Below are 56,313 nucleotides of genomic sequence, written 5' to 3'. Positions count from 1 at the left end.
GCCGGCGGGCGCTATTCCAGTCGCACCCGGCGTCAATGGCGATGCTCCCGTCGGCGAGGCCGGCGATCAGGGCGGTGACCGTTCGCTGTCGTGCTTTGGGGACCGCCAGATGGACCGGATCGATCTCGGCGAGCTGTTCGACCGACGGGAACGCGTGCGTCAACGCACCCTCGGGGTCTCGGACGGGCGGCCCGTACGCGCTGACCAACCTGGCGGTATGCGTGCGCGCGGCCTTCATCGACACTTGTTGGCCCAACACCGCACGGATGGCCAGTTCGGCCTCGTCGACGGTGCGCGGAATGCGCTGTCCGGGCGCCTTGGCAATCACCGGGGCCAGGTCGGGATCGCGGCCGAGCGCCTCGACCACCGCCTCGGGGTCGGCATCGAGGTCCAGCAGCCGCCGGCAGCGAGCGATCGCGGTGGTGAGATCCCGGAAGTCCTCGAGGGTGAGGACACAACGGACGTGATCGTCCGCCGGCGTCAGGGAGACCACCCCGCTCCCGGAGGGAAGCCGCAGGCTGCGTCGGTACGCGCCGTCGCGGACCTCTTCGCAACCCGGCACCGCGCCGGCGGCCAGATGACCGAAAACGCCTTCGAATGCGAACGGTGCCCGGACCGGCAATCGGAGCGTCACCGTTCCGGGCGTGCCCACGCCGGGTCCGAATCGGGCGGCTGCGTGCTTGCGCAGCGTCGTCGGGGTGCTTTCGAACACCAGCCGAACGGTGTCGTTGAACTGGCGGATGCTGGAAAACCCCGCCGCGAACGCGACGTCGCCGAACGGTAGTTGCGTGGTTTCGATCAGCACCCGTGCGGCCTGCGCCCGTTGCGCGCGGGCCAGCGCCAGCGGCCCCGCGCCCACCTCGGCCTGCAGGAGCCGCTCCAACTGCCGGGTGGTGTAGCCAAGTTGGCGCGCCAGGCCGCCGACGCCGTCACGGTCCACCGTGCCGTCGGCGATGAGCCGCATGGCGCGCGCGACGACGTCGCCGCGTACGTTCCACTCCGGGGAACCCGGAGATGCATCGGGACGGCAGCGTTTGCACGCGCGGAATCCCGCCCGCTGCGCTGCGGCCGCCGTCGGGTAGAACCGGACGTTACGTGCGAAGGGCGGCCGCACCGGGCAGCTGGGCCGACAGTAGATTCGCGTGGTCAGCACCGCGGTGACGAACCAGCCGTCAAACCGGGCGTCCTTGGACTGGACCGCGCGGTAGCAGTGGTCGAAATCCTCGTGCATGCTTCCACAGTTACACCTACCCACCGACAAAACTGGCGGAAAAGCGACATCGCAGTCTGGGGCCCTTCGCCTGGCGCCGGCGCCCAACGGATGAATTGTTTGGAGCACGCAGATTAAAAGTGCGCGACGCGCGGCGGAACACTTGTCGCTCTTGGGATTTCGCAATCCCGGCTGGGCAGCACTCCCTTCAGGCGGAGGCTTCCCGAGGGTAGGCTGGCCCGGTCACCCAGTGTGTCGCCTCGCCGGGAGGGACAGGTGACCGTCTCGCTAGGAGCGCCTCATGATGGATCTTCTTGCCCGCGAATTCGCAGCCGAGATCGCCCTTGGTGGCGGCGGCGGTCGGCTCGGTGGCGGCGGCGGTCGGCTGGGCGGTGGCGGCGGCAGGTCGTAACGACCTGTCGCGGTAGCGCGGACACAACCGTTTAGGAGAGCGCCTTTCGGCGCTCAGGCAATCGGGCCGGGTGGTTCATCCTGCTCGGCGGCGCCGAGCAGATCGAGTTGCATCCATGCGACGTCGTGCCAGCTGTTGTGCTTCCATTCGACGCGGCGGTATAGGCCGGCATCCTGGAATCCGAATGATCGGTGAAAGCTGTTGCTGGCCTCGTTGGGCTGCGTGATTCCGGCGAAGGCTCGTCGATAACCCCGCTCGGTAATGCGCCGCAGCAGTTGGGTGTACAGCTTGCGGCCGACGCCGGTGCGGTGGTGCTCGGCGCTGACATAAATGCCGGTTTCGGCCGACCATTGATAGGACGGCAGGCGTCGCAGCGCGTGCGCATAGGCGAAACCGGTGATCTGATCGCCGCTTTCGAGCACCAGCCATTCGTGGGTAGCGCGGGCAGCGCCGATACGCGCCGCCATCTCTTCGACCGTCGGCACTTCGGTTTCCCAACTGATCGTGGTGTCGCGGACGTAGGGGCGGTAGATCGCAACACAGGCGGGCGCATCCTGTGCGGACGCGGGACGCACGTGGCCGATGGTTGTTGGCATGTGACTCAGTCTGCGCCTGAGGAATAAGCTTGGCAGCCAAGTGTGTTCCGCCACACATGAAACCGTTCACCGAGTCCGAACGTCAGGAGTTCCTCGCAGGAGTGCACGTCGGCGTGCTGTCCGTGGCCGCCACGGACGGCCGGCCGCCGGCCAGCGTCCCGGTCTGGTATGGCTACGCCCCCGGGCAGAACATCTTGATCAACACGGGCGCGTCATCGCGGAAGGCCAGGCTGATCGAACAGGCCGGTGCCGTCACGCTGACGGCCCAACGCGAGGAGCCGCCGTACCAATACGTGGTGGTCGAGGGCACGGTCGTGGAGACCACCAAGCCCACGCCGGTGGAGGTGCGGGAAGAGATCGCCATCCGTTACCTCGGTGAGGAACTCGGCCGCGCGTTCGTCCAGAGCCTTGCGGGTCAGGAGAGTGTGTTGTTCACCATCCGCCCCGATCGGTGGATCACCGCCGATTTCTCCGACGACGGCATCTGAGCGCTAGGTGTACTGGATGGTCGCCGCCGACGCGATGAAGTCTCGGGTTGGTCGCGACGGCTGCCGCGCGGAGTTCCAGATCATTCCCACGTCGCGATAGGCGTCGGCGTCGGCAAGGGGTAGGACGCGCATCCCGGGTGTCTCGTCGCTGCCGTCGATTGGCACCAGGCTGACGCCGAGCCCCGCGGCGACAAGGCCCGCTGCGGTGTTCAGGTTTGTCGATTCCAGGACGATCCGCGGCTGGAATTGTGCTGCGGCACATAGCTCGTCGAGCAGCCGTCGCATCCCGAAACCCGGGGGCATGGTGACGAAGCGCTCACGGTTGAGATCGTTCATCGACACCGCCGCGACGGTTGCAAGCCCGTGGTCGCGGGGGACGGCCACTCCCAGACGCTGACGGAACATGCTGCGCCAGGCCAATGTTGGCTCCTTTGGCCGCGGCGACACTATGCCGATGTCGACGGCATCGGACCCCACCAGGTCTCCGATCGATTCGGCGGCGCCCTCCCGCAGCGTGAACGCGACTCGCGGCGAGGACGCCGTGAATTCCGCGATCAAGCGCGGCACCACCCGCGCCCCAAAGGAACTCAGAAATCCCAGTCGGATTTCGCTGACGGCGGGGTTGTTCAGGTCTTCGATCGCGCGCCGCGCTGAATCGAGCTCCAGCTGGGCCCGCCGCGCGTGTTCGTAGAAGATGCGTCCGTAGGCGTTGAGGGAAAGCCGCTTGCCGCGGCGATCGAACAACGCGACGCCCAGTCGCTGTTCCAGCCGGGACAGCATTCGGGTCAGGGTTGGCTGCGCCACGTGCAGCTGGTCGGCCGCGGCCGTGACGTGCTGCAGCTCGGCGAGTGTGACATACCACTCGTAGTCGCCGTCGCGCATGCGCCTCCACCTCTACTTATTACGTATTAGCATGATAATCGATCAAGTAATTCATTTCCGTTCACAGCCGGGTGCGCGGAGCATCACAACCATGCCTCCGCTCACCCCGACCCCCACCGCGCATCACGCCGGCAGCCGGGGCTATCGGCGAGTGACCGTGGCGCTCTACGGCGCCGGCCTGGCCAGTTTCGCCGCGATGTACTGCACCCAAGCCCTACTACCGGCGCTGTCGACGTATTACCGAATCACTCCCGCCACCGCGGCGCTCGCCGTCTCGTTGACGACGGGAATGCTGGCGCTGTCCATCATTCCGGCGAGCGTCCTGTCCGAGCGTTACGGACGGATCACGGTGATGCTGACGTCGGGCGTGCTGTCGAGCATTATCGGGTTGCTGCTGCCGCTCAGCCCCACGCTTTCAATCCTGCTCGTCGGGCGCGCACTGCAGGGCGTCGCGCTGGCCGGGATACCCGCGGTTGCGATGGCGTATCTGGCCGAGGAAGTGCATGCCTCGTCGCTCGGTGCGGCGATGGGACGCTATGTCGCCGGGACCACGATTGGCGGCCTGGCCGGGCGGATCGTCCCGTCGCTGATCTTCGACGTCAGCAATTGGCGCGTCGGACTGCTGGTGTGCTCGCTGACGACGCTGGCCGGGACGGGCGTCTTCGCCGTTCTCGCGCCCCGGTCACGGTTCTTCACCCCCAAGATGGCCAGCGTCCGGGTCACCGTTCACAGCCTGCGGGCGCATCTGCGAAACCCGGTGCTGTGCAAGCTTTTTGCCTTAGGCTTCGTGCTGATGGGCGGATTTGTCACGGTCTACAACTACCTGGGGTACCGATTGAGCGCACAGCCGTTCTCGTTGGCCTCGTCGGTGGTGGGCCTGTTGTTCCTGCTGTACCTGGCGGGCACGGTGACCTCGACGGTGGCCGGGCGGCTCGCCGACCGCAAGGGCCGCGCGCTGGTGCTCGGTGGCGCCTTGCCGATCGCGGTGCTCGGCCTTCTGGCGACCGTTCCGCGTAATTTGGTCCTGATCGTCCTTGGCGCAGGGGTATTCACCGGCGGATTCTTCGCCGTGCACACGGTGGCCAGCGGCTGGGTGGGCGCCGTTGCCCGTCGGGATCGCGCCGAGGCGTCGGCGCTGTACCTGTTCAGCTACTACCTGGGCGGCTCGGTGGCCGGCGGATTCGGCGGGCTGGTCTACGGCGTCGGCGGCTGGCCGGGCACCGTGGTGTTCGTCGGCGCGCTGCAGTTGGCCGGCCTGTTGCTGGTGGCGTCGTTGGTGAAAAGGGCTGCGCCCGAACCAGTTTGCGTCAGCGCAGCTGTGGCATGACTTCGGCTGCGAACAGCTCCAGGTGCGCAAGGTCGGACAGGTCGAGCAGTTGGGTGTACACGCGCTGGAGGCCGATGTTCTGCCAGGGAGCCAACTTGTCGACGATCTCGGCAGGCGTGCCGACCAGCGGGCTGTTGGACCGCATCTCGTCCACGTCTCGGCCGATCGCCGCCGCGCGTCGAGCCACCTCGGCGTCATCGCGGCCCGCGCAGATCACGAACGCAGCCGAGTACGCGATGGAGTCTTGAGGTCTGCCGGCCGCGGCGACCGCGGCGGCGACTCGCTCGCGTTGCGTTTTGGCGACGTCGATCGGCGTGAAGGGCACGTTGAATTCGGCGGCGTGGGCGGCAGCCAGCGCCGGGGTGCGCTTGGCGCCGACGCCGCCGATGATGATCGGGGGATGCGGGCTTTGCACCGGTTTGGGAAGCGCGGGCGACCCAGCGATGGTGTAGTGCTTCCCGGCGTAGTCGAACCTTTCGCCGGGCTTGGTCGTCCACAATCCGGTGACGATGGCCAGTTGCTCACTGAGCCGTTCGAACCGTTCTGTCACCGAGGGAAACGGGATTCCGTACGCCTCGTGTTCGGGCGCGAACCAGCCGCTGCCGAGCCCCAATTCGACGCGCCCGCCGCTCATTTCGTCTACCTGTGCCACCGAGATGGCCAGGGGGCCCGGGTAGCGGAACGTTGCGGAGGTGACTAGCGTGCCGAGCCGGATGCTCGACGTTTCGCGGGCGATTGCGCCCAGCGTCACCCACGAATCGGTCGGCCCGGGCTGGCCGTCACCGCTCATCGCCAGGTAGTGGTCGGAACGGAAAAAGGCCGCGTAGCCGAGCCGTTCGGCGGTTTGGGCGACGGCGAGCTGGTCCACATAGCGGGTGCCTTGCTGCGGCTCGACGAAGACACGAAATTCCACGGGCAAGCTGTCCTTTCTGTGGTTAGGCAGGCGAGGCCAGCTGGGTCGGATGGTCATGCCCACGCAGCGTCACCGTCTCGCCCAAAGACCAACGGGCACTTTCCTCTTCGCCTGCGCCCTGGACTGCTTCCGCGGTTGCCAGCAACCGGCATGGGTACGTTTTGGCCAGTTCGCACAGTCGGGCCGCCTCGTTGACCGGTTCGCCGATCACGGTGTATTCGAAGCGTTCCTTGGCGCCGACGTTGCCGGCGACCACCTGACCGGAAGCCACCCCGATGCCGGCTTGGCAGTCGGGCATTTCGTCCGCGAGCCGGTCGGCGATGGTCCGCGCGGCGGCCAGCGCCTCGTCCTCGGGACGCTGCAGGCGATTCGGAGCACCGAAGATGGCCAGCGAGGCGTCGCCCTCGAACTTGTTCACCAGGCCGCAGTGGCCGTCCACCTCCTCGACGACGATCGCGAAGAATCGGTTGAGAAACTTCACGACGTCGGCCGGCGGTTGGCTGGTCACCAATTGGGTGGAGCCGACCAAGTCGATGAAGACGACGGCGACGTGGCGCTCCTCGCCGCCCAGTTTCGGCTTCTCGCGTTCGGCGGCCAGGGCGACCTCCTTGCCTACGTGCCGGCCGAAAAGGTCACGCACACGCTCACGTTCACGCAGGCCGTCGACCATCGCGTTGAAACCACGTTGCAGCTCGCCGAGCTCGGTGCCGTCGAAGACCACCAGGTTGCCGCGCAAGTCGCCCCGCTCGGCGCGCTCAAGTGCCGCGCGTACCACCCGCACCGGAGTGGCGGTGAGCCAGGACAGGATCCACATCAAGACACCACCGAAGATCAGGGCGGCGATCGCCACGATCATCACGGCCACGGCAAATTGCGTCTCGGTGAGATTGCGCATCGACAGCTGGAAGAAGGCCACCAGGGCGACGCCGATCACCGGTACTCCCGAACCGACGAACCAGACCATCATGGTTCGACCCATGATCCCCGAGGTCAGCCGCCGCGGCGGGCGTCCGGCCTCCAGCGCCTGGGCGGCCACCGGTCGCAGCGCAAATTCGGTGGACAGGTAGGCGGCGGTGGAGACCAGCACGCCGCAAAAGCCCACCCCGAACAGAAACCGCGGGATGAACTGCGTGTTGACCAGGCCGTACAGCGTCGTCAGCAGCAGCGTCCCGAAGATCCACAGGCCAAGGTCGACGATCGAGACCCGCCACGGGGCTATGAAGGTGTTGCGCTCATCGAGGCGCGTCGGTTTGCGCCCCTCGATCGCCCAGCGCAGCGCCAGGACCGTCCGTCGGGTGATCCAATAGGTGCCCACCACCATGGCGAAGATGAGATAGCCCGGGATCACCCCGAATGTCAGCCAGCCCGGCGCGTCGTCGAAGATGCTCGGTTCCGGAATGGCGACCGCGATGAGCAGCCCGGCGAAGGCCATGCCGATTAAATTCACCACCATGACGACGACGGTCAGGATGATTTGGATGCGTACCCGCCGTCGATGTTGACTCTCCGTGACCCGGCCGAGGAGCAAGGAGCCGTAGGCCGGGGTCTCTTGCAGCCGGCCGCTTTGACGGGTGACCTTCTCAAGCACCCGGCCCAGGCGGTGCGCCAAGGACTGACGGTGGGCCTTGTTAGGCATCGTGTGTCAGCCTAATTTGTCGGACACGCTCTAAGGTGAGTCGGGTGCGTCTCGTGATCGCTCAATGCACCGTGGACTATGTCGGCCGGCTCACCGCTCATCTCCCGTCGGCGCGCAGGTTGTTGTTGATCAAGGCCGACGGGTCGGTCAGCGTGCACGCCGACGACCGTGCCTATAAGCCGCTGAACTGGATGAGCCCGCCGTGCTGGATGACCGAGGAGGCGGGCGACGGGGCGCCGGTGTGGGTGGTGCAGAACAAGACCGGCGAGCAGCTGCGCATCACCATCGAGGACATCGAGCACGACTCCAGCCACGAACTCGGCGTCGATCCCGGGCTGGTCAAGGACGGCGTGGAGGCTCACCTGCAGGCGTTGCTCGCCGAGCACGTCCAACTGCTGGGCGAGGGATACACGTTGGTGCGCCGCGAATACATGACCGCGATCGGGCCCGTCGACCTGTTGTGCCGCGATGAACTCGGTGGCTCGGTCGCGGTGGAAATCAAAAGACGCGGCGAGATCGACGGCGTCGAGCAGCTCACCCGCTATCTCGAATTGCTCAATCGCGACTCGGTTCTCGCGCCGGTGAAAGGCGTGTTCGCCGCTCAACAGATCAAGCCGCAGGCGCGCACCCTGGCCCACGATCGCGGAATCCGTTGCCTCACACTGGATTACGACAAGATGCGCGGAATGGATAGCGACGAGTACCGGCTGTTCTGATGGCTCGCCGGCGCAGACCGCCGCGCAGGTTGCCGGCACTTCCGTCGCCGATGCTGCGGCGGGTGGAAACCGGGCCCGACGGCCACGAATACGAAGTGCGTCCGATTGCCGGCGCCCGGGCCGTCAAGATCTATCGGTGTCCCGGTTGCGATCACCAAATCCGTTCCGGCACTGCGCATGTGGTGGTATGGCCGATTGACTCACCAGGAGCTATGGATGACCGACGGCATTGGCACACGCCGTGCTGGGCCAAGCGCGCGACGCGCGGTCCGACCAGAAGGTGGAGCTGACCGCGATCGCGAGCCACTCAAGCTAGGACGCGGGTTCGACCAACTCGATGAGCACCCCGCCGGCGTCTTTGGGGTGGATGAAGTTGATTCGGGAGTTTGCCGTGCCGCGTCGGGCGGCCTCGTAGACGAGCCGCACACCCTGGTCGCGCAGCCGCTGGCACAGCGCGTCCAGATCGCTGACGCGAAGCGCCATCTGCTGGATGCCGGGCCCGCGCTTGTCGAGGAACTTCGCGATCGTTGACGACTCGTCCAGCGGGGCCATCAGCTGAATTTGCCCTGCGTCCAGTGCGCCGGGCGCCGCCACCATGGCCTCGCGGATGCCCTGGTCGTCGTTGACTTCCTCGTGCACCAGGATCATGCCGAGGTGCTCGCAATACCACTCGATGGCCACATCCAGGTCGGCGACTGCAATGCCGACGTGATCGACACCGGTCACCAGGGAGGTTGCCAAGAGTCGACGGGCGTCAACTTGATCGGTCGTCATCACATAACGGTAACCTGACGGAGAAGATTGCGCTTCTCCGGTAGGTCGAATGGGCCTTCCACACCCGTCTTGGAGGTAGTCATGACGACTTCGGTGATCGTTGCTGGAGCACGGACGCCCATCGGCAAGTTGATGGGCTCATTGAAGGATTTTTCGGCCAGCGATCTGGGCGCCATCGCCATCAAGGGGGCGCTGGCGAAGGCCAACGTTCCGGCGTCGGCCGTCGAATACGTGATCATGGGCCAGGTATTGACCGCCGGAGCAGGTCAAATGCCGGCGCGGCAGGCCGCCGTGGCCGCTGGCATCGGCTGGGATGTTCCGGCGCTGTCCATCAACAAGATGTGCCTGTCCGGTATCGACGCCATCGCGCTTGCCGACCAGCTCATTCGGGCCGGGGAGTTCGAGGTGGTGGTGGCCGGTGGCCAGGAGTCCATGACGCGGGCGCCGCATTTGCTGATGGATTCGCGGGCCGGCTACAAGTACGGCGATGTCACGGTGTTGGACCACATGGCCTACGACGGCCTGCACGACGTGTTCACCGATCAGCCGATGGGTGCGCTCACCGAGCAGCGCAACGACGTCGACAAGTTCACCCGCGCCGAACAGGACGAGTACGCGGCGCGGTCGCACCGGTTGGCGGCCGCCGCCTGGAAGGACGGCGTCTTCAACGACGAGGTGGTTCCGGTGAATATCCCGCAGCGCAAGGGTGATGCGCTGCAGTTCACCGAGGACGAGGGGATCCGCGCCAACACCACGGCGGAATCCCTGGGCGGTCTCAAGCCGGCATTCCGCAAGGACGGCACGATCACGGCTGGCTCGGCGTCGCAGATCTCCGATGGTGCCGCCGCCGTCGTGGTGATGAGCAAGGACAAAGCACAGGCGTTGGGGCTGACGTGGCTGGCCGAGATCGGTGCGCACGGCGTGGTGGCCGGGCCGGATTCGACGCTGCAGTCACAGCCGGCGAACGCGATCAAGAAGGCGCTGGACCGCGAGGGAATCACCGTTGACCAGCTCGACGTCGTGGAGATCAACGAAGCGTTCGCCGCGGTGGCGCTGGCCTCCACGCGCGAACTCGGGGTCAACCCCGACATCGTGAACGTCAACGGCGGTGCGATCGCGGTGGGCCACCCGATTGGGATGTCGGGAGCCAGGATCACGCTGCATGTGGCGCTGGAGCTGGCGCGCCGCGGCTCCGGCATCGGCGTTGCGGCCCTGTGCGGCGCGGGCGGCCAGGGCGACGCGCTGATTCTTCGGGCGGGCTGATCGAAGAGAAAACTGACCGGTAACTTTGCTGCGGTTGGGCAGTCCGCACAGCAGGTGTGATTTGCGTCATAGGAGCTGTTTGAGCAGTGATATCCGGCTGATTTCGCCCGGTGGGCCGGCGATCGCGACGACGTGACAGACTTGACTGCGTGACGCGTCCGCGACCCTCGATCGGGCCTGCAATGGCCGGTGCTGTCGATCTGTCCGGTCTCAAGCAGCGGGCCCAGCAGAAGGCTGGGCCGTCTGGGCCGTCCGGGCCCGATGGCCCCGGGCCGGAGCCGGGCGGTGTGGAGATCACCGAGGCCAATTTCGAAGAGGAAGTGATCGTCCGGTCGGAGGAAGTGCCCGTTGTGGTGGCGCTCTGGTCGCCGCGCAGCGACGCGTGCGTCGAATTGGTCGACACGCTCTCTGGCTTGGCGGCCGCCGACAACGGCAAGTGGTCGCTGGCGACGGTCAACGTCGACGCGGCGCCCAGGGTGGCCCGGATCTTCGGTGTCGACGCCGTCCCCACGGTGGTGGCTTTGGCGGCCGGACAGCCGATCTCGAGCTTCCAGGGCGTGCAGCCCGCCGATCAGTTGCGGCGCTGGCTGGACTCGCTGCTATCGGCGACGGAGGGAAAGCTAAGGGGCGCAAGCGGTTCGGAGGACTCCGCGCAGGTCGACCCCGAGCTCGCCCAGGCCCGCGAGCAGCTCGAGGCCGGGGACTTCGACGCGGCGAAGCAGTCGTATCAGGCCGTCCTCGATGCCAACCCGGGTAGCGCCGAAGCCAAGGGAGCGATCCGGCAGATCGATTTCCTCAGTCGCGCAACGGCGCAACGCCCCGATGCCGTCGCGATCGCCGATGCCGCACCCGGCGACATCGCCGCGGCGTTCGCGGCCGCCGACGTGCAAATCCTCAACCAGGACGTGGGTGCGGCGTTCGAGCGTTTGATCGCGTTGATACGCAGCACATCCGGCGACGACCGGACCTCGGTGCGGACCCGGCTGATCGAGTTGTTCGAGCTCTTCGATCCCGCCGATCCCGAGGTCGTCGTGGGCCGGCGCAACCTCGCCAACGCGCTGTACTAGCGCGAGCAGCCTACTCGGGTTCCAGCCACAGCGCCGACGTCGGCGGCAACACCAGCACCGCCGATGCCGGACGGCCATGCCACGGGTCCTCGGTGGCATCGACGCCGCCGAGGTTACCGATCCCGGAGCCGTTGTAGTCCGTCGCGTCGGTGTTGAGCACCTCGCGCCATCGGCCGGCCGAGGGCAGCCCCACCCGGTAGCCGCTGTGCTCGGCGCCGGCGAAATTGAACACGCAGGCCATCACCGAGCCGTCGGTGCCGTAGCGCAGGAAGCTCAGCACGTTGTTCCCGGAGTCGTTGGCGTCGATCCAGGAGTAGCCCTCGGGAGTGGTGTCGCGACTCCACAGTGCGGGACGCGCGCGGTAGATCTCGTTGATGTCGTGCACGAAACGCAGAATCCCGTTGGAGAAGCCCTGCTCGTCGAGCTGCCACCAATCCAGGCCGTTCTGCTCCGACCACTCGGCGCGCTGGCCGAATTCCTGACCCATGAACAACAACTGCTTGCCCGGGTGTGCCCACTGGTAGGCGAGCAGGCTGCGCAGGCCGGCGGCCTTGACGTGATTGTTGCCCGGCATCCGCCCCCACAGCGTGCCCTTGCCGTGGACCACCTCGTCGTGGCTGATCGGCAGCACGAAGTTCTCGCTGAACGCGTACAGCATGGAGAACGTCATCTCGTGGTGGTGGAAGCTGCGGTATATCGGGTCGCGGCTGACGTAGTCCAACGTGTCGTGCATCCAGCCCATGTTCCACTTCATCGAGAAGCCCAGGCCGCCAAGGCTTGTCGGTCGCGTCACGCCTGGCCACGATGTGGACTCCTCGGCGATGGTGACGATGCCCGGTACGGCCTTGTGCGCCGTGGCGTTCATCTCCTGCAAGAACTGCACGGCCTCCAGGTTCTCCCGACCGCCGTAGATGTTCGGGGTCCAGCCGCCCTCGGGACGCGAGTAGTCCAGGTAGAGCATCGACGCGACCGCATCCACGCGCAGCCCGTCGATGTGGAACTCTTGCAGCCAGTACAACGCGTTGGCGACCAGGAAGTTGCGCACCTCCGGTCGGCCGAAGTCGAAAACGTAAGTGCCCCAGTCGAGTTGCTCTCCGCGCTTGGGGTCGGAGTGCTCGTACAGCGCGGTGCCGTCGAAACGCCCCAGGGCCCACGCGTCCTTGGGGAAGTGCGCCGGCACCCAGTCCACGATCACGCCGATGCCGGCCTGATGCAGGGCATCAACCAGCTCCCGAAATTCGTCGGGTGTGCCGAAGCGGGCCGTCGGCGCGTAGTACGACGTGACCTGGTATCCCCACGATCCGGCGAACGGATGCTCGGCGACCGGCAACAGCTCGATATGGGTAAACCCGTGCTCGACAACGTATTCCGTCAGCTCCTTGGCAAGCTGCCGATAGCTCAGTCCGGGACGCCACGAGCCGAGGTGGACTTCGTAGGTGCTCATCGGCTCGAACACCGGATTGCGCTGCGCGCGCTCCGTCAGCCAGGCCTCGTCGCTCCAGGTGTACTTGCTCTCCGTCACCCGCGACGCCGTCGACGGCGGTACCTCGGTGGCGAAGGCGAACGGGTCGGCCCGGTCGGTGACGACGCCGTCGGCGCCGTGCACCCGGAACTTGTACAGACCGTCGGGTGGGAACCCGGGCCAGAACAACTCCCACACCCCGGAGGAGCCCAGCACCCGCATCGGCGCGTCGTTGCCGGTCCAGCCGTTGAACTCGCCGATCAGGCTCACACCTTTGGCGTTGGGCGCCCACACGGCGAACGACACCCCGTTGACCACACCGTCGGCGGTGGTGAATGAGCGACGGTGCGCGCCAAGGACTTCCCACAGCCGTTCGTGTCGCCCCTCGGCGAACAGATGAAGGTCCACCTCGCCCAGGGTGGGCAGGAAGCGGTAGGCGTCGGCGACGGTGTACGGTTCCGAACCCTGATAGCTCACCTGCAACCGGTAGTCGATGAGGTTGGTGAACGGCAGCGCCACGGCGAACAATCCGGCTTCGATGTGCTGCAGGGGGAAGCGCTCGTCGCCGACGATCGCGATGACTTCGACCGCGTGCGGCCGAAACGCCCGGATGACAGTGTGATCACCGTACTCGTGGGCGCCCAGGATCCCGTGTGGGTTGTGGTGCGCCCCGGCCACCAGGCGTTTCAAGTCGGCGGGGTCGGGCGCCAGGTCAGTCCCGGCGAGTTGATCAGCTCGACTCATGTCCGCTCACCTCCTGCGCAGCAGCGCGATTCGGGATTCCGGCGGGATGAGGGGCATGTTGATGATGTGGGCGACCGCTTGCCCAGGATCGATGCGGATGTAATTTGCTTGCCCCCATTGATATTCCGCGCCCGTTAGCTCGTCCCGCACCCAAAAGCGCTCGTGGGGTTCCATACCCAGTGCGTGCATGTCTAACCACAGCGTCGCTTCCTCGGGGCCGAACGCGTTGAGCGTCACCACCACCAAGACGCAGTCGCCGGTGACCGGGTCGAACTTGCTGTACGCCATCAACGCGTCGTTGTCGACGTTATGGAAATAAATGGTGCGCAGTTGCTCCAGCGCGGGGTGCAGCCGGCGAATAGCGTTGAGCTGTTTAAGGAACGGCTCCAGGGATCTGCCGGCGGCGAGCTCACCCGCGAAGTCGCGGGGCCGCAATTCGTACTTCTCCGAGTTCAGGTATTCCTCGCTGCCTTCGCGCACCGCACGATGCTCGAACAGCTCGTAGCCCGAGTACACGCCCCAGGCCGGACTCATCGTCGCCGCGAGCACCGCGCGGATCGCGAACATGCCGGGGCCGTTGTGTTGCAGGATCGCGTGCAAGATGTCGGGAGTGTTGACGAACAGGTTCGGCCGGCGGAAGTCGGCGAGTGCGGCGATGTCATTGCCGAATTCGGTGAGCTCCCACTTGGCGGTGCGCCAGGTGAAATACGTGTAGGACTGCGTGAAGCCGAGCTTGGCCAACCCGTACTGACGGGCGGGCGGCGTGAACGCCTCGGACAAGAAGAGCACGTCGGGGTCGGTGGCCTTCACCTGACCGATCAGCCAGGCCCAGAAGTCGGGCGGCTTGGTGTGCGGGTTGTCGACCCGAAAGAACTTGACGCCGTGCTCAATCCAGTGCCGGACCACGCGCAGCACCTCGTCGTAGAGGCCCGCCGGGTCGTTATCGAAATTGAGCGGATAGATGTCCTGGTACTTCTTGGGCGGATTCTCCGCGTACGCGATTGTGCCGTCGGGCAATTCGGTGAACCACTGTCGATGTTCGCGAGCCCACGGATGATCCGGCGCGCATTGCAGCGCCAGGTCCAAAGACACTTCCAGGCCCAGGTCGCGCGCCGCGGCGACGAATGCGTCGAAATCGTCGATCGTGCCCAGGTCGGGATGAACCGCGTCGTGGCCACCCTCGTCGCTCCCGATCGCCCACGGCGACCCCACATCCCCCGGGGCGGCGGTGGGAGAGTTGTTGCGGCCCTTGCGATGTACCTTGCCGATCGGATGAATCGGGGGCAGATACACGACGTCGAAGCCCATGTCGGCGATGCGCCCCAGCGCCGCGGCAGCGGTCTTGAACGTGCCGTGGACCGGCTTGCCGTCGGCGTCCCAGCCCCCGGTCGAACGCGGAAACATTTCGTACCACGCGCTGAAGCGCGCCGCGGGCCGGTCCACCCAAATGTGGCACTGCTCGCCGCGGGTGACGATGTCTCGCAGCGGATAGGTCGTCAGCAGCTCCTCGACTCGAGGCGCTAATGCCAGCGCGCTGCGGGTCACCGGGTCCCCGGGCGTGCGCAACGCCGTCGCGGCCGAGAGCAGCGGATCGCGCAGCGCGCGTGGCACACCCGTTGCGGCGCGTTCGAACAGCGCGGCGCCGACCAGCAGATCGTTGGATAATTCCTTCTCGCCCTGCCCCGCGTCCAGCTTGGCGATCAGCCCGTGCCGCCAGCTTTCAATCGGGTTGCCCCAGCCGTCGACGCGGAAGCTCCACAATCCGACGCTGTCGGGGGTGAACTGACCGTGAAAGACATACGGCTCCTGACCCATCGCCATCGGAATCAGCAGCGGCTTGACCTTTTGTGAATCGCTCGCGGAATCGCGGGACACGGTCGCCAGCTTTTCGGGAGCCTGCACCGCCTGGATCCGCCGCATTTCCGTTGCCGGATAGCGCGGCCCGAGGTAGCGCACCACCAATGTCGCCGCGACCGCCTCGTGGCCTTCGCGCCACACGGCCGCGCTGACCGGGACGACCTCACCGACTACGGCCTTGGCCGGGTAGGCGCCGCAGGAAACGACGGGCTGGACGTTATCGATCTCGACACGACCGGGCACCACAGCTCCGTTCCGATTGCGTGCTCTCGTCTCCGGAAACTTCTTCTCCTGGGGAACTCCCCCCGAATGGGGATGCACCTTTGCGGCCCCAACAAGTACCCGATACCCACCCTAGTGGCCGGCCACACACCCCCGACGTAAACGGAGGTAAACGCTCGCTCTCTGGCTCGGCGCGCACCGCAATCCTCAGTAAGGTAGTGATGCGTGAAAGCCCTCCGGCGTTTTACCGTCCGTGCCCACCTTCCCGCCCGCCTGGCAGCGCTGGAGCAGCTGTCGACGAACCTGCGCTGGTCGTGGGACAAACCGACGCAGGATCTGTTCGCGAGCATCGACCCCGCGTTGTGGGCGCACGTCGGCTATGACCCGGTTGCGCTGTTGGGGGTGGTGAATCCGGCTCGGCTCGACCAATTGGCCATCGACGAGGGGTTCCTGAGCCACCTCGATTGGCTGGCCGCCGAATTGAACGACTACCTGACTCGTCCGCTGTGGTATCAGCAACAGCAGCAGGATGGTCTCGAGATGCCGCGCGGCATCGCGTATTTCTCGATGGAGTTCGGTGTCGCCGAGGTGTTGCCCAACTACTCCGGCGGCCTGGGGATCCTCGCCGGCGACCACCTGAAGTCCGCCTCCGACCTGGGCGTGCCGCTGATCGCGGTGGGCCTGTACTACCGCTCCGGGTATTTCCGCCAGTCGCTGACCGCCGACGGCTGGCAGAACGAGAATTACCCCTCGCTGGATCCGCAAGGGCTGCCGTTGCGGCTGCTCACCACCGCCGACGGGGATCCGGTTCTGGTCGAACTGGCCTTGCCGGATTCCGCACGGCTGCGGGCCCGGGTCTGGGTGGCCCAAGTGGGTCGCGTCCCGCTGCTACTGCTGGACTCCGACGTCCCCGAAAACGAGCACGACCTGCGCGGCGTCACCGACCGCCTGTACGGCGGCGACCAAGAGCACCGCATCAAGCAGGAGATCCTGGCCGGTGTGGGCGGGATGCGGGCGATCCGCGCCTTTACCGCCATCGAAGGTCTGCCCGCGCCCGAGGTGTTCCACATGAACGAGGGACACGCCGGCTTCCTTGGGGCCGAGCGCATCCGCGAGCTGATCATCGATGCCGGGTTGGACTACGACACCGCGTTGACCGTGGTGCGGTCGAGCACCCTGTTCACCACCCACACTCCCGTGGCCGCGGGCATTGACCGGTTTCCCGTCGACATGGTGGAGCGCTACTTCGACGACCACCTCGACGGCAAGGCGGCTGATCCGACCAACGCCTCGGCGCTGCTGCCGGGCGTGCCGACCGAGCGAATCATCGCGCTCGGCGCGGAGGCCGATCCGACCAAATTCAACATGGCCCACATGGGCCTGCGGCTGGCCCAACGGGCCAACGGCGTCTCGCTGCTGCACGGCCGGGTGAGCCGGGCCATGTTCAACGACCTGTGGCGCGGCTTCGACCGCAAGGAAGTGCCGATCGGGTCGATCACCAACGGCGTTCACGCGCGCACCTGGGCGGCGCCGCAATGGTTGCAGCTGGGGCGCGAACTGGCCGGGTCGGATTCGTCGTTCAGTGATCCCGGTGTCTGGCTGAAACTGGAGCAGGTCGATCCCGGTCATCTGTGGTGGATCCGTTCGCAATTGCGCGCGCTGCTGGTGGAGGACGTGCGACGGCGGCTGCGCCAGTCCTGGCTGGAACGCGGCGCGTCGGATGCCGAGCTCGGCTGGATCGGGGCTGCGTTCGATCCGAACGTGTTGACCATCGGATTCGCGCGCCGGGTGCCGACGTACAAGCGGCTGACGTTGATGCTGCGCGATCCCGCTCGCCTGGAGCGGCTGCTGCTCGACGAACACCGGCCAATACAGCTGATCGTTGCCGGCAAGTCGCACCCGGCCGACGACGGCGGCAAGGCGCTGATCCAACAGGTGGTGCGCTTCGCCGATCGACCGCATGTGCGTCATCGCATCGCGTTCTTGCCCAACTACGACATGTCGATGGCCCGGATGCTGTATTGGGGCTGCGACGTGTGGCTGAACAACCCGCTGCGGCCCCTGGAGGCGTGCGGCACCTCCGGAATGAAGAGCGCGCTCAACGGCGGCCTGAATCTGTCCATCCGCGACGGGTGGTGGGACGAATGGTACGACGGCGAAAACGGTTGGGAGATACCGTCTGCCACCGGATTGACCGACGAGGTCCGTCGCGACGATCTGGAGGCCAGCGCGCTGTATGACTTGCTGGAGCACGCGGTGGTGCCGAAGTTCTACGAGCGCGACCATCGCGGCGTGCCACCGCGGTGGATCGAGATGGTGCGGCACACGTTGCAGACGCTCGGGCCCAAGGTGCTGGCGTCGCGCATGGTGCGCGACTACGTCGAGCAGTATTACGTGCCGGCCGCGCAATCGCTGCGCAAGACCGTCAGCGCCACCGACGACACCGCCGAGTACGGCGAGGCCCGTGAGCTGGCGGCGTATCGTCGCCGCGCCGAGGAGGCGTGGCCGAAGATCGTCGTCACCGACGTCGACAGCACCGGCCTGCCCGACACCCCGGTGCTGGGTTCCAAGCTGACCCTGACCGCGACCGTGCAGCTGGCTGGCCTCTCGCCCGAGGAGGTCACGGTGCAGGCGGTGCTGGGCCGGGTCGACTCCGGCGACGTGTTGCTGGATCCGGTCACCGTCGAGATGTCGTATACCGGCGCCGCCGACGCGGGCAATCAGGTGTTCTCGACGACGACACCGCTGCCGCTGGCCGGCGCGGTCGGGTACACGGTGCGCGTGCTGCCCCGGCATCGGTTGCTTGCCGCCGGCAACGAGTTCGGTCTGGTCACCCTCGCCTAGCCCACAACCACACTGCGTGCCCTTGCGGACCGCAGATCTCCTTACATCGCCGTCGAGGTAATGCAAAACGGTAAAGTAATGGATATGGACGTAAGCATTACCGTGACCAGGAAGGGACAGACGACCCTTCCGGTTGCCATTCGTCGCCGACTCGGTCTGGCCGACTCGGGTGGAGTGTTGCACGCGCACCTGAACGAGGAGACCGGGGAACTCATCATCACCAAGCCGCCGAGTGTCGACGAGTTGAGTGAGCGCATCAGTCGCCATATCAAATCGGGAACCCGCCCGCTGCTGGATGTCGACGACTTCTACCAGTCCCAGCGTGAGTCGCAAGGGTGAACCCCACATTTGGCGGTTCGCTTGACGCCAACGTCGTACTTCGCCTGCTGCTCAATGACGTTCCGGACCAACACGCGGCGGCAGTCGCACTTGTCGAAAGCGCCGATGCGCCCCTCCTCGTGTCGGATATCGCTGTCATCGAGGTGGTCTTTGCGTTGTGCCGCCACTACGAATTCAGCCGGGCTTCGGCATCCGAGGCGATCGAGGGCCTGATTTCGTTGACCCAAATCGATTGCAACCGTGCCCTGTTCAAGCGCGCGCTGCCGTTGTTCACCGATCATCCGAAGCTGTCGTTCGAGGACTGCTGCCTTGCCACGTACGCCGAATTGGCGAACGCCGAACCATTGTGGACCTTCAACAGGAAACTGGCTGGCCAGGCCCGTGCGGCCCGAATGGTGCCGACACTAAGACGGTGATGCGTCGGTCCGGCGGGTGTCGGCCGCAGTGCGCAGGCGCCCAAGCGCTTGGCGCACCTGCGCGGCGTTGATGGTTTGCCAGAACGGCGGCAGCGAGGCGCGCAGGTAACCGCCGTACCGGGCGGTGGCCATCCGGGAATCCAGCACGGCGACCACGCCGCGGTCGGTGACTCGCCGTAACAGGCGGCCCGAACCCTGCGCGAGCAGCAGCGCGGCGTGACTGGCGGCGACCTCCATGAAGCCGTTGCCGCCGCGCGCCGCCACCGCGCGTTGCCGCGCGCTGAGCAGGGGATCGTCCGGCCGCGGGAACGGGATGCGGTCGATCAGCACCAGCGACAGCGACGGCCCGGGCACGTCGACGCCCTGCCACAGCGACAGCGTGCCGAACAACGAGGTGGCCGGGTCGGCGGTGAACTGCTCGACCAGCGTGGAGGTGCTGTCGTCGCCTTGACAGAGCACCGGCGTGGACAGCCGCGTCCGCATGGCCTCGGCCGCGGCCCGCGCGGCCCGCATGGACGAGAAGAGCCCCAGGGTCCGCCCGCCGGCCGCGGTGATGAGCTCGGCGATTTCGCTCAGCTGCTCGGCCGATCCGGCGCCGTCGCGGCCCGGCGGCGGGAGATGGGCTGCGACGTAAAGGATTCCGTTCTTGGCGTGCTGGAATGGCGATCCGACATCAAGGCCGCGCCAGCGCGGGTACTCTCCGGGCTCCGGTCCGGTCAGCCCCCATGCGGCGGCCATCGCGTCGAAGCTCCCGCCGATCGTCAGCGTCGCCGACGTCAACACCGTCCTGGAACGCGAGAACACGCGGGTGCGCAACAGCTCTGCCACCGAGAGCGGAGCCACCCGCAACACGGCGCGCGGAGAACCCCGGTTGTCCTCCTGGTCCAGCCAGACCACGTCGGTGCGATCGGGGATAGCCGGGCTGAACGATGTCAGGATGCGCGAGGCGGTTTCGGAGATCTCACTCAATGTCGCAGCGGCCTCGGCGCGGGTGGCGGCGGCTTTGGAGTCGCTGGTGGACTCGATCGCCGATCGCGCCGCGCTGGCCGCGTCCCGCAACGCCGTGAGGTAGGCCGCCATCTCCTGATCGAGATAGTCGATGCGGCCTGGGGTTCCGTCGTGGAGCGCCGACGCGAAGGTGGCCGACGACGCCTCCAGTCGCTCGATCAGTTCCGGATCGATCAGCCGCGCGATTCGCCGTGACGCGACACCGAGCGCGGCCGACGTGAGTTCGGCGGTGGCCACCGATGTCACCCGGTCGGTCAACTCGTGTGCTTCGTCGACCACCAGCAGCGAATGTTCCGGCAGCACAGCCGATTCGGCGACGGCGTCGATGGCCAGCAGCGCGTGATTGGTGACGACGATATCGGCGGCGCCGGCGCGGCCACGGGCCCGTTCGGAAAAGCATTCGGTCCCATAGGGACAGCGGGACACGCCGATGCATTCCCGTGCGGACACGCTGACTTGTGACCAGGACCGGTCGGGCACACCGGGTTTGAGGTCGTCGCGGTCGCCGGAATCGGTTGTCGACGCCCACGCGGCGAGGCGCTGCACGTCACGCCCCAGCGCGGTGGCCGCCATCGGGTCGAAAAGTTCGTCCTGCGGCTGTTCGTCCTCGGCATCGCCCGTGCTGCCGCCATGAACCTTGTTCAGGCACAAGTAGTTTCGTCGCCCCTTGAGCAAGGCGAACTGCGGACGGTGTGGCAGCGCATCGGCCAGCGAGTCGGCCAGGCGCGGCAGGTCCCGATCGACCAGCTGGCGCTGCAGGGCGATCGTCGCCGTCGACACGACGACCGGGCCGTCGCCCTCCACGGCGCGCACAATCGCCGGAATCAGATACGCCAGCGACTTGCCGGTGCCGGTGCCGGCCTGCACGATCAGGTGCTCGCCGGCCTCGGGTCCGGTCTCAAAGGCTTGCGCCACGGCCTCGGCCATCTGCTGCTGGCCGCTGCGCGCGCTGCCGCCGAGCGCGTCCACCGCGATGGCCAGCAGTTCTGGTACGGACAGGGATACGTCTGCCGTGATTACCCCCCCGCGATCTGCGTGGTGGGGATCGCCGGGTCGCCGTGGGCCAGGCTCAGCCCCTCCCACGGCAGGCTGCGCAGCCCGGACGCGACCAGCCGACGGGCCGACGACAGGTCGGTATCGGCGACCACCTCTCCCTCCCGGACCAGCGGAACGGTCAGCACCCGTCGAGGCTCCGTCGTGTCGGGCGGTCGCCCCGCGGGATGCACCACCTCTTCGGTGATCGTGCCGGTCGGCCGTGACAACCGCACCGCCTCCTTGCGGCCTCCCACCGATTCCTTGTGGCTGCTGCGCTTCTGCACCGGGATACCGTCCACCTCGGCGAGTTTGTAAACCATGCCCGCGGCCGGGGCACCCGAGCCGGTCACCAACGACGTGCCGACGCCATAGCTGTCCACCGGATCCGCGCGCAGCGCGGCGATGGCAAACTCGTCGAGATCGCCGGATACGACGATGCGGGTCTGGGTGGCGCCCAGCTGATCGAGCTGCTCGCGCACCTGGCGGGCGAGAACGCCGAGTTCGCCGGAGTCGATGCGGACCGCGCCGAGCGCGGTACCGCCGGCGGCCACGGCGTTGGCCACCCCGGTGGTCACGTCGTAGGTATCGATCAACAGCGTGGTGCCGACGCCCAGGGCGTCGACCTGGGCGCGGAACGCGGCCAGCTCGTCTGGTCCATCTCCGGTGGTGTGCAACATGGTGAAGGCGTGCGCGGCGGTGCCCTCGGTGGGGATCCCGTATTGCCGCTGCGCCTCCAGGTTGGACGTCGCGGCGAAGCCGGCGATATAGGCCGCCCGGGCCGCGGCGACCGCCGCACGCTCGTGGGTGCGTCGGGTTCCCATGTCCATCAGCGGGCGTTCTCCTGCGGCGCTGACCATGCGTGCGGCCGCGGACGCGATCGCGCAGTCGTGGTTGAAGATCGACAGCGCCAACGTCTCGATCACCACGCATTCGGCGAAGCTGCCGCGCACCGACAATACGGGCGAGCCAGGAAAATACAACTCACCTTCGGCATAGCCGTCGATGTCGCCGCCGAACCGGAAATCGCGCAGATAGCGCACGGTGTCGGCGTCGAGGAATTGCGCCAGCAGCCGGCCGGCCGCTTCGTCGAACCTGAACTGCGGCAACGCTTCTAGCAGTCGGCCGGTTCCGGCGACCACACCGTAGCGACGTCCCTCGGGCAGTCGGCGGGCGAACAATTCGAACGTGGTTCGGCGTTTGGCCGTGCCGTCGCGCAGCGCCGCCGCCAGCATGGTCAGCTCGTACCTGTCGGTTAGCAGTCCGGCCAAGACCGCGTCGTTCATGCCGTAACCGTATCGGCTGGCGACACGGGCTCGGTATCGTAGAGGGCATGGTTGCTGCGTCAGCGCCCACCAAACCGGGCACTACCGGGCAACGCGAGTCCGCGCCGGTGGACGTCACGGCCAGGCCATGGGTCACCGTCGTGTGGGACGACCCGATCAACTTGATGACCTACGTGACGTACGTGTTCCAGAAATTGTTCGGCTACAGCGAGCCGCACGCCACCAAACTGATGCTGCAGGTGCATCACGAAGGCAAGGCGGTGGTGTCGTCCGGCACGCGGGAGTCCATGGAAGTCGACGTGTCCAAACTGCATGCCGCCGGATTGTGGGCGACGTTGCAGCAGGACAGCTGAGATCAGAGGGCATCCAGGATTTTTTGTGCGCAAATGGAAGCGCGTCGAGACCGCCGACGGTCCCCGTTTTCGGTCGTCGTTGGCGGTACATGAGGCGGCTCTGCTGAAGAACTTGGTCGGATCGATGATCGGCCTGCTCGACGAGCGCGAATCTTCCGCTCCGTCCGACGAACTCGAGGAGATCACCGGGATCAAGACCGGCAACACGGAACCGCCGGCCGATCCGACGCTGCGCCGCTTGTTGCCCGACTTCCACAGGCCCGACGAGGAGGACACCGACGAGCCGGATTCCCCTGATAGCAATGCCGCCGACAGCCTCAATGCCGCGCTGCGCAGTCTGCACGAGCCGGAGATCATCGACGCCAAACGTGTTGCGGCCCAACAATTGTTGGACACGCTTCCGGAAAATGGCGGTCGGTTTGAACTGACCGAAGAGGGCGCGAACGCCTGGATCGCGGCGGTCAACGACCTCCGGCTGTCCTTGGGCGTGATGCTCGATGTAGGCCCGGACGGCCCAAGCCGACTGCCGGCCGACCATCCCCTGGCGGCGCACCACGACGTCTACCAATGGCTGACCGTCCTGCAGGAATACCTGGTGCTCGCGTTGATGGATTCCCGGTGAGCGCCATCACCGATGTCGGCGGGATCAGCGTCGGCCACTATCAGCGGCTGGATCCCGACGCGTCCCTGGGCGCGGGCTGGGCCCGCGGGGTCACCGTCGTGCTGACCCCGCCCGGAACCGTCGGCGCGGTCGATTGCCGCGGTGGGGCGCCCGGCACCCGGGAGACCGATCTGCTGGATCCGTCCAACAGTGTCCGCTTCGTCGATGCGGTGTTGCTCGCCGGCGGTAGCGCCTACGGCCTGGCGGCCGCCGACGGAGTGATGCGCTGGCTGGAGGAACAGGGACGCGGCGTGGCGATGAGCGGCGGGGTGGTGCCCGTCGTGCCGGGGGCGGTGATTTTCGATTTGCCCGTCGGCGGCTGGGACTGCCGCCCGACCGCCGAGTTCGGTTACGCCGCCGCCGCGGGAGCGTCCGCGGACACGGTAGCCGGCGGCACCGTCGGCGCCGGGGTGGGCGCTCGCGCCGGTGTGCTCAAGGGCGGCGTCGGGACCGCGTCGACCACGCTGCAGTCCGGCGTGACCGTCGGCGCGATCGTCGTGGTGAATTCCGCGGGCGATGTCGTCGACACCACCACCGGGCTCCCGTGGCAGGCGGACTTGATCGAAGAGTTCGGTCTGACCCCACCGCCCGCCGAGCAGATCACCGCGCTGGCCGAGTTGCCACCCCGCTCGACCGCGCTGAACACGACGATCGCAGTCGTCGGCACCGATGCCGCGCTGACCAAGGCGGCGTGCCGACGCGTCGCGATCGCCGCCCACGACGGGCTGGCCCGAACGATCCGGCCGGCACACACGCCGGTGGACGGCGACACGGTGTTCGCGCTGGCGACCGGGGCGGTCGAAGTCCCCCCGCTGCCGGACGCGCCCGCCGCGATGTCGCCGGAGACAGCGCTGGTCACCGCGGTGGGTGCGGCCGCCGCCGATTGCCTGGCCCGCGCGGTCCTGGTCGGCGTGCTCGCCGCCGAATCCGTCGCCGGAATACCGACCTATCGCGGCATCGCGCCCGGAGCATTCAAGACCGCCTGACCTGCAGGTAGCCTGGACGATGCCATGACGTCCGGACATCCGCACCCGCCCGCCCGGCAGGAGAAGAAACGCCCCCGGTGGGTGGTGGGCGGCGCCACCATCCTCACCTTCGTGGCGCTGCTGTACCTGGTCGAGCTGCTTGACCTGCTGACGAACCATTCCCTGGAGAGAAACGGCATCCGGCCGCAGACCACGGATGGCCTGTGGGGGATCATCTTCGCCCCGGTTCTGCACGCCAACTGGGCGCACCTGATGGCCAATACGATCCCGCTGCTGGTGTTGGGCTTTTTGATGACGCTGGCCGGGATTTCCCGGTTTGTGTGGGCCACCGCCATCATCTGGATCCTGGGCGGCTTCGGTACCTGGCTGATCGGCAACGTGGGCAGCAGTTGCGGGCCGACCGACCACATCGGCGCCTCCGGCCTGATCTTCGGCTACCTGGCGTTTTTGCTGGTGTTCGGCTTGTTCGTGCGCCGGGTGTGGCACATCATCGTCGGGCTGGTGGTCTTGTTCCTCTACGGCGGCGTGCTGCTCGGTGCCATGCCGGTGCTGCACCAGTGCGGCGGTGTGTCCTGGCAGGGTCACCTGTCGGGCGCGGTCGCCGGCGTCGTCGCCGCGTATCTGTTGTCCGCCCCGGAGCGCAAGGCCCGCGCGCGCAAAAGGGCCGGCGCTGCGTCGCCGCGGCTGAAAACATGAGCTCGCCGCTGGCGCCCGTCGGGGTCTTCGACTCCGGCGTCGGGGGACTGACCGTTGCGCGCGCGATCATCGACCAACTGCCCGACGAGGACATCGTCTACGTCGGCGATACCGGCAACGGCCCCTACGGTCCGCTGACCATCCCGGAGATCCGCGCGCACGCGCTGGCCATCGGCGACGACCTGGTCGAGCGCGGGGTCAAAGCGCTGGTGATCGCGTGCAATTCGGCGTCCGCCGCGTGCCTGCGCGATGCTCGCGAGCGCTACGACGTGCCCGTCGTCGAGGTGATCCTGCCGGCGGTGCGACGTGCGGTGGCCACCACCCGCAACGGGCGCATCGGCGTCATCGGTACGCAGGCCACTATCACCTCGCACGCCTACCAGGACGCCTTCGCCGCCGCGCGCGACACCGAGATCACCGCGGTGGCCTGCCCGCGCTTTGTCGACTTCGTCGAGCGCGGTGTGACCAGCGGCCGGCAGGTGCTCGGACTGGCCGAGGGATACCTCGAGCCGCTGCAGCGCGCCGCGGTCGACACGCTGGTGCTCGGCTGCACGCACTACCCGCTGCTGTCCGGACTGATTCAGCTGGCGATGGGCGACAACGTCACGCTGGTCTCCAGCGCCGAGGAGACCGCGAAGGAAGTGCTGCGGGTGCTCACCGAACGGGACCTGCTGCGTCCGCATGACGCGCCGGCCGCCACCCGAGTATTCGAGGCCACCGGCGACCCGGAGGAATTCACCAAACTGGCGTCGCGATTCCTCGGCCCCGCCGTCACCGGCGTTCAACCAGTGCACCGCCATTTTCGTGTTCATTAGATGAACGTGCGGAGATTCTCGTCACACCAAAGCGGCGATGTTTTCTACATCCCGCTATCGGGCATGGCACAGTAGTGTCCGTGCGAATCACCGTGCTCGGCTGCTCCGGCAGCGTCGTGGGCCCGGATTCGCCTGCCTCGGGTTATTTGCTCCGGGCGCCGGACACGCCACCGCTGGTCCTCGACTTCGGCGGGGGAGTGCTGGGCGCGCTGCAACGGCACGCGGACCCCGGTTCGGTGCATGTGCTGTTGTCTCATCTGCACGCGGACCACTGCCTGGATATGCCGGGCCTGTATGTCTGGCGCCGGTATCACCCGTCCCGCCCCGGCGGCAAGGCCCTGTTGTACGGCCCGAGTGACACCTGGTCGCGGTTGGGCGCGGCGTCGTCACCGTACGGCGGAGAGATCGACGACTGCTCGGACATCTTCGATATCCGCCACTGGGTGGACGGTGAGCCGGTGACGCTGGGTGCGCTCACGGTGGTGCCACGGGTGGTTGCGCACCCCACCGAGTCCTACGGTCTGCGGATCACCGATTCCACCGGCGCGTGCCTGGTCTACAGCGGCGACACCGGCGTCTGCGATCAGCTGGTCGAGCTGGCCCGCGGTGCGGATGTGTTCCTGTGCGAGGCCTCCTGGACGCACTCGCCGGACCGTCCCCGCGATCTTCATCTGTCCGGCACCGAAGCCGGCAGGGCCGCCAAACAAGCGGGGGTCCGGGAGTTGCTGTTGACGCATATCCCGCCGTGGACGTCGCGCGAGGACGTCATCACCGAGGCCAAGGCCGAGTTCGACGGTCCCGTGCACGCGGTGGTGTCCGGTGAGACGTTCGATATCGGTCGTGCCTGAGACGTTGTCCAGGAGCCGACCGAGCAGCCCTACGGGTTCGTGACTGCGCGCTGCGTGATCCCGCCGGAAACATGGTCCGCATCCAGGAGGTGCGCTAGTCCCGCCGAGCTGTCGCTAGTGTTGGCGTGTGTCCAAACGAGATGACGGTCGCCTTGACGACGAGCTCCGCCCCGTCGTCATCACCCGAGGATTCACCGAGCACCCGGCGGGGTCGGTGCTGATCGAGTTCGGTCAGACCAAGGTCATGTGCACCGCCAGCGTCACCGAGGGCGTGCCGCGTTGGCGCAAAGGGTCGGGCCTGGGCTGGCTCACCGCGGAGTACGCGATGCTGCCGTCGGCCACCCACACCCGCTCGGACCGCGAGTCCGTCAAGGGCCGGGTCAGCGGACGAACGCAGGAGATCAGCCGCCTGATCGGTCGGTCGTTGCGGGCGTGCATCGACCTGCGGGCGTTGGGGGAGAACACGATCGCCGTCGACTGCGACGTGCTGCAGGCCGACGGCGGCACTCGGACCGCGGCCATCACCGGCGCCTACGTGGCGTTGGCCGACGCGGTGACCTACCTGTCGGCCGCCGGCAAGCTGTCGGATCCGAGGCCGCTGTCGTGCGCCATCGCGGCGGTCAGCGTCGGCGTGGTCGACGGCAGGGTCCGGGTCGATCTGCCCTACGAGGAAGACTCGCGCGCCGAGGTGGACATGAACGTCGTCGCCACCGACACCGGCACCCTGGTCGAGATCCAGGGGACCGGTGAGGGCGCGACGTTCCCGCGCTCGACGCTGGACAAGCTGCTGGATCTGGCGTTGAGCGCGTGTGACAAGTTGTTCGAAGCTCAGCGCGAGGCGTTGGCGGCGCCGTATCCGGGCGTGCTGCCCGAGGGGCCCCCGCCGTCGAAGGCGTTCGGAAGCTAGCTCGCGCCCGCCGCGATGGCCTGGTCCACTTCGATTGCGCGGCTTGCCATTTCGGCGTGTGCCTTGTCCAGCGCGTCGGCCTGATCCTCGTCCGCCTTCATCAGTGTCTCGATGTCGAAGCCGGCCATGTCGAGGACACCCATCTCCGAGAAGGCCTTCTGCACCTTGTCCCCCCACAACCCGATGTCCTTGACGATCGGCACGATGCGGCTGAACAGATGCGAGCGGAACTGGATCATCAGCGGCGACGTGTCCACCCACTCGGCGCAGGCTTGGACGTCGAGGCCGAGGGTCTCGAAAACCTCCTCGCCGCGGAAGCGGTCACGCATCAGATAGCAGGCGTCCACGACGAACTCTTCACGCTCGTCGCGCTCGGCTTCCGTCAGCGCACAGTAGTAGTCCTTCAACGAGATTCGGCCGAAGGCGACGTGACGCGCCTCGTCCTGCATGACGTAGGCCAGCAACTGCTTGGCCAGCGAGTCCTGCGGCGCCATGTCACGCAGCACGCCGAAGGCGGCGAGTGCGAGCCCCTCGATGAGGACCTGCATGCCGAGGTAGGGCATGTCCCAGCGCGAGTCGCGCAGGGTGTCTTCCAGCAGTGCGGTCAGGTGCTTGTTGATCGGGTAGACCAGGCCGACTTTGTCCTGCAGGAACCGCGCGAAGGTCTCGACGTGTCGGGCCTCGTCCATGGTCTGGGTGGCCGCGTAGAACTTCGCGTCCAGATCCGGGACCACCTCGACGATCTTGGCCGCGCACACCATGGCGCCCTGCTCGCCGTGCAGGAACTGGGAGAACTGCCAGGCCTGAAAGTGCTGGCGCATCTCGGCCCGTCGTGCGTCGTCGGCCGCGTCCCACATCGGGCTGCCGAACAGCGGATGGAACTCGTCGGGGAGCCCCACCGGGTTCGTCGGGTCGACGTCTTGCGCCCAGTCGATGCGCGACTGGGCATCCCACTGTTTGTCCTTTCCCTTCTGATACAGGGAAAGCAGCCGGGCGCGCCCCTCGTCGTACTCCCAGGTGAAGCGGGTGTCGCCGGCGCTGGGGACCTCCCACGAGTACGGCGCCGGCACCTCGGTGTATTTGTCCCTCGTGGTCATGAGCATCCCCTCTCCGCTCGCTGTGACCAGTGGTCATATGACCCATATCACATTGTGCCCCGTGCGGCGGAGCTGTCAACCCTTGACCCGGCTTGACCTGGCCGGGGGGCTAACTTGTTGGCGTGACCCAACTCTTGGTCGCCAGCCGCAACCGCAAGAAGCTGACCGAACTGCGCCGGGTGCTCGACGGCGCCGGGTTGTCGGGCGTGGCGCTGGTGTCGCTGAACGACGTGGAGCCTTTCGGCGAGGCGCCCGAAACCGGCGCCACGTTCGAGGACAACGCCCTGGCCAAGGCGCGCGACGCGTTCGCCGCGACGGGCCTGCCGAGCGTCGCCGACGACTCGGGACTGACGGTGGCGGCCTTGAACGGCATGCCCGGCGTGTTATCGGCGCGCTGGTCGGGCCGGCACGGCGACGACGCCGGCAACACCGCTTTGCTGCTGGCGCAGTTGCGTGACGTGCCCGACGGCCTGCGGGGTGCGGCGTTCGTGTCGGCGTGCGCCCTGGTCTCGGGGTCCGACGAGGTGGTCGTGCGGGGGGAGTGGACGGGCACGATCGCCCATCGGCCGCGCGGCGACGGCGGGTTCGGCTACGACCCGGTTTTCGTGCCCGACGGATACGACCGCACCGCCGCGGAGTTGAGCCCGGCGGAGAAGGACGCGATGTCGCATCGGGGTCGCGCGCTGGGCCTGTTGGTGCCGGCGCTGCGTGAGCTGGCCACGCGCCGAGGGTGAAGCGAGCTCACACCCCGAAGCGCGCCTTGACGTCCTTGCTCTGGAAGTGCTCGACGATGATGCCCAGCAGCGGGATGGTACCGCTGAGCAGCACGCCGATGGTCTTTCCGATCGGCCAGCGGACCTTGATCGCGAGATTGAACGCGGCCAACACATAGACGAAATACACCCAGCCGTGCACCACTTCGATCCACCGGATCTCGTGGTGGAAGGCGATGTGCGAGACGATCTCGTAGCACAGCGCGATCAGCCAGAGGCCCGTGGTCCACGCCATGACGCGATAGCCGAGCAGCGCGGTGCGGATCTTCTCGACGGGGAAGGCGCTCTGCTGCGCTTCAGGGGTCTCGGGGGTTGTCATGCGGTGGTCCTGTTCTGCTTTTCGGCGTCTTCCTTGGCGAGCTCGGCCAAATAGGCGTTGTATTCGCGCAGCGCGGGATCGGGCGGCTGGTATTCAGGTTTGGGCCGCTCGGGCAGCAGCCCGGCGGGTATCTCGGTGATGGCGTCTTTGGTCCGCGGCTCCGGTGGCACCTCTTCGTAGCGGACGAACTTGCGGTAGGCGTAGATGCAGAACCACGAGAACAACGGCCATTGCAGGGCGTAGCCGAGGTTCTGGAAGGTGCCCGACGTCGACTGAAACCGGGTCCACTGCCACCAGCCCAGGGCCAGGCATCCGCAGGCCGCGACGATCACCAACGCGACCAGCGCAGGCCTGCGACGACGTGTAGTGGACACCTCCTGACGGTACCGCGCCGGTAGTCATGACTTGGGACCGACGAACTCGTCGAGGCGGGCGACCGCAGCCTTGCGGTAGACGCGACCTGGTACTTGGCGGGTGTGGTCCATGCAATGCCGAGCTTGTCGAGTGCGTCGCAGAACAGCGCTCGGATGTCGTCGGATCGGTTCGAGAAGTGGTAGCGGACACTCCTGACACCGCGATCGTTCGCCACCACACGGCACCCGTCGCTGTCGATCAAGCCGCGAATGAATTCCTCGGTCGCTTGCTGGACGAGCACGTCCTGCCATGGCTCCAATGCAATCGGCCTCAAGTGCTTCCTGCCCGGACCGTGTTGCGGAAAGAAGCACGGCCAGTGTTTGGAGTAGTGCGAAACCACAACGCAGTTGCTCGGTTGCGGAACTAGGGATGGGCGTTGTGCGGGCATGATCAAGTCGATGGCCTCACGACACCGATCGATAATCGCCGGGTACTTCGTGTCGAGCGTGATTCTGAGTCGCCACACCCGACGGCACCGTGAGATGCACCCGTCGCCTAAGTACAGACCGAGCAGATAGCGTAACTAGTAGGTGGTAGTTGCGGGAAGTCGTGAGTGACGCCGCACAACGACGACGCGTCCGCGATCCTTGGTCGAATTTGTGGTCGGCGTCGCCAGTCCTGCACCGTCGGTCGCGGCACACCGAGTTCACGGGAAATAGCGCAGTCGTTTACGCCAGCTGCGATTAGGCGTCTGGCGGCGTCGAACTGCTCCGCAGGCCTCACGATCACGCTCCCCTTGGCTGGTCTGTGAACACCAAGTTATGGGGCATAGCCGACAAGTTGTCGATGATCGAAGGCGGTAGGCTCCCTAAAACGCGCGGGCGTGGCGGAATGGCAGACGCGATGGCTTTAGGTGCCATTGCTCGAAAGAGCGTGTGGGTTCGAGTCCCTCCGCCCGCACCAGAGCGTTCATCGAAGAGCGCATGTGTCACTCGCCGTTCTGGTGAGTCCGGCTGCTCTATCCGTATGGCCCGCTACCCCGCAGTGGCCATTGCCGAATGGCTTACAGTAGACCAGCCAGTCGGACCCTTCGGAGGCGCAGTTGTCCAAGACGATGTCAATACCCCGCTATCCCGGCGACGTGACCCCTGGGTGGTTGTCGGCGGTGCTCAGTGGGCGCGGCGCGCCCGTCGACGTGGCCGAGGTCGACGTCGTCGCGATCGGCACCGGGCAGACCGGCGCGACCTATCGGGTGACGGCCAGTTACCGAACCGACCCGGGCGATTTGCCGGGGACTTTCGTGATCAAACTGCCCGCCCAAGACGACACCGTGCGCGACCGGGTCGTCATCGGCTATCGCAGCGAGTGCGCGTTCTACGCCACCGTGGCCGACCGGGTTCGGGTGCCGACGCCGCAGTGTTTTTACTGCGAAATCACCGACGACGCCATGGACTACGCGCTGCTGCTCGCCGACCAGGCACCCGCGGTCCAGGGAGACCAGATCGCGGGCTGCGGTGAACAGGAGGCGCGGCTGGCGGCCGTGGCGGTGGCCGGGTTGCACGGGCCGAGCTGGTGCGACCCGGCGTACCTGGATTTTCCGGCCATCGCCTTCGGGCGCCCAGACGAAGCTTCCGCCAACGGCCTGGGCGAGGTGGCCAAGATGAGCGCGGACATCACACTGGAGAAACTCGGCGACCGGATGAGCGCGGGTGACCGCGAGACCTTCACCGCGACAATGGGTTTGGTGACACCGTGGCTGCTGAGCGAATACGACCGATTCGCCCTGCTGCACGGCGACTATCGGCTCGACAACATGCTGTTCGATCCCGACCGAACCCGAATCAGCGTGGTCGATTGGCAGACGCTCGGCGTGGGTCTTCCCACCCGCGATCTCGCGTACTTCACCGCGACCAGCCTGGACCCGCAGTTGCGTTCGGCAATCGAGAACGACCTTGTCGACGAGTATCACCGCGCACTGCTGGGCTACGGAGTCACCGACTACGACCGCGAAACCTGTTGGCGTGACTACCGATTGGGGGTTCCCCAGGCCCTGCTGATCTCGGCACTGGGTTTTGCCTTCGCCGCCGCCACCGACCGGGGCGACGACATGGTGGTGGCCATGCTTACGCGGGGTTGTCAGGCGATCCGGGATCTGGGCACCCTCGAACTCATCGGTTGAGTTGTCCTGCAAGGTATTCGGCTCGGCACGCGTTGCGGGCAAGTTTGCCGCTGGTGGTGCGGGGGATGGTGCCGGCCGCAACGAGGAGGAAGTCCGCGACCCGGACCTGATGTTCGCGCGCGACCGCTGCCCGCACGGCCACCGCGACCGCGTCCTGATCCGTACGCCGCACACCCGCCGCGCGTTCGGCCACGATGACGAGCTGTTCTCCGGAGTTGCCCCGCGGTGAGTCCAAGGTCTCGGCGGGAACGGAGAACGCGGCCACGTAGCCGGTCCGGACGGCCCCCGATGCCAGACCGACGGTGGTTTCGACGTCATGCGGATAGTGGTTGCGGCCGTCGATGATGATGAGGTCTTTGAGGCGACCCGTCACATAGAGTTCGCCGTCCAGGTAGACGCCGAGATCGCCGGTGGCAAGCCAGCACCCGTTGTCGGGCACACCCTCGGCGTGGCTGCCGTCTTCGAGCCGGCACTGCAGTTTGTTGCCGAACGTGCGTTGCGTTTCTTCGGTGCGCCCGAAGTATCCGCGGCCAATGTTGTTGCCGTGCACCCAGATTTCCCCGACCGTGCCGTCGGGCACCTCGACACCGTCCGGACTGGCGATCACCACCCACAGGTCAGGTATCGGCTGGCCGCAGGAGACATAGCAGACCGCACCCTCGGTGTCCGGCGAGACCGCCAGCGCGTGACCGGCGGCGAGTTGAACACGGTCGAGAAATACGTTTTTGGCCGACGAACCCGGGGGCGTATTGGTCACCGCCAGCGTCGCCTCCGCCATCCCGTACCCGGGCTTGATCGCCGTCGCGGGCAGGCCATAGGGAGCGAACGCGGCGGTGAACTTTTCGATGGCCGCCATCGTCACCGGCTCGGAGCCGTTGAGTAGGGTCACGACGTTGCTGAGGTCAAGGGGGTGACCCTTCGGCGGTAACCCGCGCTCGGCCGTGAGCTCGAAGGCGAAGTTGGGCGCGGCCGCAAACGTCCGGCCTAGGGCCGCCTCGCTATTCAGCTCTTTGATCCATCGGAAGGGTCGTCGGACGAACGCCATCGGGTCCAGCATCGTGAGATAGCCAGCGCCGCACAGCGCCGGGAACATGATCATCATCAATCCCATGTCGTGATACAGCGGCAGCCAGCTCACGCTGTGGATGCCCCGGTCCAGACCGCCGGCCAGGATCATCTGCAGCGCGTTGGTGCACACACCGCGATGGGTGATCTCCACCCCGGCGGGGGTGCGGGTCGAACCCGACGTGTACTGCAGATACGCGACGTCGTCGGCGACGATGTCCGGCTCGGTGAACATCGCCGCGAGCGTCTCGGGGATCGCGTCTACCGCGATGAGGCGCGGCCGCCCCACCACCGGATGTGCCCGCAGTGAAGCTCGAACCGACTCCGCCGCTGCGGTTGTCGTCAGAACCGCGGCAGGGCGGGCATCGCCAAGCACTGCCGCCAACCGCTCCGCGTGCCCGGACAACGTTGGTGCGAACAGTGGCACCGCAACCCGGCCCGCATGGACGGTGCCGAAGAAGGCGGCCACGTAGTCGAGGCCGTGTGGTGCCAGGATTGCCACCCGATCACCCGGCTGGGTGACCTGCTGCAGGCGGGCGCCGATCGCACGAACCGTCGACCAGAGTTCGTTCCAGCTGAGCTCGACCACGCACCCGTCTTGCTCTCTCGCGTAGTCGACGAAGCGGTACGACGGTCGGTCGCCATACGCCGCCCGGTTCTGATCAAAAAACCCCGTCACCGTCGCGTCGTCCGGTAAGACGATCGTGCCGTCGGCACGAACGTAGTCGTTGATGTCGGCTACTGCTGGCTGGGCAGCAGGAATCAAGGAGGGGTCCCGACTCATGCACAGAGAATAAGAGCGCCGCCGGAAGTACTGCTTCACGAACCGGTGTGGCGCCGATCACTATTCCGCGCGGTCGTGGCGCGCCTCATAGTTAATCGCGCCTGACCGCTTCTTGCGCAAGCTGCAGTCGCGACGTGAGGCCGAGTTTGGCGTAAATGTGGGTGAGGTGGGTCTGGACAGTGCGCGGGGAGATGAATAGCCGGGTCCCGATGTCTTTGTTGCCGAGGCCCTCGCCCACGAGACGGACCACGTCGAGCTCGGTCGGGGTCAACGAGGCCCAGCCGCTGGGCGGCCGCTTCCGCTCCCCGCGGCCGCGCTGCGCGTAGGTGATGGCAGCGTCAGTGGACAGTGCCGCACCAGCCTCCCATGCTGTGTCAAACTCCGTTTTTCCCAGCGCATTACGGGTTGCTTCCAGCGATGCCGTGTACTCGGCGTCGTACACCCGAAATCGGACCGCACCGATGCACTGGCGGATCGCATGCGCGGCGCCGTAGAGCCGCGCCGCTTCCAGATGGTCACCGGCGCCGCGTGCCAGACCGGCTAGGCACTCCAACAAGTCGGGGACAAAAAGGTGTGCCCGCGTCTGTGCGGCGCGCTTGAGCGCGTCGTGCGCGTCGCGCTCTGCTTGCCCGGTCTCGTTCTGCGCCAGCGCTACGCGGGCCCGGGTGGCCAGCGCTTGTACCGTGAACCAGCCCTTGGCGACGGCAACGTCTTGGTCGGCTTGGCGCCGCGCCTCCGCTAGATGACCCCGGGCCAGCGCGACCTGCGCGGCGGGCTTGGCCGTGGTGGTCGCAAGTTCGGGGAGCATCGCGCCGAGCAGCCGTCGGGACGTCTCGCTGGCGGCAGCGGCCGCGTCGACGTCGCCCGCGGCCAGGTGGCCTAAAGCCAGCGCCGCATACAGCACACCTTGCATGTAGGGGCCGATTTGTGCAGCGCCATCGAGGGCCTCGAGCGCGAGAGCGCACCCGGCGTCCCCCTGCCCGCAGTGGGCGAGCACCAGGCAGAGACTGCCTCGAGCGGAGACCTGCCAGATCAAGGTGTGTGCCGCATCCGCTTCGCTCATCAGGGCACGTTGTGCCGCTTCGGCCCCGGCCACGTCTCCGAGGACCCATTGCGCGCCGTTCAGACACCAGCGGCAGCCCCACACGTAAAGCTGGTCGTTGATCGTCTCAGCGAGTTCGCGGCCCTCCGTCCCAGCCGTGAGGACGGTCTCGATGTCGCCGGTCCCGACCATTGCGGTGAATGCCTGCCCGTACAGAGTTTGGCTCAACCGCCAACGGTCGCCCATGGCGCGGGCTAGGTCGGCCGCCTCCGCCAGATAGGGCCATGCCAGGTCGCCTTTCCAGCCGGTAACCCGACCGCACGCGGCCAAAGCGCGCGCCAGCAGCGCCGGATCGCCGAGCTCGCGCGCGATTGTCAACGCGCGCTGGGCTTGTGGGATGCTGTCTGGGTTACGCATGTTGTCGATAAACGCCTTATCGGCCAGCGCTTGAGCTAGGGCCGCCGGGGTCGCACCGGCATCGGGCGCCTCGGCGTCTGCCAGAGCCAGGCCGAGCCAGCTCGATCCTTCCCTGAGGAGGCCACGCGTCAGCCAGAGCCGTTGGGTTGCGGCGAGTCGTAATGCTTTATCGGTGTCGGACCTCTCCCGGCTCCACGCGAATGCGGCACGCAGATTATCGATTTCGGCCTCCGCCTGGTCGAGCAGCTGCCCCATGTCGCTGATCGTCGGATCGTCCAGAGCCGCGGCCATCGCGGTGTAGTGATCGCGGTGCCGGTCTCGAATGACAACGGCCTCAGGGGATTCGGTGAGCTTCTCCTGCGCGTATTGACGCATCGTCTCGAGGAGCAGGTAACGTGTTGAAGCCCCGGCCGTTTCGGCTATCACCAGCGACTTGTCAACGAGCAGGGCAAGCAGGTCCAGCACCTGGTGGCGAGCTAGCTGGTCATCGCACACGACCGTTTGACACGCCGCCAGGTCGAATCCGCCGACAAAAACTGCCAGCCGGCGGAACAAGATTCGCTCCGGCTCGGTCAACAGCGCATGCGACCAGTCCACCGAAGCCTGCAACGTCTGCTGGCGCCGCACCGCGGTGCGTGACCCTCCGGTCAGCAACCGGAACCGGTCCTGCAGGCCGGCGAGGATCTCGTTCGGCGACAACGCCCGCACCCGTGCCGCCGCCAATTCGATCGCCAGCGGCATGCCGTCGAGGCGCCGGCAGATCTCGGCCACCGTGTTCGTATTGTCGTCGTTGATGCTGAAGCCGGGGCGCCCGTGGCCGGCGCGGTCGCCGAACAGCTGCACGGCGTCGTCGGCCAGCGACAGCGACGGCACCCGCCAGGTCGCCTCACCGGCCAATCCGATCGGCTCGCGGCTGGTCGCTAGCACCGTCAACCTGGGGCAGCCGGCCAACAGGGCAGTGATCAGCGCGGCGCTGGCGTCCAGCAGGTGCTCGCAGTTGTCCAGCAGCACCAACATGTTTCGGCCGCCGGCGAACTGCAGCAGGCTGGTCACCGCGGAACGTCCCGGCTGCTCCGGCAATCCCAGCGCCCGGGCGGCGGTGGTCGGCACCAGGTCGGGGTCGGTGATCGGAGCCAGATCGACGTACCAGGCGCCGTCGGCGTAGCCGCCGGCCGCAGCGGCTGCGACCTGGACCGCCAACCGAGTCTTGCCCACCCCGCCGGCCCCAACCAACGTCACCAGCCGGTTGTCGGCCAGCACGGCGCGCACCTCGGCCAGCTCCGTGTCGCGTCCCACAAAGCTGGTGAGGTGGACCGGAAGGTGTTGTGCGACAGAGCCTTCGAGCGTCACGGCCTTGCGGAGGGGTGCGAACTCGTTGCACAGGTCGGGATGGCAGAGTTGCGCGACCCGCTCGGGACGAGGCAGATCGCGCAGGGCGTGTGTGCCGAGTTCGGTCAGCCATGCCTCGTCGGGCAGCGCGTCGGCGATCAGATCGCTGGTGGTGCCCGACAACACCGTCTGGCCGCCGTGCGCCAGCTCGCGAAGTCGTGCCGCCCGGTTGATGGTGGGGCCGATGTAGTTGTTCTCGTCGCGCAGTTGCACCTCGCCGGTGTGCACGCCAATCCGCAGCCGCAGCGGCGCCAGGGGTGCCCGCTGCAGCGCGAGCGCGCAGGCCGCCGCGTCAGTGGCGCGGTCGAAGGCGATGACGAAGCTGTCGCCCTCGCCCTGCTCGACTGGGCGTACACCGCGATGGTCGCTCACCAAGTCCGCCAGCGTTCGATCCAGGCTGGCGATCGCTGCGGTCATTTCTTCCGGCCGGGATTGCCATAGCAGCGTCGAGCCTTCGACATCGGCCAATAGCAACGTCACGGTCCCGGTCGGCAGGGGTCGGCTCATGCCCGCGTCGCTCCAGTCGCTTTCACTCAAAGCCCGGGGATCGATTTCGCTCATGTTAGCCAGCATGCTGATATCGCACGCCGCAGAACATCAGCGGAAGCGCGTATTTTTCGCCCGGCCGGCAGTTAGCGGGGCCCGACGCATCACCGCTGGGCCGCTTTGACCAGGTTCGACCCGATGATCAGCCGCTGAATCTCGCTGGTGCCCTCGTAGAGCCGCAGCAGGCGGACGTCGCGGTAGATCCGCTCGACGGGAACTCCGCGCATGTAGCCGCTGCCGCCGTGCACCTGCACCGCGAGATCTGCTACCTTGCCCGCCATTTCGGTGCAGAACAGCTTCGCCGCCGACGGTGCGATCCGACGGTCCTCCCCGCTCACCCACTGCCGGGCGGTGTCCCGGACGAGCGCACGTCCGGCCAGCACGGAGGTCTGTTGGTCGGCAAGCATCGCCTGCACCAGTTGAAAGCTGCCGATCGGAACACCACCCTGCGTCGCGGTGGCCGCATACGCCACCGACTCGTCCAAAGCGCGCTGGGCGGCGCCGACCGCGAGCGCCGCGATGTGGACCCGGCCGCGCGCCAGCGAGGTCATCGCCGCGCGGTACCCGATGTCCTCGCTGCCGCCGATCAGCGCCTCGGTTCCCACCCGGACGTCGGTGAAGCTGACGTCGGCGGTCCAGGCGCCTTCCTGGCCCATCTTGGCGTCCTTGGCGCCCACTGCCACGCCGTCGCTGTCGGCGGGGACGAGGAACACCGCGATGCCGGGGCCGTCGTCGTCGGCGGGCCGGGTGCGTGCAAAGACCACGAACAGATCCGCGACGGGCGCGTTGGTGATGAAGCACTTTTGCCCGTTGATCACCCAAGCCCCATCGTCTTTCGAGCCATCCCGAACGGCTTTGGTGCGCAGGCCGGCCGGGTTCGATCCGGCGCCGGGCTCGGTCAGCGCGAAGGATGCGACCGCGCCCGACGTGATCGGCTCTAACCAACGCGCCTTCTGCTCGTCGGTGCCGAACCCGACGAGGACCTGGCCGGCGATGCCGTTGTTGGTACCGAACATCGAGCGCAGCGCCAGCGACGTGTAGCCGAGCTCCATCGCCATCTCGACGTCCTGCATCAGGTTCAGGCCGAGCCCGCCCCACTCCTGCGGGATCGCGTAGCCGAACAACCCCATCTTCTTGGCCTGCTCGCGCAAGTCGTCGGGCACCCGATCGTCATCGAGGATCTCCTGCTCGCGCGGGAGCACGGCGCTGCGCACAAAGTGCCGTGTCTGGGCCAAGATCTCCTGAAAGTCCTCGTCCGAGACCTCGGCGGGCGTGGGTCCTGGGTGCATCTCGCTCCTCTTGCTGGCAGCTGGTTGCCGTTGGGTACCCTGTTTGGGCAAGATCCTATATGAAATATGAAATTGGAAACGAAGGGTGTGATCCAGTTGCCATTGCTGAGCGGTCAGACCGCGGTGATCACTGGTGGAGCGCAGGGACTGGGCTACGCCATCGCGGAGCGATTCATCGCCGAGGGCGCCCGGGTGGTGCTCGGCGACGTGAACCTGGAGGCGACCGAGGTCGCGGCGAAACAACTCGGCGGTGACGACGTGGCCCTCGCCGTGCGCTGCAATGTGGCCAAGGCGGACGAGGTCGACGCGCTGCTCAAAACCGCCGTCGATCGCTTCGGTGATCTGGACATCATGGTCAACAACGCCGGCATCACTCGCGACGCGACCATGCGCAAGATGACCGAAGAGCAGTTCGACGAGGTCATCTCGGTGCACCTGAAGGGAACGTGGAACGGCACCCGCCTGGCGGCCGCGATCATGCGGGAAAACAAGCGCGGCGCGATCATCAACATGTCCTCGGTCTCGGGCAAGGTCGGCATGATTGGCCAGACGAACTACTCCGCCGCCAAGGCCGGCATCGTGGGCATGACCAAGGCCGCCGCCAAAGAGCTTGCCTACCTTGGCATCCGGGTCAACGCGATCGCGCCCGGCCTGATCCGTTCGGCGATGACGGAGGCGATGCCGCAACGGATTTGGGACTCGAAGGTGGCCGAGGTGCCGATGGGCCGTGCCGGTGAACCCAGCGAGGTCGCCAGCGTTGCACTGTTTTTGGCTTCCGACCTGTCGTCGTACATGACTGGCACCGTCATGGAAATCACCGGCGGCCGACACCTTTGAGACCCAGCGCCCGGCCCACACAGGAGTAACCATGCGTCAAGCCGTCATCTGTGAGCCCGTGCGGACGGCCATCGGCCGCTACGGCGGAATGTTCAAGTCTCTCAGCGCCGTTGACCTCGGCGTCGCGGCCCTCAAAGGGCTGCTGGACCGAACGGGACTCGCGCCCGACGCGGTGCAGGACGTCATCCTGGGGCACTGCTACCCCAGCAGTGAGGCCCCCGCGATCGGACGTGTGGTGGCGCTGGATGCCGGCCTGCCGGTGACGGTTCCGGGCATGCAGGTCGACCGGCGCTGCGGGTCGGGCCTGCAGGCGGTCATCCAGGCCTGCCTGCAGGTGGCCAGCGGTGACAACGATCTGGTCGTCGCGGGCGGATGCGAAAGCATGAGCAACGTCGCGTTCTACTCGACCGACATGCGCTGGGGCGGTGCCCGCGGTGGTGTCAAGGTGCACGACGGCCTCGCCCGGGGCCGCACGACGGCCGGCGGCCGGCACTACCCTGTCCCGGGCGGAATGCTGGAGACTGCGGAGAATTTGCGTCGCCAGTACGGCATTTCGCGTCAGGAGCAGGACGAGCTCGCCGTGGCGTCGCACCAGCGTGCGGTGGCCGCGCAGAAGGACGGCATCCTGCGCGAGGAGATTGTGCCGGTGACCGTGCCCACCAGGCAGGGCGACGAGTTGATCGACACCGACGAGCATCCGCGCGCGGACACCTCGGTGGAATCGCTGGGCAAGCTCAAACCCGTTCTGCTGTCTGAGGACCCGGACGCGACGGTCACCGCCGGCAACGCCAGCGGTCAGAACGACGCGGCGTCGATGTGCGTGGTCACCACTGCGGAGAAGGCCGACGAATACGGACTGACCCCGTTGGTGCGCATGGTGTCGTGGGGCCAGGCCGGTGTGGCGCCCAACATCATGGGCATCGGTCCGGTGCCCGCCACGCAGGTCGCGCTGGCCAAGGCCGGGCTGCGGCTCGGCGACATCGACGTGATCGAACTGAACGAAGCCTTTGCCGCGCAAGCACTTGCGGTGATGCGGGAGTGGAACTTCGGCGCCGCCGACCACGCGCGGACCAATGTGCACGGCTCGGGCATCTCGCTTGGCCACCCGGTCGGCGCGACCGGCGGCAGGATGCTGGCCACCCTGGCGCGCGAGCTCAACCGCCGCCAGGCGCGCTATGGGCTGGAGACCATGTGCATCGGCGGCGGCCAGGGCCTGGCCGCGGTGTTCGAACGGGTCGCTTCGGCGTGAACCCCCTGGCCGGTATCACCGTCGTCGAGGTATCCAGCTTCGTCGCGGCCCCACTGTGCGGCATGACGCTGAATCAGCTGGGCGCACAGGTGATCCGCGTGGATCCGATCGGCGGCGCCTCGGACACCCAGCGGTGGCCGCTGACGGCGGACGGCACGTCGATTTATTGGACCGGGCTGAACAAGGGAAAGCGTTCGGCCACCATTGATCTGCGCTCGCCCGACGGGCAGGAGCTGGTCCGCCGGTTGATCGTGGAGGGCGACGGCATCGTGGTCACCAACGCGGTGCTGCCCTGGTTGAACTACGACGTGCTGGCGGCCGAACGTCGCGACGTCGTGCACGTGCAGCTGCTCGGGCGAGGCGACGGATCAACCGGGGTGGACTACACCGTCAACGCTGGGATCGGTTACCCGCTGGTCACCGGTCCCGCCGACCACGCCGGCCCGATCAACCACGTGCTTCCTGCCTGGGACGTGTGTTGCGGACTGTACGCCGCGCTGGCCGTCGTGGCCGCGGTGCGCCGTCGTGACCAGACCGGGCAAGGCTCCCGGATCAGCCTCGCGCTCGAGGACGTTGCGCTGGCCACCGCCGGAAACCTGGGCCTGTTGACCGAACCACAGGTGGTTGGGACGCAACGGGAGCGGCTGGGCAATGCCATCTACGGCCAGTACGGCCAGGACTTCACCAGCCGGGACGGCGTCGCGTTCATGGTGGTTCTGTTGACCGGCAGGCATTTTCGTGACCTGGTCGACGTCACCGGGACCGGCACCGCGGTGGCGGCGCTGGCCGACGCGTTGGGGGCGGACTTCACCATCGAGGGTGACCGGTACCGGTACCGCGACGTGCTGTCCGGCTTGTTCGCCACCTGGTTCGGCGATCACACGGCCGAGGAGATCACCGCGGGGCTTTCGGGCAGCACCGTGTTGTTCGAGCGGTACCGCACCTTCGCCGAAGTCGTCGAAGACCCCAAAGTGACTGCCAACCCACTGTTTTCGGTCCTGCACCAGCCGGGCCTCGGGGACTATCTGGCGCCAGCCATGCCGATTGCGTTCGACGGCGCCCACCCGGCCAGTGGACCCGCGCCCGCGCTGGGGCAAGACACCGCCGATGTCCTTTCCAAGTGCCTGGGGTTGACGGCCGACGACATCACGCGCCTGGTGGACGCGAACACGATCGGAGGACAGCCATGACGAGACTTGCCCAGACGCTGGGTCTGACCGAATTTCAGACCGAGATCCTCGCTACGGTCAGGCAGTTCGTCGATAAAGAGATCATTCCCAACGCGGCCGAGCTGGAACGCACGGACAGCTACCCGCAGCACATCGTCGACCAGATGCGCGACATGGGCTTGTTTGGGTTGATGATTCCGCAGGAGTACGGCGGGTTGGGCGAGTCGCTGCTGACCTACGCGCTGTGCGTCGAGGAGTTGGGCCGCGGCTGGATGAGCGTCTCCGGGGTGCTCAACACCCACTTCATCGTCGCCTACATGCTGCGCCAGCACGGCACCGACGAACAGAAGCAGCGATTCCTGCCGCGCATGGCGGTGGGCGAGTCGCGCGGTGCGTTCTCGATGTCGGAGCCCGAGCTGGGTTCCGATGTCGCCGCGATCCGTACCCGGGCCCAACGCAACCCGGATGGCAACTACACCATCAACGGCCAGAAGATGTGGGTGACCAACGGCGGCAGTTCGACGCTGGTCGCGGTTCTGGTGCGCACCGACGAGGGCGCGGACAAACCGCACCGCAACCTGACCGCGTTTCTCGTCGAGAAGCCAACGGGATTCGGCGAAGTGGCGCCGGGTCTGGTGATCCCGGGAAAAATCGACAAGCTCGGCTACAAGGGCATCGACACCACCGAGCTCATCTTCGACGGCTATCAGGCAAGTGCGGACGATATTCTGGGTGGCACCCCGGGGCAGGGCTTCTTCCAGATGATGGACGGCATCGAAGTCGGCCGGGTGAACGTGTCGGCGCGCGCCTGCGGAGTCGGGATACGCGCCTTCGAGCTGGCTGCGCGGTATGCCCAGCAGCGCGAAACCTTCGGTAAGCCGATCGCCGAGCATCAGGCGATCGCGTTCCAGCTCGCCGAGATGGCGACCAAGGTGGAGGCGGCACACCTGATGATGGTCAACGCCGCGCGGTTGAAGGACTCGGGAGAGCGCAACGACGTGGCCGCAGGCATGGCGAAATACCTTGCCAGCGAGCTCTGTTCGGAAGTCACCCAGCAGAGCTTCCGAATTCACGGTGGGTATGGCTACTCCAAGGAGTACGAGATCGAGCGGCTGATGCGCGATGCGCCGTTTCTGCTGATCGGCGAGGGCACCAGCGAAATCCAGAAGCAGATCATCAGCAAGCGCCTGCTCGCGGAGTATCGGATCTGACGCGATGGCGAGCATGTCCGGGCCGGACTTTGTTGCGCGGCCTCAGCTTTCCGAGGATGTCGCCCGATTTGTGCGCAGCAGGATCTTCGACGGCACCTACGCCGCGGGGAAGTATGTCCGGTTGGACCAACTGGCGGCGGAACTGGGCATCAGTGTCACACCGGTGCGGGAGGCGCTGTTCGCGCTGCGCGGCGAAGGTTTGGTGGCCCAGCAGCCGCACCGCGGGTTTGTGGTGCTGCCGGTGACCGGACGTGATCTCGCCGACGTTGCCAACGTGCAGGCCCACGTCGGCGGCGAGCTCGCCGCACGCGCCGCGGTCAACATCACCGACGAGCAACTGCGCGAACTCAAGGAAATCCAGGCCGAGCTGGAACGGGCCTACGCGGGCAATGACGATGAGCGGACCGTTCGCCTCAACCATGAGTTCCACCGGGCGATCAACGTCGCTGCGGACTCGCCAAAGCTCGCTCAACTGATGTCCCAAATCACGCGCTACGCACCGGAATCGGTGTTCCCCGCGATCGAGGGCTGGCCCCGCCAGTCGATCAAGGACCATCGCCGGCTGTTATCCGCGCTGTCGAAGCGAGACCGCGAACTCGCTCGCGCCGCGATGTCCGATCACCTCGCGGCCGGTGCGGTTCCATTGATCGAGCATCTCGTCGCCCGTGGGGTGGTTGAAGAAGCGGGCGGTTAGACAGCGGCCAGCATCTCCCGCAGCCGTCGGGTGTCCACCTTTCCCGTCGCACCGCGCGGCAGGTCGTCATCGGATGTCAACACCAGCCACACCGTCGGCCTCTTGAATGCGCTCAACAGTTCGCGTGCAGAGGCGTTTAGTTGCTCGGCGGTCAGCCCGCGACACACCACCGCGGCGCCGACGCGTTCGCCGGCGGCGCCGGGCACGTTGGTGACGTGGGCGTGCTCGACGCCGGCGATGGAGCGCAGCGCCCGCTCGACCTCGCTGGGATAGACGGTGGCGCCGCTGACTTTGAACATGTCGTCGGACCGGCCGTGGTAGAACAGGAAGCCTTCGCCGTCCAGATGTCCGAGATCGCCGGTGGGGTAGAAGCCGTCGGGAGTGAACACGGCTTCGCGGGCTCGACGGCAAATGCCGCGCAGCGTGTGCGGTCCCCGGATCTGGATCATGCCAACGGTTCCCGGTGCGACCGGCTCGCCGGATTCTTGGTCGACGATGCGGACTTGCATGCCGGGGAACGGTTTTCCGCAACTACCCCACGCTGTCGGCGGCATGTCGGTGTCGGCCGGATAGCCGCAGTACGGTCCGAATGCCTCGGTCATGCCGAACAAGTTCGCGCGCGCCCCGGGTCGGGCCCGATGCTCGGGGGGCAGCAGGGCGTCCAGGCTGCCCGGCCGCAACGTGGAGAGATCGGCACCTGCGGGGCCGGCGTGGCGCGCCAATGCCTCGGCCTGATCCGGCCAGCCGCGGAACAGCGTGACCCGCTCGCTTTGCAGCAGACGCAACGTGCTTTCGGGTCGCGGCACCTCCTCGGTCACCAGGGTGGCGCCGGCCAGCAGGGCCGACAAGATCCCGCTGCCCAGGCCGCCGACCCAGAAGAACGGCATCGGCAGATAAAGCCGCGTGTCGGAGGTGATGCATCGCGCCGCCAGGCCCGATCGCACCGCGCCCAGAGCGCTTCCGTGCGAATGCATGACCCCTTTGGGGGGCCCGCTGCTGCCCGAGGTGAAGACGATGAACAGCGGGTCGGCTTCGGTGACCGTGTCGCACAACGCATCGATTATTCCGCGGGCGCGATCGCTCGCGACCAGCCCGGCGAGCTGATCGACCGTCCAAACCTGCCGCAAGGCAGGAAGTTCGAGCGGCGGCACGGAGTGGACATCGTCCAGGTAGCGATGGCCGCGGAACGCCTCGACACTCACCAGGAATTGGACCGCAGCCGTCCGCAGTTGCGCGACGAGTTCGCCGGCGGCCAGCAAGGTGCTCAATGGAACCAGTACCGCGCCGATCCGAGTGAGGGCCACGGCGATCTGCACCCAGCGGCTGTTGTTGGGCATGATCAGAGCCACCCGGGTGCCCTTAGCGATGCCGGCCTCGATGAAGGCGGCAGCCAAATCTCTTGTGGTGGAGTCGAGTTCGCGGTAGGTGATGCGCCCGGCGGGATCGATCACCATCGGCTTGTCGCCTTCGGACTCGGCGCGACGCCGCACCAGGCTGTCGATCGTGTCAGGCATCGAACAGCTTCTTCAGTCGTCGGGTGTCGACCTTGCCGCTGGACAGTAGCGGCAGCTCGGCTCGGGACAGGCTGCGGAACCGCTTGGGAATCTTGTAGGACGACAATTCCTTCTTGAGTCGATCCCGCAGCGCGGCCTCGTCGATGCCGGGCTCGACGAGGACGGCGGCCACCAGCTCTCCCCGCTCGGCGTCCGGGAGCCCCACGACGTGGGCCTGCACGCCGGCGACCCTGGCGATCGCCTTCTCGACTTCGGCCGCCGAGACGTTGGCGCCCGCCGTCTTGATCATCGCGCTGAGCCGCCCGACGAAATACACAAATCCGTCGTCGTCGGTGCGTACCAAGTCGCCGGTGTGGAACCAACCGTCGGCGTCGAAGCAGTCTTCGCGACTTCGCTTGTGATAGCCCTGCATAACGAACGGGCCGCGGATGCACAGTTCGCCGACTCCGTCGGCGTCGGGGTTGAGGATCTTGGTCTGGAATCCGGGTGCCGGCTTGCCGAACGACCCGCGCCGCTTCTCTGGTTGATCGGATTCGTCGCCGCTGATCAGCGCGATGCTGCCGGCTTCGGTCAGCCCGAGCATGTTGTGGCGCAGTTCGGGGTCCGCCGGCCGGGCGGACGGCGCCATGATCGGATACAGGTTGCCCCGTTGCAGCGACGACAGGTCGCGCCCGGCAAAGCTGGGATCCGCGGCCAAGTGCGCGATCCCGGCGGCGAACCCGTTGGTCATGGTTGGCTTTTCGGCTTCGAGCAAGTCGAGCGTCTGACCGGCGTCGGTGGCGTTCGAACAGATCAGCGTGGACCCGGCGACCAGCGTCGCCAGCAGACCGAAGGCAAATCCGCCGACCCAGAAGAATGGCGAGTTGCAGAACAGTCTGTCGTCGGCGGCCAGGCCGCGAATCTCGTTGAGGTTCCGCTGATGTCCCAGCAGCGCGGCATGCGTGTGCACCACTCCCTTGGGCGTGCTGGTCGAGCCGGACGTGTAGATGATCGCCAGCGGATCCGAACCGTCGACGTCATCTTCCAGCGCTTCGAGCAACGCGGCGTCGGCGAGCTGGTCCACGCGCTCGCGGTTGATCACTACGTGGCGCAGCTGCGGTACGGCGGGTACGAATAACCGGTCGCTGGAATCGAGGTCTAAGACCGCCAGCACCTCGACGAGTCGGGCCCGATAGTCGTGGGAACGGAAAGATGATGCGCTCAGCAAGATCTCGACATCGGCGTCGACAAGCTGCTCGCGCAGTTCGCGGGCAGTGGCGAAGGTGGAGAACGGCACGACCACGGCGCCGATCCGCGCCGCCGCGAGCATCCCGACGACGAAGTCGGTGCCGTTCGGATAGAGCAGGCCCACATGGGTGCCCTTGCCGGTGCCCAGGGTGATCAGTCCGCGCGCGAGCTCCGCGGAGCGCTGCTCGGCCTCGGCATAGCTGGTGCGGTCATGGTCGCAGATGAGTAACGGGTGATCTGACCGGGCGCCGGCCTGGTGGCGCAGAATCTCGGCGACCGTGGGTGAGTCAGCGGGCATGGTCGCTGTGGGCCGCCTCGAAGAAGCGCCGGATGGCGCTCAGGTCCGCCTTGCCCGACGGTACTCGCGGGATGGTCTCGACGATCGCGATCTCGGTGGGTATCTCGTAGCGTGCCAGTCGCTTACGCAGATAGGTGGCCAGCTCGGCCGCATCGGCGGATGCCGATGCACGTAGTTCTACCATCGCGACGGGAGTTTCTCCCAGGCGTGCGTCGGAACGCCCTACCACCGCGGCGCCCGCGACCGCGGGGTGGCTCTCCAGCGCGGTGCGCACGTCGTCGGGCATCACCTTGAATCCGCCGCGGATGATGGCCTGATCGGCGCGCCCGACGATCCAGATGAACCCGTCGGCGTCGATGCGCGCCATGTCCGTGGTCCGCATCCATTCCGCCGACGGCCCTAACTGGCCCGGCTTGACCTCGAGCAGGCCGACCTGGTCGGGTCCTAGCACCGTGCCGTTGTCGTCGACCACCCGCAATTGCGCGCCGGGGTTGGCTCGCCCGACGCTGCCGCGTTTGGCGCGCCAGTGCCGCTGATGGTCGGAGAGGGTCCAGCTGGCCACACCGCCGCCGAATTCCGTTGCCGCATAGGAGGTGAGCACGGGGATGCCGTACTTCTCGGTGAAGGCGTCGGAGTCTTCCGCCGATAGCGGCGCGGTCCCGCAGGTAACCGCACGGATGCTTTCTAGGTCGGCTCGTGTCAGGTCGGAGTGCAACACCGTCCGTAGCGCCGCCGGTACCAGCGAGACGGTGCGCGGCCGGTGTTTGCGCACCGCCGCGGCCCATGCGTCGAGCTCGAATCGGTCCAGCAGCACAAAGGGTCTCGCGTCCGCGACGCATTGCAATATCCGGAAGACGCCGCCGATATGGACCAGCGGCGAGTTGACGATGGCGACGCCGTTGCGTAGTTCGGTAGGAGCCGGTGCTCGCTCGGGGTCGGGGCCCAGCACGCTGCGGGCCAGCATGTCGTAGCTCAGGTCGACGCGTTTGGGCGGCCCGGTCGTTCCACTGGTCAACATCCGCACCGCGACGCCCTGCCGGGCGGCCTCTCGGGCCGGCGCCTTGGGCTCCTGGTCCAACAGACCCGCGAGCGACACCGTCGGTACCCCTGGTGGCACCTGCGTCGCGAGGTCCTCGGGTTCGCCAACGACGAGCGGCAACCCCAGCGCGGCGATATCGTCCCGGGTGCGGTCGTCGCCGCGTGACGGATTGATGGTGACCACCGTCCCGCCGGCCAGCAGCACGCCCAGGAACGCGGCCACCTGAGCCGGCCTGTTACGCAACAACATTCCGATCTCGGGGAGCCGTTGCTCGGTCGTCAACGATTCGATGCGCCGCGCGCCCTCGCCGACCTGGCCCCACGACACCCATCTGCCGTCGTACTCGATCGCGTTCGCGCCGGGATCCAACCCCAGCACGTCGGAGATGCGTCGACTGAGTGGATGAACCGTCATCACCGGATCTTGGGCTGGCGCGGCGCGCCCTCGCCTTGCGCGGCCAGTTCGGACTTGCCGAGCGGGTTGCCCAGCCGGGTGTAGATCAGTCCCTGCTCCATGGCGGTGCGATAGGGCTTGTCCAGCGACTCCCAGATCGCCTTGACCGTGCCCTGCGTCGCCGACGGGGGTTTGGCGGCAATCGCGGCCGCGATCTCGTGGGCGCGGGCCCACAACCGTTCGGCGGAAACAACTTCCGACACCAAACCGATCCGCAGTGCGGTCTCGGCGCCGACGCGCTCGTCGTTGCCCATCAGGGCTATTCGCAACGTCTCGCCCAGCCCGATCCGGCGCATCAGCCCGACCGGCTCCAGCGCGCAGACCAGCCCCGCCGAGACGTGCGAGTCGAAGAACGTTGCGTCGCTAGAACAGATGACGACGTCGGACTCGTTGACGAAGTAGAACGCGCCGGCCGTGCACATGCCCTGGACGGCACACACCACGGGTTTCCACATCTTCTGCCACTTCGGGCTGAGTGCCTCGCCGGGATCCTCGTGGTTCCACACGTTTTCGGGTTGACCGTAGGGTGTTTTGATGTCCAGTCCGGCGCTGAACGCCCGGGTGCCGGCCGCGCGCAGGACGACCGCGTGCACCGACTCGTCGAGCTTGACCGCGCGCCAGGCCCGGGCCATCTCCTCGCACATGGTGCGGTTGAACGAATTCAACTGCTCGGGCCGATTCAGCGTGATCGTGGCGACGTGATCGGCGGCGTCGACCTCGAGCAGAATGGTTTCGAACTTCATCAACGGCACTGCCAATTCGGTTTCCGCTTTTCGACGAACGCCTTGGGGCCTTCCTGCGCGTCCTCGGTCCGCAGCACGCGTTCGCGGAAGGTTTCGGCAAGTATCTCGGCCTCGTGCAGCGGCACGTTCAGGCCCTTGAGGATGGCCAGCCGGGTTCCCCGGACCGCCAGCGGCGCGTTGGAGTTGACGATGTCGGCGATTTCATGGATCCGTTCCATCAGCCGCTCGTGCTCGACGACCTCGCTGATCAGGCCGAGCTCGTAGGCGCGTTGTGCGCTCATCCGTTCATGCTTGCCCATTAACGCCATTCGCAATGCGATCGAGCGCGGCAGCACCCGGGAAACCCGGACCATCTCGCGCCCTGCGACCAGTCCGATGCTGACGTGCGGGTCGAAGAACGTCGCCTGCTCGGAGGCGATGACGATGTCGGTCGTGGTGACCCAATCCATGCCAGCACCGCAGCACAAACCGTTCACGGCGGTCAGCACCGGTTTAGCCATGGTGCGAAACGGCGGCGTGCCTTCCTGCGGCGCCTCCCACTGGTCGTACGTCGACAGGTACGGCCGTTCGTAGATGACCTTGCCGTCTTCCGGGATTTCTTTGACGTCGGCGCCGGTGCAGAACGCGCGACCGGTTCCGGTGACGGCGATGACCCACACCTTGTCGTCGTTTTCGGCCTCGTCGTAGGCGGCCCGGAGTTCGGTGATCATGTGCGGGCTAAGCGCATTGAGAGCTTCCGGGCGGTTCAGCGTGATCGTGGCGGTGTGACCGTCGACCTCGTATTTGATGGTGTCGAACGAGTCAGGCATCGGCAATCCCTTCGTAGCCGGTCATCGGCCCTCATACTTCGGCGCGCGGCGCTGCCGAAAAGCTTCCAGGCCCTCTTTGAAATCGGTTGTCCTGCACGATAGTTCCAAGCCGTACAGTTCTTGCGTCAACGATTGGCTCAGCGACGCGTGCTGGCCGAAGCTCAGCGCTTGCTTGGCAAGTCCGATCGCTACCGTCGGTCCGGACGCGAAACGTCCCAGCAGCATTTCGGTCGCATCGTCAAGCTCCGCCGGGCTCACGGCTTGGTGGATCAATCCCCAGTCGGCCGCGTCCGCTCCGCTCACCTTCTCGCCGAGAAGCAACATTCGCCGTGCCCGCGCCACCCCGACCAACCGGGGCAGCAGCCAGGTAGAACCCGAATCGGGGCTGAAGCCGCGGTCCACGAATGGCTCCCAGAACACGGCGTCGGTGCTGGCGACCGTGAAGTCGGCGGCCAGCGCGAGATTGCAGCCCATGCCCACCGCCCATCCCCGCACGCTGCAGACCACTGGCAGCTGGATGCTTGCCACCAGTTCGATCACGCGGTGGGCGGCGTGGGGAATCCTGCGCACCAGATTGCCGGTGCGGGGGCGTGGTCCGCCGCTGTTGGCGGCCACCCAGTCGGCGCCGGCGCAGAAGTCCTCTCCGGCACCTCGCAGGTGAATCGCGCGCAGCGAGTCGTCGGCGGCGGCATCGGTCAGTAGGTCGACCAGCGCGTCGATCATCAAGTGGTTCAACGAGTTTCGACGTGCGGGCCGATCGAGCGTGACCCGCAACACCGCACCGTCCCGGTGTGCTGTCACCGAGCCCTCGGCGTCGTCCGCGTCGGTCTCGTTGCTCACGGTCGCATCCGGCCTTCCTCGCCGTTACGGTTACCCATACAGTAGGCAATACGATTGATACGCTGTATAAGTTAGCAAGGAAACGCTGCCCGAGAAACATCTGGGGCAACGAGCGGGCGAAACCCAATCAATGCTGAGGAGGAGTGGCCCCGATGAATGAAGCCGCGGCAACTCCCGGCGACGCCAAATTCGGGGAGGCCCCCCTTGCTCAGACGGTGGCGGCGGCCGGCGCGATCCGCCGCCTTGGCTCGCTGCTGCTCTCGCTGGAGCACGACCACCCGACGGTGGACACCATGCTGGCGAAGTTCGCCGAGTGGGAAAGCGAACTGGCCACCGTCGCTCCCCGAGACAGCGCGCCGAGAATCGGCGCCGTCCCCGACGACCCCCGGCGTATCTACCTCAACCACGCCACCGACATCGGTGCCTACAACCCGTGCTTCCCCGAGTACCGGTTCGATCACCTCGACCCTGAGAAGGCGACCGGACGGGTCACCTTTCCGTTGATCTACGAGGGACCACCCGGGTTGGTGCACGGCGGCTTCCTCGGTGTCTTCTTCGATTCGGTGATACAGCATCACAACTGCGTGACCGGCCTATCCGGCAAGACGCGCTCGCTCACCGTGACCTTCCGCCGGCCGACCCCACTGCTGATCGAGCTGGGTTTCGACATCGCGCGGTCGCAAATCGACCGGACCATCACGTCGACCGCGCGGCTATTGCTCGATGACGAGGTGCTGTGCACGGGCGAGGTCAGCACCGTGGCGTCGCCGCCGGAACAGCTTTCCGTATTTCAGTTCGCCAGACGGCGAAAGGAGTCGGCTACATGACCAACCGGGAGGCTTCGGACGATCGCGTGCTGTTCGACGTGGATCGCGACAAGCGGATTGCCACAATCACATTCAACCACCCCAAGCAACGCAACTCCTATGACGCCACCATGCGCGAGGCGGTTGCCCGCTGTCTGGACCGGGTGGCCGAAGACGACGATCTCACGGTGGTGCTGCTGCGCGGAGCCGAGGGCGTGTTCAGCACTGGGGCTGACATGAACAACGCGTACGGCTGGTATGGCGAGGGCAAGGCTGCCGATAACAAGCGCCGACCCAGCCAGCGCCGACGACTTACCGTGGACCGCAAGTCATTTAGCTTCTATCACAACTTCATGGGCTTCCCGAAGGTGACGGTGGGGGAGATCGCCGGCTACGCCCTCGGCGGCGGATTCGAGATGGCGCTGATGACCGACATCTCCGTGATCGCGCGAGACACCAGGATCGGCATGCCCGCGACGCGATTCCTCGGGCCCGCGCTGGGCAGCCTGCACATGTTCTTCCACCGGCTGGGACCGGTTATCGCGCGGCGCCTGCTATTGACCGGTGACATCATCGAAGCGGGCGAGCTGGAGCATCTCGGAATCTTCACCGACACATGCGATCCCGGCTCGGTTACCGCGCGCGCCCGGTACTGGGCTGAGAAGGCGGCGAAGATGCCCGCCGATGGAGTGGTCATCGCCAAGGAGGCGTTTCGTCTGGTCGAGCAGAGTCAGGCCTACCAGGGTGAGGAAGTCGCGAGCTACCTGTTCCACGCGTTCGGCACGAATTTGCAGTTCGGGCCCGACGAATTCAATTTCGTCAAAACGCGCGCGCAGCACGGGGCGAAGGAGGCCTTCCGGCTGCGCGATGAGCACTTCCACGTGCCAGAACCGGAAGCGTGACAAGCCGATTCGCGCCGGGTTTCGACCGGCCGTCAGGCCTTCCTGCGCGCGCCGGCTGACTTGGCGGGCTTGCGCTGGCCGGACGATGCCGACTTAGAGCCCTTCGTGGCCTCGTCGATCAACCGCTCGGCGTGGTCGAGGATGCATTCCAGGCCGTACTCGAAGTTCGTCTCATCGGGCGCCCCGATGCGGTGGCCTTTGCCGGTCACCTGCGCGAGCAACGGCGTACCTTGCAGATCGACGCCCACCGCATCCTCGATGGAGCGCGGCCCGCTGTCAGACGATTGGTTCTTTTCGTAAAGCCGCTGCAGCACCACCGATCCGCGGACGTGAAGCGATATAGCGGAGTAGGTGTCAAAGGCGTCCTCGGGCGATAGACCGGCCTCCACCAGGTTGGCGATCGCCGTCTCCATCTCCTGCGCACCCATCCGCGCCGCCTTGGGACTCAAGGCGGCGCGAATGAGAATCAGATCGCACAGAATTGGGTTGCCCATGAACGTCTTACGCATCCCGCGCGCGTGGTTGCGCAGCGTCTCTCGCCAGTCACTGGCTTCCACATAGGGGGTGGCGAACACGTACTTGCTCAAAGCTCGGTCCGTCATTGCATTGAGCAGATCGTCCTTCTTGCGGAAATACCAGTAGATGCTGGTGACTCCGACCCCAAGGTGTTTGCCGAGCAGCGGCATGCTCAGGTTGTCTATCGATACTTGCTCGGCGAGTTCGAAGGCGCCGCTGATGATGTCATCGGGATTGATGGATCCGCGTTCGCGGCGCTGCCGTTTATCGGCAGTTGCCTGCTTTGCCACTACGGGCACCTCCTTCGAGATGTATCCTGCGGATGCGGTCCCGAGCCCATGTCACCGGCCCAAACGTGCTGCTTCGTGCGGTTGTTCGTCTGCTACTGTAATACCTATCGTAGGGTTTCTGGTAAATACGGCTGGACAGGCGTAGTAAGCCATGGATCTAGGGCTGGCAAGTGCCGCGACGGCGGTGGTCGGTGGCAGCCGCGGCATGGGCCTCGCCGCGGCGCGATGTCTCGCCGAGGAAGGCGCCCGAGTCGCGGTGATCGGCCGCACCCCAGCCGTCCTGGAGGGCGCCGCCGCGGAGTTGACGGGTCTCGGTAGCCCGGATGCCGTTGGGCTGGCCGCCGACATCGGTGACGCCGGCGAGGTCGACCGGGTATTCGGTGAGCTGAGGCAACGCTGGGACGGCGAGCTCAACGTGCTCATCAATACGGTTGGACCGGGAGCGCCCGGCAGCTTCGAAGATCTCACCGATGAGCAGTGGCGCGAGGCCGTCGAAGACGGCGTGATGGGGATGGTCCGTTGCGTCCGTGCGGCACTTCCACTGCTGCGCAAGGCGGAATGGGCCCGGGTTGTGAATTTCTCGGCGCACTCGACCCAGCGGCAAAGCGTCATGCTGCCCGCCTACACCGCGGCCAAGTCAATGCTGACGAGCGTGTCGAAGAACCTGTCTCTGTTGCTGGCCAAGGACGAGATCCTGGTCAACGTGGTGTCGCCGGGGAGCATCGCCTCCGAGTCGCTGGTGGGCTGGGCGACGTCGGTTGGTGTCGACGGCAACGATCCCTACGCCCTGATGGACGCGATTGCCAAGCATTTCGGACACCCGGCGCACATGCCCCGAGCCGGTCTGCCCGAGGAAATCGGTCCGGTCGTCGCTTTCCTGGCATCGCGACGCAACTCCTACATGACAGGCGCGAACATCAACGTCGATGGTGGTTCGGACTTCACCTGAGCCTCGAAAACCTTTGGCCGACAAAAGGAGTGGACTATGGCGACGGCGGCTGAGGCGCGCAGCTGGGCGCGCGGTGCCTTGCGGGGAATCGGCGATTCGCTGTACACGCCGTTCTGCGGCGCGGATGGCGATGACATCGATTGGGACGCCTATCGGACGCTGGTGCGCTACTGCGTCAGCGACCTCGGGCACCCGATGTTGTGGTGCACCAGCGGTATCGCCGAGTTCTGGTCGCTGACGATCGAGGAGCGAAAGCGCTTGCTGGAGGTGGCAATCGAGGAGGCGCGCCACGCGAATCCCGACGTCGTGATCCAGGCCTGCACCGCGGCGACGAGCGCCAAGGACTGCCTGGACCTGACACTGCACGCCCAGCAGGCCGGCGCGGACATCGCCTACATCCAGACCCCGATGATGGAGGCGCACGGAGGCGAGGGCGTGTTGCGGTTCTTCAAATACATCGCCGCGCGCACGGACCTCGCGCTGGGCATGTTCAATTCGCCATCGTCGGGCTACGTGCTCACACCCGCAGAAAGCGCGCGGATCTACGACGAGGTGCCGGCGGTGTGCGCCACCAAGGAGGGCGCCTTCCGCCCGGAGGCGAGCCGGCGGCTACACGAGTTGGCGCCCAATCTCGCGGTCTGGGAGTGCGACAGGACGGTGTATCGCGCCGGGTGGCTGCGCGCCGGGATCGTGTGTCCGGCACAGCTGGGCACCGCCGGCTATTTGTTCGAAACGCCGGAAAAGCGGCTGTTTTCCGAGTACTGGGATCTGGTCTGGAACGACAAGCTGCTCGAGGCCATGGACTACGGGCGCGATTCGGGCATGGATCAGTTCGACCTCGACATCGGCTCATGGTGGACCTGCTATCCCGGGCGCGCGGACTACTTCACCCACTGGGGTGGCGCTTTCAAGTACGCCGCCTCGGTGCTGGGACTGCCGATCGGCGACTATCCGCATTCCCGGCCCCCGCAGGCGCAGCTGCCGCCGGAGGCCAAGGCGCAGATTGAGAACGCCTATCGGCGCCTCGGGCTCATCGCCGCCTGAGAATCGAGCTTCACCGGGCCGGAAGTTCGCCGCGGCGGCGATTATGGAATGCAGTTCAACAAATCCTCTATGGCCGCACCGCCCACGAGGAACAATTCGGTGATGGTCCACGAAGACCCCGACACACCCCGGCCCAAGGTCAAGCTCTGGCTCTTCGTCGGCGTGTTGTTCGTGATCGCATGTCTCGCGATTCCCGCGATCGGGTGGACTGCGTTGCGCGCCAACAATCGCCAGCACAGGGACCCTGCGTCGATCGCGGCTGAGGAGCGGCGGTTCGCCCTGCCGTTCACCGATCTGCGCCTCCCGCATGGCGTAGCGGTGGACGCGGCCGGCGGTGTGTACGTCACCGATACCCACACCAATCGGGTGCTCAAACTGGCGGCTGGGTCGACCAGCCCAACGGTCCTGCCGTTCGCCAACCTCGACCTCGGCGCCGGCGTCGTCGACAACTCCACCGGCGGTGTGGCGGTCGATTCGGCCGGCAACGTCTACGTCGTCGACACCGGCCACGCCCAAGTGCTCGAGCTGGCGGCCGGTTCGAGCGCACAGAACGTGCTGCCGTTCAGGGGCCTGTCTTTTCCCAAGGGTTTGGCGGTGGACGGTGCCGGCGCGGTGTACGTCGCCGAGGGCAGCGCCGATCGAGTGGTGAAGTTGGCGCACGGAGCACAAGATCAGACCGTCCTGCCGCCGCTCGGAAGGGGCGTCCTTC

General features: G+C 66.7%; 51 protein-coding genes, 1 tRNA gene and 2 pseudogenes (2 of these 54 only partly in view). 30 read left to right on the top strand and 24 right to left on the bottom strand.

Features of this window, described 5'->3' with window-relative positions:
- A protein-coding gene (locus G6N66_RS19115) for a DNA-3-methyladenine glycosylase 2 (RefSeq protein WP_085233227.1) crosses the window boundary here: on the bottom strand, positions 1-1,231 show its 5' portion. It extends 257 nt beyond the left edge of the window; only the first 1,231 of its 1,488 coding nucleotides appear in the window; its start codon is at positions 1,229-1,231; its stop codon lies off the left edge, out of view.
- Between the two features lie 444 nt (positions 1,232-1,675).
- Entirely contained in the window at positions 1,676-2,218 is a 543-nt protein-coding gene (locus G6N66_RS19110; protein ID WP_085233226.1) for a GNAT family N-acetyltransferase, read from the bottom strand.
- A gap of 56 nt (positions 2,219-2,274) precedes the next feature.
- On the opposite strand from G6N66_RS19110, the gene G6N66_RS19105 reads away from it, so the two are divergent.
- A complete protein-coding gene (locus G6N66_RS19105) occupies positions 2,275-2,706 on the top strand; it encodes a pyridoxamine 5'-phosphate oxidase family protein (RefSeq protein ID WP_085233225.1) in 432 nt (143 codons plus the stop codon).
- A 3-nt stretch (positions 2,707-2,709) separates the two neighbouring features.
- On the opposite strand, the gene G6N66_RS19100 is transcribed toward G6N66_RS19105, so the two are convergent.
- Complete coding sequence (locus tag G6N66_RS19100; RefSeq protein WP_085233224.1) at positions 2,710-3,588, bottom strand: LysR family transcriptional regulator; 879 nt, start codon at positions 3,586-3,588, stop codon at positions 2,710-2,712.
- Between the two features lie 91 nt (positions 3,589-3,679).
- On the opposite strand from G6N66_RS19100, the gene G6N66_RS19095 reads away from it, so the two are divergent.
- Positions 3,680-4,915, top strand: a complete 1,236-nt coding sequence (locus G6N66_RS19095; RefSeq protein ID WP_085233223.1) for an MFS transporter — start codon at positions 3,680-3,682, stop codon at positions 4,913-4,915.
- On the opposite strand, the gene G6N66_RS19090 is transcribed toward G6N66_RS19095, so the two are convergent.
- Together G6N66_RS19090 and G6N66_RS19085 are read right to left on the bottom strand one after the other, a co-directional pair.
- Positions 4,896-5,828, bottom strand: a complete 933-nt coding sequence (locus G6N66_RS19090) for an LLM class F420-dependent oxidoreductase (protein ID WP_232079355.1) — start codon at positions 5,826-5,828, stop codon at positions 4,896-4,898. The genes G6N66_RS19095 and G6N66_RS19090 overlap by 20 nt on opposite strands.
- Positions 5,829-5,850: 22 nt before the next feature.
- Positions 5,851-7,464: an adenylate/guanylate cyclase domain-containing protein gene (locus G6N66_RS19085; RefSeq protein WP_085233221.1), complete on the bottom strand. Its 1,614-nt coding sequence runs from the start codon at positions 7,462-7,464 to the stop codon at positions 5,851-5,853.
- A gap of 44 nt (positions 7,465-7,508) precedes the next feature.
- On the opposite strand from G6N66_RS19085, the gene nucS reads away from it, so the two are divergent.
- Both nucS and G6N66_RS19075 read left to right on the top strand, forming a co-directional pair.
- Positions 7,509-8,180 (top strand): endonuclease NucS, encoded by a 672-nt coding sequence (nucS, locus tag G6N66_RS19080; RefSeq protein WP_085233220.1) that lies wholly within the window; start codon positions 7,509-7,511, stop codon positions 8,178-8,180.
- Positions 8,180-8,470, top strand: coding sequence for a hypothetical protein (locus G6N66_RS19075; protein WP_085233219.1), 291 nt, complete (start codon positions 8,180-8,182; stop codon positions 8,468-8,470). The genes nucS and G6N66_RS19075 overlap by 1 nt, the downstream gene beginning before the upstream one ends.
- A 22-nt stretch (positions 8,471-8,492) precedes the next feature.
- On the opposite strand, the gene mce is transcribed toward G6N66_RS19075, so the two are convergent.
- Positions 8,493-8,957 (bottom strand): methylmalonyl-CoA epimerase, encoded by a 465-nt coding sequence (mce, locus tag G6N66_RS19070; protein WP_085233218.1) that lies wholly within the window; start codon positions 8,955-8,957, stop codon positions 8,493-8,495.
- Positions 8,958-9,035: 78 nt separating this feature from the next.
- On the opposite strand from mce, the gene G6N66_RS19065 reads away from it, so the two are divergent.
- Complete coding sequence (locus G6N66_RS19065) at positions 9,036-10,217, top strand: acetyl-CoA C-acetyltransferase (RefSeq protein ID WP_085233217.1); 1,182 nt, start codon at positions 9,036-9,038, stop codon at positions 10,215-10,217.
- A gap of 149 nt (positions 10,218-10,366) precedes the next feature.
- On the top strand, positions 10,367-11,284 hold the full coding sequence (locus G6N66_RS19060) for a tetratricopeptide repeat protein (RefSeq protein ID WP_085233216.1): 918 nt from the start codon (positions 10,367-10,369) through the stop codon (positions 11,282-11,284).
- A gap of 10 nt (positions 11,285-11,294) precedes the next feature.
- Here the strand turns inward: G6N66_RS19060 and glgB are convergent, their stop codons facing one another.
- Positions 11,295-13,490: a 1,4-alpha-glucan branching protein GlgB gene (gene glgB / locus G6N66_RS19055; RefSeq protein ID WP_085233215.1), complete on the bottom strand. Its 2,196-nt coding sequence runs from the start codon at positions 13,488-13,490 to the stop codon at positions 11,295-11,297.
- A gap of 6 nt (positions 13,491-13,496) precedes the next feature.
- Positions 13,497-15,590 carry an alpha-1,4-glucan--maltose-1-phosphate maltosyltransferase gene (locus G6N66_RS19050; RefSeq protein WP_085233342.1) on the bottom strand — a complete coding sequence of 698 codons (2,094 nt, stop codon included), beginning with the start codon at positions 15,588-15,590 and terminating at the stop codon, positions 13,497-13,499.
- A gap of 204 nt (positions 15,591-15,794) precedes the next feature.
- Here G6N66_RS19050 and glgP point away from each other — a divergent pair, with 204 nt between their 5' ends.
- From glgP to G6N66_RS19035, 3 genes are all read left to right on the top strand, one after another.
- A complete protein-coding gene (glgP, locus tag G6N66_RS19045; RefSeq protein ID WP_085233214.1) occupies positions 15,795-18,413 on the top strand; it encodes an alpha-glucan family phosphorylase in 2,619 nt (872 codons plus the stop codon).
- A gap of 84 nt (positions 18,414-18,497) precedes the next feature.
- Positions 18,498-18,752, top strand: a complete 255-nt coding sequence (locus G6N66_RS19040; RefSeq protein ID WP_139825236.1) for an AbrB/MazE/SpoVT family DNA-binding domain-containing protein — start codon at positions 18,498-18,500, stop codon at positions 18,750-18,752.
- A complete protein-coding gene (locus tag G6N66_RS19035; protein WP_085233212.1) occupies positions 18,749-19,168 on the top strand; it encodes a PIN domain-containing protein in 420 nt (139 codons plus the stop codon). Before G6N66_RS19040 ends, G6N66_RS19035 begins: the two co-directional genes overlap by 4 nt.
- On the opposite strand, the gene G6N66_RS19030 is transcribed toward G6N66_RS19035, so the two are convergent.
- Together G6N66_RS19030 and G6N66_RS19025 are read right to left on the bottom strand one after the other, a co-directional pair.
- The gene (locus tag G6N66_RS19030; RefSeq protein WP_163645964.1) at positions 19,157-21,193 is read right to left on the bottom strand and encodes an ATP-dependent DNA helicase; all 2,037 of its coding nucleotides are present in this window, start codon (positions 21,191-21,193) and stop codon (positions 19,157-19,159) included. The two genes, G6N66_RS19035 and G6N66_RS19030, sit on opposite strands and share 12 nt — an antisense overlap.
- Positions 21,193-22,494, bottom strand: coding sequence for a nicotinate phosphoribosyltransferase (locus G6N66_RS19025; RefSeq protein ID WP_085233211.1), 1,302 nt, complete (start codon positions 22,492-22,494; stop codon positions 21,193-21,195). Before G6N66_RS19025 ends, G6N66_RS19030 begins: the two co-directional genes overlap by 1 nt.
- Positions 22,495-22,541: 47 nt before the next feature.
- Between G6N66_RS19025 and clpS the strand changes: the two genes are divergently transcribed.
- The 8 genes and pseudogenes from clpS (at position 22,542) to rph (ending at position 27,760) form a co-directional block, all read left to right on the top strand.
- Positions 22,542-22,847 (top strand): ATP-dependent Clp protease adapter ClpS, encoded by a 306-nt coding sequence (gene clpS, locus G6N66_RS19020; protein WP_085233210.1) that lies wholly within the window; start codon positions 22,542-22,544, stop codon positions 22,845-22,847.
- Positions 22,848-22,872: 25 nt separating this feature from the next.
- On the top strand, positions 22,873-23,469 hold the full coding sequence (aosR, locus tag G6N66_RS19015) for an oxidative stress transcriptional regulator AosR (protein WP_085233209.1): 597 nt from the start codon (positions 22,873-22,875) through the stop codon (positions 23,467-23,469).
- Positions 23,466-24,494, top strand: a complete 1,029-nt coding sequence (locus G6N66_RS19010) for a P1 family peptidase (protein ID WP_085233208.1) — start codon at positions 23,466-23,468, stop codon at positions 24,492-24,494. Before aosR ends, G6N66_RS19010 begins: the two co-directional genes overlap by 4 nt.
- 24 nt (positions 24,495-24,518) lie before the next feature.
- On the top strand, positions 24,519-25,190 hold the full coding sequence (locus G6N66_RS19005) for a rhomboid family intramembrane serine protease (protein WP_085233207.1): 672 nt from the start codon (positions 24,519-24,521) through the stop codon (positions 25,188-25,190).
- The gene (gene murI, locus G6N66_RS19000; RefSeq protein ID WP_085233206.1) at positions 25,187-26,005 is read left to right on the top strand and encodes a glutamate racemase; all 819 of its coding nucleotides are present in this window, start codon (positions 25,187-25,189) and stop codon (positions 26,003-26,005) included. Before G6N66_RS19005 ends, murI begins: the two co-directional genes overlap by 4 nt.
- 74 nt (positions 26,006-26,079) lie before the next feature.
- Positions 26,080-26,853 (top strand): cyclic nucleotide-degrading phosphodiesterase, encoded by a 774-nt coding sequence (locus tag G6N66_RS18995; protein ID WP_085233205.1) that lies wholly within the window; start codon positions 26,080-26,082, stop codon positions 26,851-26,853.
- A pseudogene (locus G6N66_RS29680) lies at positions 26,854-26,951 on the top strand (VOC family protein); the annotation flags it as partial.
- Positions 26,952-26,980: 29 nt separating this feature from the next.
- Positions 26,981-27,760: a ribonuclease PH gene (gene rph, locus G6N66_RS18985; RefSeq protein ID WP_085233204.1), complete on the top strand. Its 780-nt coding sequence runs from the start codon at positions 26,981-26,983 to the stop codon at positions 27,758-27,760.
- On the opposite strand, the gene G6N66_RS18980 is transcribed toward rph, so the two are convergent.
- Complete coding sequence (locus G6N66_RS18980) at positions 27,757-28,857, bottom strand: ferritin-like domain-containing protein (RefSeq protein ID WP_085233339.1); 1,101 nt, start codon at positions 28,855-28,857, stop codon at positions 27,757-27,759. The genes rph and G6N66_RS18980 overlap by 4 nt on opposite strands.
- A 122-nt stretch (positions 28,858-28,979) precedes the next feature.
- Between G6N66_RS18980 and rdgB the strand changes: the two genes are divergently transcribed.
- Positions 28,980-29,591, top strand: coding sequence for an RdgB/HAM1 family non-canonical purine NTP pyrophosphatase (gene rdgB / locus G6N66_RS18975; protein ID WP_085233203.1), 612 nt, complete (start codon positions 28,980-28,982; stop codon positions 29,589-29,591).
- 7 nt (positions 29,592-29,598) lie between these two features.
- Here the strand turns inward: rdgB and G6N66_RS18970 are convergent, their stop codons facing one another.
- The 3 genes from G6N66_RS18970 to G6N66_RS29670 all read right to left on the bottom strand — a co-directional run bounded on the left by G6N66_RS18970 (position 29,599) and on the right by G6N66_RS29670 (position 31,086).
- A complete protein-coding gene (locus G6N66_RS18970; RefSeq protein WP_085233202.1) occupies positions 29,599-29,949 on the bottom strand; it encodes a DUF3817 domain-containing protein in 351 nt (116 codons plus the stop codon).
- Complete coding sequence (locus tag G6N66_RS18965) at positions 29,946-30,323, bottom strand: hypothetical protein (RefSeq protein ID WP_085233201.1); 378 nt, start codon at positions 30,321-30,323, stop codon at positions 29,946-29,948. The genes G6N66_RS18970 and G6N66_RS18965 overlap by 4 nt, the downstream gene beginning before the upstream one ends.
- Before the next feature lie 535 nt (positions 30,324-30,858).
- Complete coding sequence (locus G6N66_RS29670; protein ID WP_232079354.1) at positions 30,859-31,086, bottom strand: helix-turn-helix domain-containing protein; 228 nt, start codon at positions 31,084-31,086, stop codon at positions 30,859-30,861.
- A 94-nt stretch (positions 31,087-31,180) separates the two neighbouring features.
- Here G6N66_RS29670 and G6N66_RS18955 point away from each other — a divergent pair.
- Both G6N66_RS18955 and G6N66_RS18950 read left to right on the top strand, forming a co-directional pair.
- A tRNA-Leu gene (locus tag G6N66_RS18955) sits at positions 31,181-31,266 on the top strand.
- Between the two features lie 151 nt (positions 31,267-31,417).
- Entirely contained in the window at positions 31,418-32,482 is a 1,065-nt protein-coding gene (locus G6N66_RS18950; protein WP_085233200.1) for a phosphotransferase family protein, read from the top strand.
- Here G6N66_RS18950 and G6N66_RS18945 read toward each other — a convergent pair.
- The 3 genes from G6N66_RS18945 to G6N66_RS18935 form a co-directional block, all read right to left on the bottom strand.
- Positions 32,472-34,331, bottom strand: a complete 1,860-nt coding sequence (locus G6N66_RS18945; RefSeq protein ID WP_085233199.1) for a fatty acyl-AMP ligase — start codon at positions 34,329-34,331, stop codon at positions 32,472-32,474. The two genes, G6N66_RS18950 and G6N66_RS18945, sit on opposite strands and share 11 nt — an antisense overlap.
- 91 nt (positions 34,332-34,422) lie before the next feature.
- The gene (locus G6N66_RS18940; protein WP_232079353.1) at positions 34,423-37,740 is read right to left on the bottom strand and encodes a helix-turn-helix transcriptional regulator; all 3,318 of its coding nucleotides are present in this window, start codon (positions 37,738-37,740) and stop codon (positions 34,423-34,425) included.
- An 89-nt stretch (positions 37,741-37,829) separates the two neighbouring features.
- On the bottom strand, positions 37,830-39,014 hold the full coding sequence (locus G6N66_RS18935; protein ID WP_085233198.1) for an acyl-CoA dehydrogenase family protein: 1,185 nt from the start codon (positions 39,012-39,014) through the stop codon (positions 37,830-37,832).
- A 66-nt stretch (positions 39,015-39,080) separates the two neighbouring features.
- Here G6N66_RS18935 and fabG point away from each other — a divergent pair, with 66 nt between their 5' ends.
- From fabG to G6N66_RS18910, 5 genes are read left to right on the top strand one after another with little or no spacing between them, the layout of a single operon-like run.
- Positions 39,081-39,851: a 3-oxoacyl-ACP reductase FabG gene (fabG, locus tag G6N66_RS18930; RefSeq protein ID WP_139825234.1), complete on the top strand. Its 771-nt coding sequence runs from the start codon at positions 39,081-39,083 to the stop codon at positions 39,849-39,851.
- A 31-nt stretch (positions 39,852-39,882) separates the two neighbouring features.
- A complete protein-coding gene (locus tag G6N66_RS18925; RefSeq protein ID WP_085233197.1) occupies positions 39,883-41,100 on the top strand; it encodes an acetyl-CoA C-acetyltransferase in 1,218 nt (405 codons plus the stop codon).
- Complete coding sequence (locus tag G6N66_RS18920; protein WP_085233196.1) at positions 41,097-42,290, top strand: CoA transferase; 1,194 nt, start codon at positions 41,097-41,099, stop codon at positions 42,288-42,290. Before G6N66_RS18925 ends, G6N66_RS18920 begins: the two co-directional genes overlap by 4 nt.
- Complete coding sequence (locus G6N66_RS18915; RefSeq protein WP_085233195.1) at positions 42,287-43,480, top strand: acyl-CoA dehydrogenase family protein; 1,194 nt, start codon at positions 42,287-42,289, stop codon at positions 43,478-43,480. The genes G6N66_RS18920 and G6N66_RS18915 overlap by 4 nt, the downstream gene beginning before the upstream one ends.
- 13 nt (positions 43,481-43,493) lie before the next feature.
- The gene (locus G6N66_RS18910; RefSeq protein ID WP_085233335.1) at positions 43,494-44,174 is read left to right on the top strand and encodes a GntR family transcriptional regulator; all 681 of its coding nucleotides are present in this window, start codon (positions 43,494-43,496) and stop codon (positions 44,172-44,174) included.
- On the opposite strand, the gene G6N66_RS18905 is transcribed toward G6N66_RS18910, so the two are convergent.
- From G6N66_RS18905 to G6N66_RS18880, 6 genes are read right to left on the bottom strand one after another with little or no spacing between them, the layout of a single operon-like run.
- Complete coding sequence (locus tag G6N66_RS18905; RefSeq protein WP_085233194.1) at positions 44,171-45,688, bottom strand: class I adenylate-forming enzyme family protein; 1,518 nt, start codon at positions 45,686-45,688, stop codon at positions 44,171-44,173. The genes G6N66_RS18910 and G6N66_RS18905 overlap by 4 nt on opposite strands.
- Positions 45,681-47,213 carry a class I adenylate-forming enzyme family protein gene (locus G6N66_RS18900; protein ID WP_085233193.1) on the bottom strand — a complete coding sequence of 511 codons (1,533 nt, stop codon included), beginning with the start codon at positions 47,211-47,213 and terminating at the stop codon, positions 45,681-45,683. Before G6N66_RS18900 ends, G6N66_RS18905 begins: the two co-directional genes overlap by 8 nt.
- A complete protein-coding gene (locus tag G6N66_RS18895) occupies positions 47,203-48,666 on the bottom strand; it encodes a class I adenylate-forming enzyme family protein (protein WP_085233192.1) in 1,464 nt (487 codons plus the stop codon). The genes G6N66_RS18900 and G6N66_RS18895 overlap by 11 nt, the downstream gene beginning before the upstream one ends.
- Positions 48,666-49,448: an enoyl-CoA hydratase/isomerase family protein gene (locus tag G6N66_RS18890; RefSeq protein ID WP_085233334.1), complete on the bottom strand. Its 783-nt coding sequence runs from the start codon at positions 49,446-49,448 to the stop codon at positions 48,666-48,668. The genes G6N66_RS18895 and G6N66_RS18890 overlap by 1 nt, the downstream gene beginning before the upstream one ends.
- The gene (locus tag G6N66_RS18885) at positions 49,448-50,257 is read right to left on the bottom strand and encodes an enoyl-CoA hydratase/isomerase family protein (RefSeq protein ID WP_085233191.1); all 810 of its coding nucleotides are present in this window, start codon (positions 50,255-50,257) and stop codon (positions 49,448-49,450) included. Before G6N66_RS18885 ends, G6N66_RS18890 begins: the two co-directional genes overlap by 1 nt.
- Positions 50,258-50,278: 21 nt before the next feature.
- Positions 50,279-51,097 carry an enoyl-CoA hydratase/isomerase family protein gene (locus tag G6N66_RS18880; protein WP_085233190.1) on the bottom strand — a complete coding sequence of 273 codons (819 nt, stop codon included), beginning with the start codon at positions 51,095-51,097 and terminating at the stop codon, positions 50,279-50,281.
- A gap of 152 nt (positions 51,098-51,249) precedes the next feature.
- Here G6N66_RS18880 and G6N66_RS18875 point away from each other — a divergent pair, with 152 nt between their 5' ends.
- Together G6N66_RS18875 and G6N66_RS18870 are read left to right on the top strand one after the other, a co-directional pair.
- The gene (locus G6N66_RS18875) at positions 51,250-51,924 is read left to right on the top strand and encodes a PaaI family thioesterase (RefSeq protein WP_085233189.1); all 675 of its coding nucleotides are present in this window, start codon (positions 51,250-51,252) and stop codon (positions 51,922-51,924) included.
- Entirely contained in the window at positions 51,921-52,805 is an 885-nt protein-coding gene (locus tag G6N66_RS18870) for an enoyl-CoA hydratase/isomerase family protein (protein ID WP_085233188.1), read from the top strand. Before G6N66_RS18875 ends, G6N66_RS18870 begins: the two co-directional genes overlap by 4 nt.
- 32 nt (positions 52,806-52,837) lie before the next feature.
- Here G6N66_RS18870 and G6N66_RS18865 read toward each other — a convergent pair whose 3' ends face one another.
- A complete protein-coding gene (locus tag G6N66_RS18865; RefSeq protein ID WP_085233187.1) occupies positions 52,838-53,611 on the bottom strand; it encodes a TetR/AcrR family transcriptional regulator in 774 nt (257 codons plus the stop codon).
- Between the two features lie 151 nt (positions 53,612-53,762).
- Here G6N66_RS18865 and G6N66_RS18860 point away from each other — a divergent pair, with 151 nt between their 5' ends.
- The 3 genes and pseudogenes from G6N66_RS18860 to G6N66_RS30595 form a co-directional block, all read left to right on the top strand.
- Complete coding sequence (locus G6N66_RS18860; RefSeq protein ID WP_085233186.1) at positions 53,763-54,560, top strand: SDR family NAD(P)-dependent oxidoreductase; 798 nt, start codon at positions 53,763-53,765, stop codon at positions 54,558-54,560.
- A gap of 36 nt (positions 54,561-54,596) precedes the next feature.
- A complete protein-coding gene (locus G6N66_RS18855; RefSeq protein ID WP_085233185.1) occupies positions 54,597-55,604 on the top strand; it encodes a dihydrodipicolinate synthase family protein in 1,008 nt (335 codons plus the stop codon).
- A gap of 276 nt (positions 55,605-55,880) precedes the next feature.
- Positions 55,881-56,313 (top strand): annotated as a pseudogene (locus G6N66_RS30595) (serine/threonine protein kinase) (its annotated part continues 44 nt past the right edge of the window); the annotation flags it as partial.

Origin of the sequence: Mycobacterium conspicuum (assembly GCF_010730195.1) — a bacterium.
Classification (GTDB): Bacteria; Actinomycetota; Actinomycetes; order Mycobacteriales; family Mycobacteriaceae; genus Mycobacterium; species Mycobacterium conspicuum.
This window is presented reverse-complemented; position numbering and strand designations above follow the sequence as displayed.

What these genes read in the sequence shown, in the direction of transcription:
- G6N66_RS19110 (WP_085233226.1), bottom strand. Translation starts at nt 2,218, where the DNA reads ATGCCAACAACCATCGGCCACGTGCGTCCCGCGTCCGCACAGGATGCG.
- G6N66_RS19105 (WP_085233225.1), top strand. Translation starts at nt 2,275, where the DNA reads ATGAAACCGTTCACCGAGTCCGAACGTCAGGAGTTCCTCGCAGGAGTG.
- G6N66_RS19100 (WP_085233224.1), bottom strand. Translation starts at nt 3,588, where the DNA reads ATGCGCGACGGCGACTACGAGTGGTATGTCACACTCGCCGAGCTGCAG.
- G6N66_RS19095 (WP_085233223.1), top strand. Translation starts at nt 3,680, where the DNA reads ATGCCTCCGCTCACCCCGACCCCCACCGCGCATCACGCCGGCAGCCGG.
- G6N66_RS19085 (WP_085233221.1), bottom strand. Translation starts at nt 7,464, where the DNA reads ATGCCTAACAAGGCCCACCGTCAGTCCTTGGCGCACCGCCTGGGCCGG.
- G6N66_RS19075 (WP_085233219.1), top strand. Translation starts at nt 8,180, where the DNA reads ATGGCTCGCCGGCGCAGACCGCCGCGCAGGTTGCCGGCACTTCCGTCG.
- G6N66_RS19065 (WP_085233217.1), top strand. Translation starts at nt 9,036, where the DNA reads ATGACGACTTCGGTGATCGTTGCTGGAGCACGGACGCCCATCGGCAAG.
- glgB (WP_085233215.1), bottom strand. Translation starts at nt 13,490, where the DNA reads ATGAGTCGAGCTGATCAACTCGCCGGGACTGACCTGGCGCCCGACCCC.
- G6N66_RS19040 (WP_139825236.1), top strand. Translation starts at nt 18,498, where the DNA reads ATGGACGTAAGCATTACCGTGACCAGGAAGGGACAGACGACCCTTCCG.
- G6N66_RS19025 (WP_085233211.1), bottom strand. Translation starts at nt 22,494, where the DNA reads ATGAACGACGCGGTCTTGGCCGGACTGCTAACCGACAGGTACGAGCTG.
- clpS (WP_085233210.1), top strand. Translation starts at nt 22,542, where the DNA reads ATGGTTGCTGCGTCAGCGCCCACCAAACCGGGCACTACCGGGCAACGC.
- G6N66_RS19005 (WP_085233207.1), top strand. Translation starts at nt 24,519, where the DNA reads ATGACGTCCGGACATCCGCACCCGCCCGCCCGGCAGGAGAAGAAACGC.
- murI (WP_085233206.1), top strand. Translation starts at nt 25,187, where the DNA reads ATGAGCTCGCCGCTGGCGCCCGTCGGGGTCTTCGACTCCGGCGTCGGG.
- G6N66_RS18980 (WP_085233339.1), bottom strand. Translation starts at nt 28,857, where the DNA reads ATGACCACGAGGGACAAATACACCGAGGTGCCGGCGCCGTACTCGTGG.
- G6N66_RS18970 (WP_085233202.1), bottom strand. Translation starts at nt 29,949, where the DNA reads ATGACAACCCCCGAGACCCCTGAAGCGCAGCAGAGCGCCTTCCCCGTC.
- G6N66_RS18950 (WP_085233200.1), top strand. Translation starts at nt 31,418, where the DNA reads ATGTCAATACCCCGCTATCCCGGCGACGTGACCCCTGGGTGGTTGTCG.
- G6N66_RS18945 (WP_085233199.1), bottom strand. Translation starts at nt 34,331, where the DNA reads ATGAGTCGGGACCCCTCCTTGATTCCTGCTGCCCAGCCAGCAGTAGCC.
- G6N66_RS18940 (WP_232079353.1), bottom strand. Translation starts at nt 37,740, where the DNA reads ATGAGCGAAATCGATCCCCGGGCTTTGAGTGAAAGCGACTGGAGCGAC.
- G6N66_RS18935 (WP_085233198.1), bottom strand. Translation starts at nt 39,014, where the DNA reads ATGCACCCAGGACCCACGCCCGCCGAGGTCTCGGACGAGGACTTTCAG.
- fabG (WP_139825234.1), top strand. Translation starts at nt 39,081, where the DNA reads ATGAAATTGGAAACGAAGGGTGTGATCCAGTTGCCATTGCTGAGCGGT.
- G6N66_RS18925 (WP_085233197.1), top strand. Translation starts at nt 39,883, where the DNA reads ATGCGTCAAGCCGTCATCTGTGAGCCCGTGCGGACGGCCATCGGCCGC.
- G6N66_RS18915 (WP_085233195.1), top strand. Translation starts at nt 42,287, where the DNA reads ATGACGAGACTTGCCCAGACGCTGGGTCTGACCGAATTTCAGACCGAG.
- G6N66_RS18910 (WP_085233335.1), top strand. Translation starts at nt 43,494, where the DNA reads ATGTCCGGGCCGGACTTTGTTGCGCGGCCTCAGCTTTCCGAGGATGTC.
- G6N66_RS18905 (WP_085233194.1), bottom strand. Translation starts at nt 45,688, where the DNA reads ATGCCTGACACGATCGACAGCCTGGTGCGGCGTCGCGCCGAGTCCGAA.
- G6N66_RS18900 (WP_085233193.1), bottom strand. Translation starts at nt 47,213, where the DNA reads ATGCCCGCTGACTCACCCACGGTCGCCGAGATTCTGCGCCACCAGGCC.
- G6N66_RS18895 (WP_085233192.1), bottom strand. Translation starts at nt 48,666, where the DNA reads ATGACGGTTCATCCACTCAGTCGACGCATCTCCGACGTGCTGGGGTTG.
- G6N66_RS18890 (WP_085233334.1), bottom strand. Translation starts at nt 49,448, where the DNA reads ATGAAGTTCGAAACCATTCTGCTCGAGGTCGACGCCGCCGATCACGTC.
- G6N66_RS18885 (WP_085233191.1), bottom strand. Translation starts at nt 50,257, where the DNA reads ATGCCTGACTCGTTCGACACCATCAAATACGAGGTCGACGGTCACACC.
- G6N66_RS18875 (WP_085233189.1), top strand. Translation starts at nt 51,250, where the DNA reads ATGAATGAAGCCGCGGCAACTCCCGGCGACGCCAAATTCGGGGAGGCC.
- G6N66_RS18870 (WP_085233188.1), top strand. Translation starts at nt 51,921, where the DNA reads ATGACCAACCGGGAGGCTTCGGACGATCGCGTGCTGTTCGACGTGGAT.
- G6N66_RS18860 (WP_085233186.1), top strand. Translation starts at nt 53,763, where the DNA reads ATGGATCTAGGGCTGGCAAGTGCCGCGACGGCGGTGGTCGGTGGCAGC.
- G6N66_RS18855 (WP_085233185.1), top strand. Translation starts at nt 54,597, where the DNA reads ATGGCGACGGCGGCTGAGGCGCGCAGCTGGGCGCGCGGTGCCTTGCGG.